The sequence below is a fragment of the Streptomyces sp. NPDC055103 genome (assembly GCF_053607625.1).
In genome coordinates this window covers 257,553-312,538 of sequence record NZ_JBSGTX010000001.1, presented here as the reverse complement: position 1 = coordinate 312,538, position 54,986 = coordinate 257,553, and the positions used below count along the sequence as shown (strand labels likewise).

Sequence of the window (54,986 nt, the reverse complement as noted above, 5' to 3'; positions counted from 1 at the left end):
GCCGTCGCGCGTACGAAAGGGCGGGCACACGGCGGTAGTTGAAGCCGACCATGGCGATCTGGCCGCGGCCGGCGGCGGCCTCGGCGGCCGCCACCATCGTCTCGGCCTCGGCTACCGAGTTGGCGAGCGGTTTCTCGCACAGGACGTGCTTTCCGGCCTCCAGGGCGGCGACGGCGATTTCCGCGTGACTGTCGCCCGGGGTGCAGACGTCGACGAGCTGGACGTCGTCGCGGGCGATCAGGGCGCGCCAGTCGGTCTCGGCGGCGGCCCAGCCGTGGCGGCGGGCCGCGGCCCTGACGGCGTCGGGGTCGCGTCCGGCGACGGCGGCGAGGACGGGCCGCAGCGGCAGGTCGAAGGCGCGGCCCGCGGTGCGCCAGCCCTGTGAGTGGGCGGCGCCCATGAACGCGTAGCCGACCATGCCGACGCCGAGCGTCGGCGGTGCGGCCCCGCTCTCCGTCGTGTCCATTCGGTTCCTCCGTTTCGTGGTGCGGCGGGTACTGCTCCCCTGGGTGGCCGAGCCACGGGGTCGGTCAGCTGAAGCCGGTGGGGAGGTACTCGTCGACGTTCTCCTTGGTGACGACGGCCGAGTAGAGGGTGATCTGGGCGGGGATCTCCAGCTCGGCCATGCCGCCGACGCCCTTGTTCTGGCCGAGGGCGCGGGCGAGGTCGATCGCGGAGGCGGCCATGGTCGGCGGGTAGAGGACGGTGGCCTTGAGGACGCCGTCGTCGGCCTTGATGGCGTCCATGGCGGACTTGGCTCCGGCGCCGCCGACCATGAGGAAGTCCTTGCGGCCGGCCTGGGCGATGGCGCGGAGCGCGCCGACGCCCTGGTCGTCGTCGTGGTTCCAGAGGGCGTCGAACTTCGTTTGAGCCTGGAGGAGTTGGGCCATCTTGGCCTGGCCGGACTCGACGGTGAAGTCGGCGGCCTGGCGGGCGACCTTGCGGATGTTGGGATAGTTCTTGAGGGCGTCGTCGAAGCCCTGGGTGCGCTGCTTGGTGAGTTCCAGGCTGTCCATGCCGGCGAGTTCGACGACGGTGGCGTTCGGCTTGTCCTTGAGTTGTTCGCCGATGAACCGGCCTGCGTTGAGACCCATGCCGTAGTTGTCGCCGCCGATCCAGCAGCGGTAGGCCTGCGGGGAGGCGAAGACGCGGTCGAGGTTGATGACGGGGATGCCCGCCTTCATGGCCTGGAGGCCGACCTGGGTGAGGGCCTTGCCGTCGGCGGGGAGGATGACGAGGACGTCGACCTTCTTGTTGATGAGGGTCTGGACCTGGCCGATCTGGGCGGCGGTCTCGTTGGATCCCTCGGTGATCTCCAGGGTGACGTCGGCGTACTTCTTGGCGCGCTGCTGGGCGTTGTCGTTGATGGCGTTGAGCCAGCCGTGGTCGGCCTGCGGGCCGGCGAAGCCGATGGTGACGGGGGTGCCGGGCTTGTCGTCGGCGCCGGCGGCCGGGGCGGAACTCGCGACGGGAGCCTGCTTCTTGGGCTCGTTGCTGGTGCAGGCGGTGAGCACGGCTCCGGCGGAGACGGCCGCGCCGCCGAGAAGGAGGTGTCTGCGGCTGGTTTCGGGCATGACGGTGGATCCCTTCTGGAGAAGGCTGGTGCCAGGGAGTGGCATGGAGGGGGTGAGGTGGAGAGGGTGTGGGGTGAGGTGGAGAGGGGGGCGGGGCGAGGTGGAGAGGGGGGCTGGGTGGGGTGGGGTGGGCGTCAGGTGTCGCCGTCGCGGGCCGAGCGGCGCTGGACGAGGACGGCGGCCACGATGATGGCGCCCTTGGCGATCTGCTGGACGTCGCTCTGCAGGTTGTTCAGGGCGAAGATGTTGGTGATCGTGGTGAAGACGAGGACGCCGAGGACGGAGCCGGCGATGGTGCCCCGGCCGCCACTGAGGAGGGTCCCGCCGATGATGGCGGCGGCGATGGCGTCGAGCTCGTACAGGTTGCCGTTGGTGTTCTGGCCGGACCCGGCGAGGACGATCAGCAGGAACGCCGCGATGCCGCAGCACAGGCCGGAGAGCACGTAGAGGAGGAGCCGCTGACGGCGGACGTCGATGCCGGCGAGGCGGGCGGCCTCGGGGTTGCCGCCGACGGCGACCGTGCGGCGGCCGAAGGTGGTGCGGTTGAGCAGGAGCCAGCCGGCGCCCGTGACGGCGGCGAAGACCAGGACCAGCGGCGGGATGCCGAGGACGTAGGCATCGGGGATGCCGAGGTCGAGCACGGAGTCGACGGTGACGATCTGGGTGCGGCCGTCGGTGATCTGAAGGGCGAGGCCGCGGGCCGAGGCGAGCATGGCCAGGGTGGCGATGAAGGGGACCATCCCGCCGTACGCGATGAGCACGCCGTTCACGAGTCCGCAGCCCACACCGACGACGACGGCCGTGAAGAGGATGCCGGCGAAGCCGAACTCCTGGGTGGCGAGGGTGGTGGCCCAGACGGAGGCCAGGGCGACGATCGCGCCGACGGACAGGTCGATGCCGCCGCTCGTGATGACGAAGGTCATGCCGACGGTGACGACACCGATGACGGAGGCCTGGGTCAGGACGAGTTGGAGGTTGGAGCCGGCGAGGAACTCGGCGGGCCGGGTGAGGCCGCCGACGGCGATCAGGGCGGCGAGGACGCCGAGCAGGGAGAGGTTGCGGACGTCGGCCCTGAGGCCCAGTGCCCTCCAACGGCCTTCCTCGGCCGGTGCCTTGGCCGGGGTGGTGAGCGTCATGCGGTCGGGCTCCCTTCCATGACGAGGTCGAGTACGCGGTGTTCGTCGAGGTCGCGGGCGGGCGCCGTGTGGACGACCCGGCCTTCGCGGACGACCAGGACACGGTCGGCGAGGCCGAGGACCTCGGGCACCTCGCTGGACACGAGGAGGACGGCGAGGCCGTCGTCGGCGAGGCGGCGGATCACGGCGTACAGCTCGGCGCGGGCGCCGACGTCGACGCCGCGGGTCGGTTCGTCGAGGAGGAGGACCCGGCAGCCGCGAAGCAGCCAGCGGGCGAGGACGGCCTTCTGCTGGTTGCCGCCGGAGAGGGTGCGGACCCGGGCCTCGGGCCGGTCGGGGCGCAGCGAGAGCGTTCGGGTGGCGGTGCGGGCGGCCTCGCGTTCGGCGGCGCGGTCGATCCAGCCGGCCCGGGAGAAGCGGGCGAGGGAGGAGACGGAGACGTTGCGGGTGACGGATTCGAGGAGGAGCAGGCCCTGCGCCTTGCGTTCCTCGGGGGCGAGGCCGAGTCCGGCGCGGACGGCGGCGGGGACGCTGCCCGGGCGCAGGGGGCGGCCGTCGACGAGGACGCGGCCCGCGGTGGGGCGCCGGGCTCCGTAGATGGTCTCCAGGATCTCGGAGCGGCCCGAGCCGACGAGTCCGGCGAGGCCGACGATCTCCCCGGGGCGGAGTTCGAGGTCGACGGGCGCGAACTCGCCTTTCCTGGTAAGACCTTGGACCTGGAGGACGGGTTCGGCGGTCGGCGGGCGGGTGGGCCGTTCGGGGAAGACGTACGGGACGTCCCGGCCGGTCATGAGGGCGACGACGTCCCGGGTGGGCGTGGTGGCGGGCAGTCCGCGGGCGACGGCGCGGCCGTCCTTGAGGACGGTGACGCGGTCGCCGATGCGGCGGATCTCCTCCAGGCGGTGGGAGATGTAGACGACGGCGACCCCGTCTGCGGTGAGGTCGGCGACGATCCGGAAGAGGTTGGCGACCTCGTCGGGGTCGAGGGCGGCGGAGGGTTCGTCCATGACGATGAGGCGGACGTCGTGCGAGAGGGCGCGGGCCATGGAGACGATCTGCCGCTGGGCGGCGGAGAGTTCGCGGAGGTGCCGGTCCGGGTTGATCTCGGGGTGGCCGAGCCGTGCGAGGAGGTCGGCGGTGGCGGTGCGGGCGGCGCGGCCCCGGACGAACCCGGCAGTGGTGGGTTCGTGGCCGAGGTGGACGTTCTCGGCGACGGAGAGCCCTTCGACGAGGTCGAGTTCCTGGTAGATGGTGGCGATGCCGAGACGGACGGCGGCGCTCGGGGAGCGGAGCCGGACGGGTTCGCCGCTCCAGGTGATGCGGCCCGCGTCGGGCTGGTGGGCGCCGGCGAGGACCTTGATGAGGGTGGACTTTCCGGCGCCGTTCTGGCCGAGGAGGCAGTGGACCTCGCCGGGGGCGACCTCCAGGTCGACGCCGTCGAGGGCGCGGACGCCGGGGAAGGACTTGGTGATGCCGGACATGGTGAGCAGGGGTGAGTGGTCTCGGGGCGGTTGTGCTTGGGGCATGACGGAGGTCCCCTCGGCGAGTGCGGGTGGCGCCGGAGCGGATGGGCGAGGTAGGGCCCGGCGGTGCGGGCCGGTGGGTGGTGTGTGCCCACCCTCCCCCAGGGCTTCGCCTGGGAGGTACCCCCGGCCCTGCGGAACGCATGCCCACACACCACCGGCGAGCCGACGGACCGACGGGCGACGGGCCGACGAGCGACGGGCTGAGCCGGCGGGTTACGCCGGGGAGAAGAGGTGGTCGCTGATGAGGCGGGCCGCGCCGGTGACTCCGGCGGCCTGGCCGAGCTCTCCGAGGACGATGGGGAGGTTGCCGGTGGCCAGGGGCAGGGACTGCCGGTAGACCTGGGTGCGGACACTGGCGAGGAGCTGGTGACCGAGGCCGGTGACACCGCCGCCGATCACCACCAGACCGGGGTTGAAGAAGCTGACGAGTCCGGCGATGACCTGCCCGACCCTGTTGCCGCCCTCGCGGATGAGGGCGAGTGAGGTGGCGTCGCCCGCGGCCGCGGCCGCGGCGACGTCGACGGCGGTGAGCCGGCCGGCCGCCGCGAGGCGGGCGGCGAGCTCCTCGGACCTTCCGCCACGCGCCGCGTCCTCGGCGTCGCGGGCCAGGGCCGCGCCGCTGAAGTGGGCTTCCAGACAGCCCGTGTTGCCGCAGGCGCAGGCGCGTCCCCGGGGGTCGACCTGGATGTGTCCGATGTCGCCGGCGCTGCCCGTCGTCCCGCGGTAGACCTCGCCGCCGACGACGATGCCGCAGCCGATACCGGTGCCGATCTTGACGCAGAGGAAGTCGCCGACGGAGCGGGCGACGCCGGCGTGCTGCTCCCCCATGGCCATGAGGTTCACGTCGTTGTCGACCATGACGGGGCAGCCGAGTTCCTGGCTGAGGGCCTCCCTGACGGGGAAGCCGTCCCAGCCGGGCATGATCGGCGGGGCGACCGGGACGCCCTCGGGGAAGCGGACGGGCCCCGGGACGCCGATCCCGGCGCCGTCGAAACCGCCTTCGGCGATGCCGGTGTCGCGGAGCTTCGCCGCCATCGACAGGGCCTGTTCGAAGACGGCGACGGGCCCTTCACGGACGTCCATGGGGTGGTTGAGGTGTCCGAGCACCTCCAACTCGGCGTTGGTGACGGCGACATCGATGGAGGTGGCGCCGATGTCGATGCCGAGGAAGCGGAGTTCGGGCGCGAGCCGGATGTTGTGGGAGCGGCGGCCGCCCCGGGAGGCGGCGAGCCCGTCGGCGACGACGAGTCCGGTCTCCAGGAGGCGGTCGACCTCGACGGCGAGCTTGGAGCGGGAGAGGTCGATCTGATCGCCCAGCTGCGCGCGGGAGTTGGGTCCTCCGTCGCGCAACAGGCGGAGGAGTCGCGCCTGATGCCGGTTGGCAGGTCGTGCCGTCATGCGTCTCACGGTCCCCTCCGTCTCGTCGCACGCTCTTCCCTCGGGCTTTCGGCAGGAACGTAGCAGCGGGGTTCCGGGGTGGGAAGAAGTCGCGCAGGAATCAGGGCCGACTTTTTCCCGGATGGGGACAAAGGAGGGGGGTCCCGGGGGAAAGCAAGGGGCGGGCGTCGGCGGAGGAAGCGGTCAGCGGATCTCCACGAGGCGGGCCGAGACCACCACGTTGCCCTCGTAGCCGGTCTCCTGGGTGAAGGTGCCGCCGCAGGTGATGAGCCGCAGCTCGGGGAGGCCGGAGTCGCCGTAGACCCGTTCGGCGGGGAAGTCCTCCTTCGGGACGACCTCGACGCCGTACACGGAGAAGACCGCGGTGCGGCCGTCGCGGCGGACGATCTCGACGCGGTGGCCCTTGCCGAGGGCGCCGAGGTCGTAGAAGACGGCCCGGCCGTACGGGGTGTCGACATGGCCGACGACGACGGCGGTGCCGCGTTCGCCGGGGGTGACCGCGCCGGTGAACCAGCCTGCGAGGTGGTCGTCCTCGGGCGGTGGTGCCTCGATCCAGCCGTCCGCGTCGAGGCCGACCTCCGTGACGGGCGCGTCGACCCGGACGGCCGGGACGCGCACCCGTACGGGCGGCGAGGCGGGCAGCGGATCCGGTACGGAGTCGGGGGGCGGCCCCGCGTCGGCCGCCCGGGTCCCGTCGGGGGCGGCCACGGCGAGGGGCTGTGGAGGGCCTTCGGCGTGGAGCTCCGTCGCGCCGCCGCGTATGAGGTGCACCCCGACCAGGAGGACGACGGCTATGACACCCCAGGCGCCGCGCGTCCCCGTCCTGTTCGACCCCGGTCCGTGCGTCCCCGTCCCGTTCGACCCCTGCACGGCGGCCCTCCTCCGTCTCCTCGCGCGTGGTGGGCGCACCGTGCGTGGTGGTGCCCCTCCGCCCCGGTCCTCGTCATACCCGGGCGGAGGGGCGGTCTCGGGCCCCCCTGGTTCCGGCCGCCGTCAGGCGCTGCCGTGAGCCGCTGCCGTCAGGCGCTGTCGTCGGCGCCGCGTCGGCGGGTCAGGACGACGGCGGCGCCGAGCGCTCCGGCGATCAGCAGGACTCCGGTGACGAGTTCGGTGGCGCCGAGCCCTTCGTCCGTGGCTCCGGCTTCGGAGCCGAACCCGGCCTTCACGCCCTTGTGGGCGCCGGGGGACGTGTCGCGGCCGGGGTCGTGGACCGGGCCGGCGGGCGGGCCGATGGTGAGGTTCGTGGTGCCGCGCTCGCCCTTGCAGTCGAAGGTGATCTCGTAGCGGGCGCCGGCCTTGGCGGCGACGTCGACGGTGGCGGTGCCCGAGCGGCCCTCGCTCAGGGTCACCGTGTCGAAGACGCCGGAGGTGACGGTCACGGACGGCACTGCGCAGCCGTCGGAGGTGAGGGTGACGGTGCCGCCGGGGGCGACCGTCGCGGGCGTGACGGAGAACCCGAACGACGTGATGTTCGGTTCGTTCCCCTCCGCCAGGGCCGTCGGTGCCGCGGCGAGCCCCAGGGCCGCGGCGGAGAGCAGGGCGGCGGAAGCGATACGTATCGCGCGCATGTCGGTCCTCCCGATCACGCGAGGGTGCGGAGGCGGAGCGATTCCGCGCCCGGTGCTGGACGACCCTCACCGCGATCGAAGCTAGGTGCGCCCCCGGCGCGCCGCCACCGGGCTCCGCCGAACGGGGCACACGCGGCCTGCGGCCCGCGGCGCCCGCCGGAAAGCCCCGCGGCGCCCGCCGGAAAGCCCCGGGGCGCTCGGGGCCCTCGGGGCGCTCGGGGCCCTCGGGGCGCTCGGGGCGCTCGGTGCGCTCGGTGCGCTCGGTGCGTTCCGCCGACGGAATTACGGAACCCGGATGACCTGCCCCGCGTACGACAGGTTGCCCCCGAAGCCGAAGAGCAGGACCGGGGCGCCGGAGGGCAGCTCGCCGCGCTCGACGAGCTTGGCCAGGGCCAGGGGGATCGAGGCGGCGGAGGTGTTGCCGGAGTCGACGACGTCGCGGGCGACGATCGCGTTGACGGCGCCGATCTTCGCCGCGAGCGGTTCGATGATCCGCAGGTTCGCCTGGTGCAGGACGACGCCCGCGAGCTCCTCGGGGGCGATGCCGGACCGCTCGCAGGTCTTGCGGGCGAGCGCGGGCAGCTGCTGGGTGGCCCAGCGGTAGACGGACTGGCCCTCCTGGGCGAAGCGCGGCGGGGTGCCCTCGATGCGGACGGCGTTGCCCATCTCCGGGACGGATCCCCACAGGACCGGGCCGATGCCGGGCGCGTCGCCCACCTCGTCGTCGTCCACGGCCTCGACGATCGCGGCGCCCGCGCCGTCGCCGACGAGGACGCACGTGGTGCGGTCCGTCCAGTCGCAGACCTCGGTCATCTTGTCGGCGCCGATCACGAGGACGCGGCGGGCTCCCCCGGCGCGTACGGCGTGGTCGGCGGTCGCCAGGGCGTGCGTGAAGCCCGCGCAGACGACGTTCAGGTCCATCGTCGCGGGCGAGGACATGCCGAGGCGGTTGGCGACGCGCGCGGCCGTGTTGGGCGAGCGGTCGATCGCCGTGGAGGTGGCGACGAGGACGAGGTCGATGTCGTCCGGGGTGAGCCCGGCGGCCGCCAGGGCCTTGCCCGCGGCGTGGGCGGCGAGCTCGTCGACGGGCTCGTCCGGTCCGGCGACGTGCCGGGTGCGGATGCCGACCCGGCTGGTGATCCACGCGTCGTCGGTGTCGACCAGTTCCGCGAGGTCGTGGTTGGTGAGCACCTTGGCAGGCTGGTAGTGCCCGAGCGCGGCAATGCGAGTGCCCGTCATACCGGGACCCCCTCGGTGGTTCGTTCGTCCGGCAGGGTCCCCAGTCTTGCCAGCGACTGATCGGTAACCGGTGACGTAAACCACCAACATTCACCCGTACCGCTTGGCCGACCATGACAAGGACCGGGGTGGGGTAAGGGCGCCAGGTGACGGAGAATAGCTCCGACAGGGCCCCTTCCGTCGCGATTTCGCAGCTGCGGGGCCTTCCGGGCGAGAGAATCGAGTGCGGTCACGATGGGACGGGTCACCGAGCGGCGGCGTGTCATGCGAATCCGCGACGGGGCGGTGAACACGCGGCCGGACACCCTGGTGGCGGAGGAGCCGCTGGAGATCCGGCTGAACGGCAGGCCGATCGCCATCACCATGCGCACGCCGGGGGACGACTTCGCGCTCGCGGCGGGTTTCCTCGTCAGCGAGGGGGTCCTCGCCGCGGCCTCGGACGTGCGGAACATCGTGTACTGCGCCGGGGCCACGGACGACGGCCGCAACACGTACAACGTGGTGGACGTGCAGCTGGCGCCGGACGTGGTCGTCCCGGACATCAGCCTGGAGCGGAACGTCTACACGACGTCGTCGTGCGGGCTGTGCGGGAAGGCCAGCCTGGACGCGGTGCGCACCACGGCACGCTTCCCGATCGCCGACGCTCCCCCCGTACGGCTCGCGCCGGCGCTGCTGTCCGTGCTGCCGGAGCGGCTGCGGGCGGCGCAGCGGGTCTTCGACTCGACCGGTGGGCTGCACGCGGCGGCGTTGTTCACGGAGGACGGTGAGCTGCTCGACGTACGGGAGGACGTGGGGCGGCACAACGCCGTGGACAAGCTGGTGGGGCGGGCGCTGCGGGAGGGGCTGCTGCCGCTGGAGCGGGCGGTGCTGCTGGTGTCGGGGCGTGCCTCGTTCGAGCTGGCGCAGAAGGCGGTGATGGCGGGGATCCCGGTGCTCGCGGCGGTGTCCGCGCCGTCCTCGCTCGCGGTGGACCTGGCGGCCGAGACGGGTCTGACGCTGGTGGGTTTCCTGCGCGGGGCGAACATGAACGTGTACGCGGGCGAGCACCGGATCGCCCTGTAGCCGGGCGGCACCGCCGCCGCCCGCTGAGGGCGGTGGTCAGTTCTTCGGCGGGTCGATCATCTGGAGGGCGAGGGTGGCCGGGGGCTTGGCGATGCCGGGGCCGCCGGCGGCTGTCCAGGCGAGGATGTCGTCGAGGCAGTCGTCGTCGAGGGTGAAGCCGATCCAGGCGGCGCGGCCGCCGCGCCGGCGGCCCTCGGTGGAGGGCTGGACGACGACGATGTTGGCCTGGGCGCAGGGGCCGAGGCAGTCGCTCGTACGGACGGCGAGGCGGCCGCCGGAGGCCGCGGCGGCCTCGCGGAGGCGGGTGAGCTGGGCGTCGTGGTCGGTGCCGGGGTTCTTGCGGGCGTCGCCGCAGCAGCAGCCCCGGCAGACGACGAGGGAGCAGGGGCGGGCTCCGTACCGTATCGGGACGGGGGTCACTCGGGTCCGTCCAGGGTGATCGCCGCTACGGGCGCGACGGTGCCGAGGCGGGGGAAGTCGAGCTCGACGGAGGCCCGGTGCTCGTCGGCGGTGAGGGCGGTCATGGCGTCCTCGGCGAAGACGAGGTCGTAGCCGAGGTCGCAGGCGGCGCGGGCGGTGGACTCGACGCCGAGGTTGGTGGCGATGCCGCCGATGACGAGGGTGGTGGCGCCGGACGCGGTGAGCAGGTCGTGGAGTCCGGTGTCGTGGAATCCGCCGATGGTGCGCTTGACGACGACAGGGTCACCGTCCTGGACGAGGTCGGGGACGAGCTCGCTGCCGGGCGGCTGGGTGGCGACGTTCGGGCGTTCGACCCGGAGATGGACGACGGGTGCTCCGGCGGCCCGGAAGGTGTCGGCGAGCCGGGCGGCGGCGGCGAGGACGTCGGTGCCGGGGCGCGGGGCGAGGGGCAGCGCGACGATGCGTTCCATCAGGTCGACGAGGACGAGCGCGGTGCGGCCGGGATCGAGTGAGGGCATGGGAGCACCGTAGCGGCCCGGATGATCATCGTGGGGCGGGTGGGGGTGTGATCCGGCCGACGGGTGCGGGGTGCGGGGCGGGGGCGGCCGAAACGGGCTCCTCGGGGTCGTGAACGGGCTCCTCGGGGTCGCGGGAGCGGCGCTTGGCGATGACCGCGCAGACCATCAGCTGCATCTGGTGGAAGAGCATCAGCGGGAGTACGGCGAGCGAGGCGTGCGCGCCGAAGAGGACGCTGGCCATGGGCAGTCCGGCCGCCAGGCTCTTCTTGGAGCCGGCGAACTGGATGGCGACGCGGTCGGCCCGGTCGAAGCCGAGGCGCTTCGCCCCGTACCAGGTGAGCGTGAGCATCACGGCGAGCAGGACGGCCTCGACGGCGAGGAGCAGTCCGAGGCGCGCGGGGGTCACCAGGTGCCAGACGCCGGCGACCATGCCCTGACTGAAGGCGGTGTAGACGACGAGGAGGATCGAGCCGCGGTCGACGCGGCCGAGGACCTTCTTGTGGCGGACGAGGAATCCGCCGACCCAGCGGCGCAGGAGCTGTCCGGCGAGGAAGGGCACGAGGAGCTGGAGCACGATCTTCAGGAGGGAGTCGGCGGACAGGCCGCCGGTGCTGCCGCCGAGGAGCAGGGCCGCGAGGAGCGGGGTGAGGAGGATGCCGGCGAGGGAGGAGAAGGAGCCGGCGCAGATCGCGGCGGGGACGTTGCCGCGGGCGATCGCCGTGAAGGCGATGGAGGACTGGATGGTGGAGGGCACGAGGCAGAGGAAGAGCAGTCCGCTGTAGAGCTGCGGGGTGAGGACGGTGGGGACGAGGCCCCGTGCTGCGAGCCCGAGGAGCGGGAAGAGCAGGAAGGTGCAGCCGAGGACGGTGAGGTGGAGCCGCCAGTGGCGGAGTCCGTCGAGTGCCTCGCGGGTGGAGAGGCGGGCGCCGTAGAGGAAGAAGAGCAGGGCCACGGCCCCGGTCGACGCGGCCCGCGCGACGGTGGCGGCGGCTCCGGAGGCGGGCAGGAGCGCGGCGAGTCCGACGGTCCCGAGCAGCCCGAGGACGAACGCGTCGAAGGGGAGCCAGGACGGCGGGCGGGGGATGCGGCGAGCGGTACGGGGGGGCATGGCTTCAGTTCTGTGGGATGCGGGGGCGCATGTTTTCTGGAAGGAACGGCGTGCTTCCCATCCTGGTCCAGTGGGTGGTGATCGGGAATCCCGTACAGCGCTCTGACTGTCATCGTGAATCGTGATGACTGGGGCTACGGTCGTGTCATGTACGAACCGACGCAGTTGCGGACCTTCCTCGCCGTGGCCCAGACGCTGAGTTTCACGCAGGCCGCGCGGCGTCTCGGGGTGCGGCAGTCGACGGTCAGCCAGCACGTCCGGCGGCTGGAGGAGGCGACGGGGCGGCCTCTCTTCTCGCGGGACACGCACAGCGTGGAGCTGACGGAGGACGGTGAGGCGATGCTGGGTTTCGCGCGCGCGATCCTTCAGGCGCACGAGCGGGCGGCGGCATGGTTCGGGGGGACGCGGTTGCGGGGGCGGCTGCGGTTCGGGGCGTCGGAGGACTTCGTGACGACGCGGCTGCCGGAGATCCTGGAGTCCTTCCGGCGCGAGCACCCCGAGGTCGACCTGGAGCTGACGGTCGATCTTTCGGGGACGCTCCAGGCCCGGCTGGCAGCCGGCCGGCTGGATCTGATCCTGGCGAAGCGGCGCGGCGAGGAGGGCGAGGGGAGCGAGGGGCGGCTCGTCTGGCAGGACTCCCTGATCTGGATCGGGGCGCCGGGGCTGCGGGTGGAGCCGGACCGTCCGGTGCCGCTCATCGTGTTTCCGCCGCCGGGCATCACGCGGGCCCGGGCACTGGAGGCGTTGCAGGCGCAGGGCCGGGCCTGGCGGATCGCGTGTACGAGTGCGAGCCTGAGCGCGAACGTCGCGGCGGCCCGGGCGGGCCTCGGGGTGATGGCGCACACGCGGGGACTGGTGCCGGAGGGGCTCGTGCCGGTGCCGGCCCGCGCGGGGCTTCCGGAGCTGGGCGAGGTCGGGTTCGTGCTGCTGCGGGGGCGGCGGGGCGGGGCCGGCGGGGAGGCGGCGGACGCGCTGGCGGAGGCGATCCTGGCGGGCGGCGACCGTCTGCACCGGTCCCGCTGAGCCGGGACGAGCCGCGCTGTCGGCCGGCCGAGCCGGGACGAGCCGCGCTGTCGGTCGGATGAGCCGCCCCGATCCGGGCTGTCGGCCGGCCGAGCCGCCCCGAGAGCCGGGCTGTCGGTGGGCCCGTGGAGGGGCCCGGCCATGCCGCCCTCGGACGGCTGTCGGTGGGCCCGCGGGGGTACCGGCCATGCCGTCCTCGGACCGGCCATGTCGTCCTCGTACCGCCCTCCCGTGCGCAGGGGGTACAGATTCCGTGGAGATTCGCGCCGGGCGGACGTACCGAGCGTTCGGCAACGTGCCCGCCGTGTCCCTGACTTGGCCCTCCTACCCGTCCTGACCTGGAGGAACGCGGAATGTCCCGGCTTGGTGAAGGCCCTCCCGCCGGGCAGGCGGGTGGGGTACCGTCACCCGCGCCGTACGGAGCGCGACAGCGGTCCCTTTCAGCCATCGAGCCGACGAGCCGACCCGGTCAGGCCCCAGGGAGGAGCAGGCCAGTGCGCGAGTTCACCGTGCCGCCCGTGGCGGCGGCGCCTCAGGTCGGCGGTCTGGCGGACGCCGTGTTCGATCACGCCCTCGCCGACCCGGACCGGGTCGCGCTCGGCCGCAAGGGCCGGGACGGGGTGTGGCGGGATGTGACGGCGGGGCGGTTCCGGGACGAGGTCCTCGGTCTCGCGAAGGGGCTGATAGCGCAGGGCGTGCGGTTCGGCGACCGGGTCGCGATCATGTCGCGTACGCGCTACGAGTGGACGCTCTTCGACTTCGCGCTGTGGACGCTGGGCGCGCAGCCCGTGCCGGTCTATCCGACGTCCTCCGCCGAGCAGGTCTTCTGGATGCTGCACGACGCCGAGGTCACGGCGTGCGTGGTGGAGCACGAGGACCACGCGATGACGATCGGGTCGGTCATCGACCGGCTCCCCCGGCTGCAGCGGCTGTGGCAGCTGGATTCGGGCGCGGGGGCCGTGGCCGAGCTGACGGCGGCGGGCGAGGAGATCGACGAGGACGTCGTGCAGCGGCACCGGCGGGCGGTGACGCCCGAGTCGGTGGCGACGGTCATCTACACCTCGGGGACGACGGGCCGGCCGAAGGGCTGTGTGATCACCCACGCCAACTTCATGTTCGAGTCGGACATGCTGACGGGCCGCTGGGAGCCGGTCTTCCGGTCCCGGCCCGGGGAGCAGGCGTCGACCCTGCTGTTCCTGCCGCTGGCGCACGTCTTCGGGCGGATGGTGGAGGTGGCGGCGATCCGGGCCGGGGTCAAGCTCGGTCACCAGCCCGTGATGGCGGCCGCGGAGCTGCTGCCGGATCTGGCGGCGTTCCGGCCGAGTTTCGTCCTGGCCGTTCCGTACGTGTTCGAGAAGGTCTTCCACGCGGCGCGGCGCAGGGCGGAGAGCGAGGGCCGGGCGGCGCCCTTCGACAAGGCCGTGGAGGTGGCGGTCGCGTACGCGGAGGCGCTGGAGCAGAAGGCGTTCGGTACGGGCCCGGGGCCGTCGGCGGCGCTGCGCGTGCAGCACCAGTTCTTCGAGAAGACGGTGTACGGGAAGGTCCGGGCCGCGCTGGGCGGGCGGATGCGGCACGCGATGTCGGGCGGTTCGGCGATGGACCGCCGGCAGGGCCTGTTCTTCGCGGGCGCCGGGATCACGGTCTTCGAGGGGTACGGTCTTACCGAGTCGTCCGCGGCAGCCACCGCGAATCCGCCGGAGCGGACCCGGTACGGCACGGTCGGGCAGCCGGTCCCGGGGACGACGGTGCACATCGCGGAGGACGGCGAGGTGTGGCTGCACGGCGGGCAGGTCTTCTCCGGCTATCTCAACGATCCGGCGTCGACCTCCGCCGTCCTCAACGACGGCTGGCTCGCCACCGGGGACCTGGGTTCGCTCGACGCGGACGGCTATCTGACGATCACCGGGCGGAAGAAGGAGATCCTGGTGACCTCGGGCGGCAAGAGCGTCGCGCCGTCGGGTCTGGAGGAGCGGGTGCGGGCGCATCCGCTGATCGCGCAGTGCATCGTCGTGGGCAACGACCGTCCGTACATCGCCGCGCTGGTGACGCTCGATCAGGAGGCGGTGGAGCACTGGCTGGCGATGCAGGGGCGGGCGCCGCTCTCGCCGGCGGAGCTGGTGCGCGATCCGTCGCTGGAGACGGAGATCCGGCGGGGGGTGGTGGCGGCCAACACGCGGGTCTCGCAGGCGGAGTCGATCCGTACGTTCCGGATCCTGGCGCATCCGTTCAGCGAGGAGCACGGGCTGCTGACTCCTTCACTGAAGCTGAAGCGGAAGGCGATCGAGCGGGCGTACGCGGCGGAGGTCGAGGCGCTGTACGGGTGAGCGGGGCGAAGGCCAAGGGTTCCTGACGCATCATCAATTGACGTTGCGTCAGTTATTGACGGTTCATCAGCCCCGGTCACAGAATGCGGTCACCCGACGGAGGGACGACCGACCGTGTTGCGACCGACCCGCACCCTGCGACCGATCCGCACCCTCGCCGCCGCCGCAGCGGCCCTGCTCCTCGCCACAGCCTGCAACTCGGCCTCTACCGGGGGGACTCCGGACAAGCCTGGCTCCCCCGGCGGCTCCGTACGCGGAGTCACCGCCGACGCGATCAAGGTCGGCGGCATCGTCTCCATGACCACGGCGAGCGGCTACTCCAAGAAGGACACCGATCTCGGCGCCAAGGCGCGCTACGACCGGGCCAACGCCGAGGGCGGTGTCAACGGCCGCAGGATCGACTACCTGGGCGCCGAGGACGACGGCCAGGACCCGGCCAGGAACCTGGCGGCGGCCCGCAAGCTCGTCCAGCAGGACAAGGTCTTCGCCGTCTCCCCCATGAGCTCGGTCACCTTCGCCGGAGCCGACTTCCTCAACGGCCAGAAGGTGCCCACCGTCGGCTGGGGCACGCTCCCCTCGTTCTGCGGTCCCGCGTACCTCTACGGCTTCAACGGCTGCCTCGTCCCGACCCCGGGCGGCACCCTCAACCAGACCTGGCCCGAGGGGCTCGCCACCGTCCTCGGCGGCGCGCGCGGCAAGTCGGTCGCGCTGATCGCGGGCGACAACGACGCGGGAAAGTTCGGCATCCGCACCTTCACGCAGGGCTTCAAGGCGGCCGGCTTCCAGGTCGCGTACGCCAAGGCCGCGGTGCCCGCGACCTCCATGCCCAGCGACTGGTCGGCCTACACGAAGGAGATCCTCCGCTCGGGCCCGGGCGGCGGCGCGCCCGACGCCGTCGTCTCCGTGATGCAGACCCCGTACAACATCGGCCTGTTCACCGCGCTCAAGCGGTCCGGCTACAAGGGCGTCATCTCCGACCCGACCGACTACGACCCAGGCCTGCTCGCGAAGGACGCGACGCGACAGGCGCTCGACGGGGTCCATGTGCTGCTGCAGTTCCAGCCGTTCGAGGCGGAGAGCCCCGCGATGGCGCGGTTCAAGGAGGACATCAGGAAGGCGGCGGGCGGTAAGGACGTGCCGCTCAACATGCACATGATGACCGGCTACATGTCTGCCGACCTCTTCCTGGCGATCGCCGCGAAGGCCGGCAAGGACCTGACCGTCGACTCCTTCCAGCGGGCGGCGGGCGGCTTCTCCGACACCGGGACGCTCGTCGGCGACCGCGCGGAGCCCAAGGGACAGAAGGAGAGCTTCGGCTGCGGTGCGCTCGTCCGGCTGAAGAACGGCCGCTACGAGGTGGCGGTGCCGTTCAAGTGCTACCCGCCGATCCCCTTCGGATGAGGACGCCTCACCGTGGGTGACCTGCTGGCCTTCGTGCTGAGCGGTCTGGTCTCTGGCGCGCTGTACGCGCTGCTCGCGACCGGGCTCGTCCTGTCGTACTCGGCTTCCGGACTCTTCAACTTCGCGCACGGCGCCACCGCCTATCTCTGTGCGCTCGCCTTCTACGAGCTCCACTCGGGCTTCGGCTGGCCCGCCGTGCCGACAGCGCTGCTTCTCGTGTGTGTCGTCGCGCCCGCGCTCGGCTGGGGCCTGGACCGGCTGATGTTCCGCAAGCTGGCCCGGGTCGGCGAGACGGCGCAGATCGTGGCCACGATCGGCCTGCTGGTCGCGCTGCCCGCGGCGGGGCTGTGGGTGGTCGAGCTCCTGGAGCGGGCCGGTGCCCCGGTCCAGCCCGCCGAGAACCAGTTCGGGCTCCCGGGTGTCGGCCCGAGCCCCGCCGTGTCCTGGCAGCCGCTCGACGGCGTCGGCATCGACTCCGACCAGCTGATCACCTGGGTCGCTACGGCCGTGGTGGCGGCCGGTCTGTGGGTCCTGCTGCGGCACACCCGGCTGGGGCTCCAGCTGCGGGCGGCCGTGGACAACCGCTCGCTGACGGAGCTGCGGGGCATCAGCGCGGACCGGCTGTCCTCGATCGCGTGGATGCTGTCCTCGGGCCTCGCGGGCCTCGCCGGGGTCCTCGCGACCCCGCTCCTGGGCCTCTCCGCCCACGACTACACGCTGTTCCTGTTCGTCTCCGCGACCGCGGCGGTCCTCGGGCGCTTCCTGTCGGTGCCGCTCGCGTTCGCCGGCGGGCTCGGACTCGGGGTGCTGCAGAACCTGGTGGCGGGGTACGCGTCGTTCGCCGAGGGCATCACCGGCTTCCGTACGGCCGTGCCGTTCCTGATCCTCTTCGGCGGCCTCGTCGTCCTGGCGCGGCGCCGGCGCGCGGCGGGCACGGCGGCCGCGGATCCGCCACCGGTCGACTATCTCGCCGGGAAGGGCCGGGGCCGCACATGGGGTGCGTGGGCCGTCGCGGGCGTGCTCCTCGCCACGGCCTTCTACACGGTCACCACGCCGTTCTGGTCCGGGATCCTCGCCCAGGGCCTCGCGGTCGGGCTCGTCTTCATGTCGTTCACGGTGGTCACGGGCCTCGGGGCGATGGTGTCGCTCGCCCAGGCGACGTTCGTCACCGGAGCGGCGCTCGTGGCGGGGCTCCTGATGAGCCGCGGCTGGCCCTTCGTGGCCGCGGCGGCGGTCGGCACGGCCACGGCGGCGCTGCTCGGCGCGGTCGTCGCCCTGCCCGCGCTCCGGCTCGGAGGCCGGTCGCTGGCGCTGGCCACGCTGGCCCTGGCGTTCCTGGCGGACCAGGTGCTGTTCCAGGTGGGGTGGTTGCGCAACGGGGACACGGGCTGGGAGATCCCGCGCCCCGTCCTCGGCCCGGTGGACCTCGGCGACGACCGGGCCCTCGGGGTCGCGCTGGTGGTGCTGTCCGGGGTGGTCGTGTGGCTGCTGACCTGGCTGCGCGGCTCCCGGTGGGGCCGGGCCGTGCTCGCGGTCCGCTCGGCTCCGGAGGCCGCCTCGGCGTCCGGCGTGTCGGTGGTACGGACGAAGCTCCTCGTCTTCGCGGTGTCGGCGGGCCTCGCCGGCTTCGGAGGCGTGCTGTACGCCTCGTACAACACCCGGATCACGGCGACGGACTTCACGGCGATGACGGGCCTGGTGTGGCTCGCGGTCGTGGTCGCCGCGGGGGTGCGGCGCCCGCAGTTCGCGGTGGTGGCCGGGCTGGTCTTCGCGGTGGTCCCGCATCTGATGGCGACCTATGTGACGGAGTCCGCGCATCTGCCCGTGATCCTGTTCGGGCTCGCGGGTCTGGCCCTCGCGAACGACCCGGACGGGTACTGCGCGGCGTGGCCCTCGCGGCGGGCGGCGCGGGCGGCCCGCGCGGCCCGGACGGTCGCTCCGGGGACGGTGGTACGGGCGGCGGGGCGGGGGGCGGCGGTACGGGAAGGGCCGCCGGTGCCGGAGCCCGTATCCGGATCCGAGCCCGAGCCCGTGCCCGTATCCGTACCTTTGCAAGGGCAGGCGCCCGCGCCCGCGCTCGCCCTGCGCGGCGTGCGTGCCGGGTACGGGGGCGCGCCGGTGGTGCACGGGGTCGACCTGGAGGTCCGCGCCGGGGAGGTGCTCGTGCTGCTCGGGCCCAACGGGGCCGGGAAGTCGACCCTGTGCCGGGTGGCCGCCGGCCTGCTCCGGCCGTCCTCCGGGACCGTACGGGTGGGGGGCCGGGACGCCACCGGGGACGGCACCGTCCTGCGGGCCCGGCGCGGCGTGCGGCTCGCACCCGAGGGGCGGGGGATATTCGCCGGGCTCTCCATCGAGGAGAACCTGGCCCTCCAACTGCCCGTGTCCGAGGACCGCGACGCCGTGTACACGCGCTTCCCGGCGCTCGCCGCCCGCCGCTCCGTCGCGGCCGGCTCCCTGTCCGGCGGCGAACAGCAGCTTCTCGCGCTCGCCCCGCTCCTCCAGCGCCCACCGGCCGTCCTGGTCGCCGACGAGCCCTCCCTCGGGCTCGCCCCGCGCGTCGTGGACGAGGTCTTCCGGCTCCTCACCGAGCTGCGGGCGAGCGGCACGGCGCTGCTCCTCGTCGAGGAGAAGGCGGCCGAGGTGCTCGGTGTCGCCGACACCGTCGCGTACCTCTCTCAGGGCGAGATCGCCTGGTCCGGGCCGCGGTCCGAGGTGGACACGGACCGGCTCGCCGAGGCCTATCTGGGGACGGGAGTCCGCCGATGACGCGTGCGATGCTCCACGCCGCCGGGGTCGACGTCCGCTTCGGCGGCGTCCACGCCCTGCGCGACGTGTCGATCTCCGTCCGTCCGGGAGAGGTGTGCGGTCTCATCGGGCCGAACGGCGCCGGAAAGACGACGCTGTTCGACGTCCTGTCCGGGATCCGGCGGCCCGACGGCGGGAGTGTCGTGTTCGCGGGCGAGGACGTCACCCGCCGCTCCCCCGTGTGGCGGGCCCGGCACGGCATCCGGCGGACGTTCCAGCGCCAGCAGCTCTTCGGGCAGCTGACGGTGGCCGACAACCTGATGGTGGCCCAGGACTGGCGGGGCGGGCTGCGGACCGGTGCGCGGCGCCACCGCGAGCGGGCCGCGACCGTGCTCCGCGCGTGCGGGGTCGACGCGCTCACGGACGCGTACGCCGGCGCGCTGCCGGTCGGGCAGGCCCGCATGGTCGAGCTCGCCCGGGCCCTCGCCGACCCGCCTCGCGTGCTCCTCCTCGACGAACCCGCCTCCGGGACGACCGCCGAGGAGCGCGGCCGGCTCGCCGCGGTCGTCCGCCACCTGGCCGAGGAGGAGAACTGCGCGGTGCTGCTCGTCGAGCACAACGTGCCCTTCGTGATGGAGCTGTGCTCGCGCGTCGTGGTCCTGGACCTCGGCCGGGTCCTGGCCGAGGGGACGGCCGCCGAGGTCCGGGCCGACCCTGCCGTACGGGAGGCGTACCTCGGCACGTCTCCGGGCGGCGCGGAACCCGAGAAGCCACGCGCCGAATTCCCGGCGGAATGCGAGGGGGACTGAGATCGTTGTCACGGGGAGTATCCCCAGACGACTGGGCGTACCCCCGACGATGTGAGGACCAAGCGCACGTGAGCACGGACAACAAGGTCCCTTCCCTCACCCTGAACAACGGCGTGCGGATGCCGCAGTTGGGCTTCGGCGTGTGGCAGGTGCCGGACGACGAGGCGGCGACGGCGGTGGCCACCGCCCTGGAGGCCGGCTACCGCTCGATCGACACGGCCGCGATCTACGGGAACGAGCGGGGCACCGGGCAGGCCGTGGCCGCCTCGGGGATCCCGCGCGAGGAACTGTTCGTCACCACCAAGCTGTGGAACAGCGAGCAGGGTTACGACGCGACGATGCGCGCCTTCGACGCCTCGCTCGACAAGCTGGGCCTCGACCATGTCGATCTGTACCTGATCCACTGGCCGCTGCCGTCGAAGGACATGTACGTCGACACGTACCGGGCGTTCGAGAAGATCCACGCGGAGGGACGGGCGCGGGCCATCGGCGTCTCCAACTTCCTGCCCGAGCACCTGGAGCGGCTGATCGGCGAGACGTCGGTCGTGCCCGCCGTCAACCAGATCGAACTCCACCCGCAGCTCCAGCAGTCGGCCTCGCGCGCGGCGCACGCCCGGTACGGCATCGCGACGGAGGCGTGGTCGCCGCTCGGCCAGGGCAAGGGGATCCTGGAGGTTCCGGCGATCGTGGCGATCGGGCGGAAGCACGGGCGGACGCCGGCCCAGGTGGTGCTGCGCTGGCACCTCCAGCTGGGGAACGTGGTGATCCCGAAGTCGGTGACCCCCTCGCGCGTCCGCGAGAACATCGACGTCTTCGACTTCACGCTCGACGCCGAGGACCTGGCGGCGATCGCCGCCCTCGACGAGAACCGCCGCATCGGGCCGGACCCGGCGGAATTCCACGTCGGCGCGTGAGTGAGGGGGAGGGGACGGTGAGTGGTGCCCCGGCGCCGGTCGAGGAGGGCCTCTACCGGGTACGGAACAGGGCGAGCGGGCTGCTGATGGAGATCTTCCAGGGGTCGGGCCGCAGCGGTGCCAAGGTGCAGCAGGGCGCCGAGAGCGGGACTCCCGGGCAGCACTGGCACATCGCGGCCGTGCCGAACGGCGGCGGGCTCTACCACCTGGTCAACGCGGCCAGCGGGAAGCGGCTCGACGTCATGAACGCGTCCACGGAGAACGGCGCGCTGATCCAGCAGTGGAAGCCGAACAACTTCGGCGCCCAGGAGTGGATCATCGAGCAGGATCTCCAGTCGCCGGGCACGGTGGCGCTGGTGAGCTTCGTCAGCGGTCTCTTCCTGGAGGTCGCCGACGGCTCGCGGGAGGCCGGCGCGTCCATACGGCAGTGGGAGGACACCGACTCCCCGTCCCAGTGGTGGCTGTTGGAGCCGGTGTCCTGACGCCTGCCGGCCGGGCCGTCAGCCCTTGCGGGCGGTGTGGACGGTCCGGGCCGTGAGGTGGAAGAGGTCCGTGCGGTGGTGCAGGGACCTCTCGTCGGCCGGGTCGAGGAGCCGGTCGAGCGTCTTGCGGTCGTCCGCGTCGATCCGGTCGCCGAAGCTGTCCCGCACGCGCTGGTAGTGCAGGACGGCCAACTCGCGGACGACCGGGGAGACGGGCGCGGGGACGTCCGTGAGGAAGGTGCGGGTGCCCGCGGGGGTGAGGCCGGCGGCGGTGAGGAGCGCCCGCCAGTCGTCCGGCTCGTCGACGGAGCCGGGTGTCTCGGCGCGCATCTCGGCGAACCGGTCGGCGTAGGCGGCGTCGAGGCGGGCTTCGAGGCCCGGCCGGCCGATGCCGATGTGCCAGGGCAGGTGACGGGTGGGCAGACCGCCCTCGACGAGGGCGATCAGGCCGCCGGGGCGCAGGATTCCGGCGAACTCCGCGAGCGCGGCCCGCTGGTCGCCGATGTGGTGCAGGGAGTTGCCCGCCCAGACGAGGTCGGCCTCGCCGAGGGTGCCGATGGCCTCGGGGAGTTCGGCGTGGAGGGTGGAGACGCGGGCGCCGAGGCCGCGGGCCGCGGCGCGGTCGCGGGCGCGTACGAGGAGTTCGTGGGTGGCGTCGACGGCGACGGTCTCGGCGGCCGGGAAGGCCTCCGCGAGCAGGCTGGTGACGACGCCGGGGCCGCTGCCGATGTCGAGGACGCGCCGGACGCCCTGGACCGGGACGAGGGTGCCGAGCCAGGCGGCGGCCTCGGCGTAGGCGGAGCTCGCGACCTCGGCTTGCCGCTCCAGGAGCGGACCGATCTGGTTCCAGTCCAGGTGGGTGCTGTCGTGGTGGTGGCCGGACCCGTGACCGTGGTCGTGCCGGTGATCGTGGTCGGATCCGTGGTCGGGTCCGTGGCCGTGGTGGGGTGCGCGCTGCTGTTGACTCATGGTTCCAGGGTGCGACGGGACCGCGGGATACGCGAGAAATGTTGCCGGTCCGGCAAAGACGAGGCGGTCTTGTTGCCGTCCGGGCGGCACGGCTCCCCACCCGTTCAGCTCGGGGCCGCTCGGCACCCGCTTGCTCAGTTCCGGGCGGCTCGGCGCCCGCCCCGCTCAGCTCCGGGCGCGGTGTTCCTGCGGGCTGAGGCCGCGCACTCTTTTGAAGGCGGCGCTCAGGGCGAACGCGCCGCTGTAGCCGACCTGCCGGGCGATCGCCTCGACGGTGGAGTCCGTCTCGCGCAGCAGGTCGGCGGCGAGCGCGAGCCGCCAGCCCGTGAGGTACGCCATCGGGGTCTCGCCGACGAGCTCGGCGAAGCGGCGGGCGAGCGCGGCCCGGGACACCCCCGACTTCGCGGCGAGCGAGGCGACGGTCCAGGGGTGGGCCGGGTCGTTCTGGAGCAGCCGGAGCGCCCGGCCGACCACCGGGTCGCCCATGGCCTTGTACCAGGCGGGCGCCTCGGCTCCCGGCCGGGAGAACCAGGCGCGGACGGCCGCGATGAGCAGCAGGTCGAGGACGCGGTCGAGGACGACGGTCTGGCCGGGTTCGTCGCGGGCGATCTCCTCGTCGAGGAAGGGCATCAGGGGGCAGCTCCACACGTCGGCGGGCAGGTGGAGCAGGGTCGGCAGGGCGTCGAGCAGCCGGCGGCCGACCTCGCCGTCCATGAGGTAGGTGCCGACGAGGATCGTGTTGCCGCCGTCCTGGGCGTTGCCCCAGGTCCTGACGCCCAGGTGCATGGTCTGGGCGAGCGTCTCCCCGCTGAGGGTGGTGCAGCGGCCGTCGGGGCCGATCCGGGCGCGGGGCGGCGCGTCGGGGGCGTCGGCGACGGTGTACGGCTCCGGGCCGCGGGCGATGGCGATGTCGCCGGGCCGCAGGAGGACGGGTTCGCCGGTGTCGGGCACCACCCAGGCCTCGCCCTCGGTGACGCACATGAGGCAGAGGGGCGCGCCGTCCTCGATGCGTACGGACCACGGCGGCGCCATGATCATGCGGAGCAGGAAGGCTCCCTTGGCTCGGGGCCCGTCGAGGAGTCCGGCGAGTGCGTCCATGGTCGGCAAGCGTACGGGCCCGGCGCGGCGGCGGTGAGACGGAGGCGTAGGTGGGTGAGACGGCGGAGCATGGGCGTGCGGGGTCGTGGGCGGGAGTCTTGACCCATGACGAAGAACACGAAGAACACGCAGAACACGCAGAACACGCAGAACGACCAGGCCCACAGCACCCGGACGGTCCTCGTGACGAGCGCCTCCGGCAAGACCGGGCGGCGCGTCGCCGAGCGGCTCGCGGCGCGCGGGGCGACGGTCCGTGCCGGGTCCCGCACCGGAACGACCCCCTTCGACTGGGAAGCCCCGGAGACCTGGGGTCCGGCGCTGCGGGGCGCGGACGCCGCGTACGTGGCCTACTACCCGGACCTCGCCGCCCCTGGCGCGGCCGAGGCGATGCGTACCTTCGGCCGGCTCGCGGCCGAGGGCGGGGTGCGGCGGCTGACGCTGCTGTCCGGGCGCGGGGAGCCGGAGGCGGTGGTGGCGGAGGAGGCGCTGCGGGAGTCGGCCGGCGGGGTCGGACTGACCGTGGTGCGGGCCTCGTTCTTCGCGCAGAACTTCTCGGAGGGGCTGCTCGCGGAGGGTGTCGCGGCGGGGTCTCTGGTCTTCCCCGCAGGTGACACGGCGGAGCCGTTCATCGACGTGGACGACCTGGCGGACGTGGTCGTCGAGACCCTGACGGCGGATGGACACGCGGGGCGGGTGCACGAGGTGACGGGGCCTCGGCCGGTGTCGTTCGCGGAGGTGGCGGCGGAGATCTCGCGCGCCTCGGGGCGCCCGGTGGTCTACGAGGCGGTGCCGGAGGCGGAGTACGCCGGGCTCCTCACGGGGTTCGGCCTCCCCGCGCCGGAGGCCGAGTGGCTCGCGGCCCTGTTCGCGACGCTCCTCGACGGACACAACGCCTCGACGACGGACGGGGTGAAGCGGATCCTGGGCCGCGATCCGCGCGCGTTCGCCGCGTTCGCGACGGAGGCGTGGGGCGGGTCGGGGGCCTGAGGGCACGGGGGATGGCTCACGCGTACCGCCGCGCGAGTGTCCGCACCGTCTCGGCGATGCGGGTGCGGAGGTCCTCGGGTGCCAGGACCTCCACCTCGGTGCCGAGCGCGAGGAAGGTGTCGTGGGCGTGTTCGGCCGATTCGACGGGAAGCGTGGCGCGGATCCAGTGGCCGTCGGGTTCCGGCGTGCCGGTCTCGGCGAGGGCCCGGGCGGCGGCGCCGGTCAGCCGGGCCGCGCCGGCGGCGGAGAGCCGGACGAGGGCCTCGCCCTCGTACAGCCGGGCGTGGAAGTCGGCCTGGCTCGCGCGCCAGTGGTCGGCGAGGTCGAAGCCCTCGGGGATGACGGCCTCGTCCTCGGTGACGGTGAGGTCGAGGATCTGGTCGACGCGGTAGGTGCGCGGCCCGGGTCCGGCGACCAGGTACCAGCGGCCGGCCTTGAGCACGAGTCCGTACGGATCGAGGCGGCGGTCGACGTCGGTCGGCGCCTTCCAGCGCCGGTAGCGGACCTCCAGGACCCGGCCGGTGCGGACCGCGTCGGCGACCCGCGACAGGAACGGGACCTCGTCGCCCTCGTCGTACCAGCCGGGGGCGTCGATGTGGAAGCGGGCGCGGAGTCGGTCGACGTGCTCGCGCAGCGGCTCCGGGAGTCCGGCGCGCAGTTTCAACTGGGCGTCCGCGAAGTGCGGTCCGAGCCCGAGCCCTTCGGCGGCGCCGGGCATGCCGGCGAGGACCAGGGCCTCGGCCTCGCGGGTGTACAGGTCGGTGAGGCGGGAGCGGTACCCGGTGAGGAGCCGGTAGCCGCCGCGGTGTCCGGCGTCCCCGTAGAGCGGCACCCCTGCGGCGTGCAGCGCGTCGACGTCGCGGTAGACGGTGCGGACGGAGACCTCCAGCTCCTCGGCGAGTTCGGAGGCCGTCATCCGGCCCCGGGTCTGGAGCAGCAGAAGGATCGAGAGGAGTCGGCTGGACTTCACTGACACAAGGTGTCAGTGAAGTGCTCCTACAGTCCAGCCATGGCTTTCGCGGAGAAGTTCCTCGTCTCGTTGCCGCCGGTGGAGATCGCCGGGCGGCACCTCAAGCGCTATCACGTCACCGCCGATCCTGCGGGCATCGAACCGGAGGTGGAGAAGGCGGCGTACGCGCTGCTGCCGGAGCTCCTGCCGCCGCTGGACGGCTCCCCGGCGGCGGGGTTCGTGGTGCTGCACCGGGGCGGTGACACCGGGGCGTACCTCAACGCGTACAGCTGGGTGTGGGACAACGTGCTCCACTTCGGCGGCGGAGCCGCCGGTCAGCACGCCCTCGACTGCCCCGACACGGATCCGACGCACTTCGTGCGGGTCGACCGCTCGTGGATCGGCTGTGTGTGGGAGCTGCTGCCGCTCGGGCACGAACGGAACGCCTGGGTGCGCCACATGCTGGTGCCGGACGTGCCGGATCTGGCCGGCTACCTCCGGGACGCGCTGCCCTCCGGGACGACGGGGGTGGCCGCGTGACCACCCAGGGGTTCGCGTTCCTCGACGGCCGGTGGAACGTCCGCAACCGGCGGCTCGCCGACTTCCTCGATCCGGAGAGCGGCTGGGAGGAGTTCGACGGGCACACGACGGGGCGGCTGTTCCGGGACGGCCTCGCGCACGCCGACGAGATCGTCTTCCCGTCGAAGGGGTTCAGCGGGCTGACGCTGCGGCTGTACGAGCCGGAGACCGGCGAGTGGACGCTGAACTGGTCCAGCAGCCGGACGGGGCGGCTCGACCCGCCGGTCAGGGGCCGGTTCGCGGAGGACGGGACGGGCACCTTCCACGGGACGGACACGTATGAGGGCCGCCCGGTCCGGGTGCGGTTCCGGTGGTCGGGGATCGGCCCGGACACGGCCCGCTGGGAGCAGGCGTTCGCGCCCGGCGACGCGGAAGGTGGCGGCTCGGGGGCCGGGGGCGCCGCGGCGTGGGTCACCAACTGGGTGATGGACTTCAGCCGCGCCTGACGAAGCGGGCCAGCCGGTAGCGGGGGTCGTCACGGGGGCGGTCCTGGTCCGGGAGGTCCGCGAGGGCGGCGGCGAGCGCGTCGACGGACGCCGTGTCGCCGTCGAACCAGGAGGCGAAGTAGCCGCTGCGCAGCTTCCGCACGGTGCCGCGCGGGGTGTTGCCCTGTCCGTGGCCGGTGAAGTGCGTGCCGGGGGCGGGGGCGAGACCGTGGGCGGCGGCGTGCCGGGTGATCCGGTCGGAGCGGTCGGAGGCGGAGTCCGCGGAGCGGTGGGGGCGGAGGATCGCGTCGATGTCGCTGCCGACGTCGTGGGCGGCGTCCTTGTCGACGGTGGCGATCAGGACGCCGCCGGGGCGCAGGACGCGGGCCGCCTCGGCGACGATCTCCGGTGCGAAGGGGACGAGGTGCAGCAGCCAGACGGCGGAGACCGCGTCCAGGGAGGCGTCGGGCAGCGGCAGTCGCCGGGCGTCGGCGCGGACGGTCCGGCCCGGCAGGCGCCCGGCGGCCGTCCGCAGCATCGCGCGGGCGGCGTCGGCCCCGTACACGCGCAGACCGGGGCGGGTGAGGCGCTCGGTGACGAGGCCGGTGCCGCAGGCGAGGTCGAGGAGTGTGCGGGCGCCGGGCGGCACGAGGCGCAGCACGGCCTCGGCGGCGGCCTCGGCGCGGGGCACGCCGCCGCGGGTCCTGTCGTAGTGCGCCGCCTCGGCCTCGTAGTCCAGCACGGTGTCTGCCATGCCGATGATCATACGGAGGGAAGGCCGGGGGCCGGCGGGTCAGTTGGCGCCGTGGCCGGGGGCGATCGCCTCCACGCGCTCCGCGAGCTCGAAGTCCTTCTCGGTGACGGTCCCGCCGGCGGAGTGGGTGTTCACGGACAGCGCCACGGTGTTGTAGCCGAGGGTCAGGTCGGAGTGGTGGTCCAGCTCCTGCTGGATCCGGGCCACGTGCACGACCAGGGCGGTCGCGGCGAAGTGGTCGCCGAGCCGGTACGCGCGGTGGAGGCGGTCACTGTCGACGGACCACCCGGGGAGCTCCCGCAGACGGTCCTCGATCTCCTTCTGCGACAACGGCTGTGTGGGCACGGTGGTGCTCCCTCCGGTCAGGTGGTGCGCGATGACGGACAGGGTCCCCGGGAAAGCTACCCGGGTCCCCCTCTGGGATACCGTCTGACCATGACAACTGTCGTGAGCGACACGGGGGTAGGGCCGCTGCTGCGCGGATGGCGTGAGCAGCGGCGGCTGAGTCAACTGGAGCTCGCGCTGCGGGCCGACTCCTCGGCGCGGCACATCTCCTTCGTGGAGACGGGCCGGTCCCGGCCGAGCGAGGAGATGGTCCTGCGGCTCGCCGAGCACCTGGACGTGCCGGTGCGGGACCGTAACGCGCTGCTGCTCGCCGCCGGTTACGCCCCCCGGTACACGGAGTCGCCGCTCGGCGCCCCGCACCTGGAGGTGCTGCGGGAGGGCATCGAGCGGCTGTTGCAGGGGTACGAGCCGTATCCGGCGTTCGTGGTGGACGGCTCGTACACGGTGGTGGCGGCCAACCGGGGCATCGGGCTGCTGCTCGACGGACTGCCGGAGCATCTGCTGGCCCCGCCGCTGAACGCGATGCGGCTCACCCTCCACCCGGAGGGCCTGGCGCCGCGGATCCGGAACCTGCGGGAGTGGCGGGGGCATCTGCTGGCGCAGATGGAGCGGCAGATCGCGCTGGCCCGGTCGGAGGCGCTCCGCGAGCTGTACGAGGAGGTGGCGGCGTATCCGCTGCCACCGGGCGCGGAGGCGGAGAGCGAGCCCGACCCGGAGCCGTATCCGTACATCGCGCTGCCGATGCGGATCGAGCACGACGGGCGGATCCTGTCGTTCGTGTCGTCGATCTCGACGTTCAACACGCCGATGGACGTGACCGTCGCCGAGCTGGCCATCGAGACGCTGCTCCCGGCCGACGCGGAGACGGTCGCGTACCTCCAGTCCCTGGCGGCGGCGCTCAGCGAGTAGCCGTGAGGGCGCGCAGGGCGGTCCACTGGAGCAGGGCGAAGCCGGCGACGGTGACCGCCTGCATCGGTGTCCACAGCAGTCCCGCGGTGGTCGGCTCCAGCCAGGCGAAGAGGGCGACGACGCTGAGGACGGCCCAGAGGACGTTGAGGTCGACGACGAGCTTGACGCCGAGGGCCGGGGGCTTCGGGCGGCTCGCGAGCCAGGCGACCCCGGCGGCGTACGCGGCGAGGAAGAGGCCGAGTTCGAGCAGGAGGGCCGCGTCGATGCCGAGGAGCTCGCCGAGGGGGCCGGAGGCCGTGAGGTAGGCGAGTCCGTTGGCGCCGGTGACGACGGCGTCGAGGGCGAGGAAGCGGCGCAGCGCGGTCATGGGCTGAGCGGTGCGGGAAATACCGGTGAGCAGGGCCTGGGACATGGCGGATCACCCTTCATGGGGGACGTTCGTACAGGTGGTGGGACCGGAGCCCGAGCGGAGTGCGCCGCCCGGGTTCCGGTGTTCATGAGCATGCCGGGCGGCCGGGGAGGGGTCGATTACCCGCGAGGTAATGCCGGACTCCGGACAGCCGTGTCACCGCGTCCCCGGCGTGAGTAGTCTTCGCGCCGGTGGCCGGAACCGGTCGCCGGGAGGGGGAGACGGCACATGGCATGGAACAGGGAACGGGCCCTCGTCGTGGCCACCGGTGACGATCATCGGGTGACGCCCGCGGAGCTCTTCTTCGACCTCGTGTTCGTGTACGCGATCACACAGGTCACCGCCCTGATGGCGGCACGTCCCTCGCCGGTGGCGGTGGTCGGCGGGATGGTCGTGCTCGCGCTGCTCTGGTGGTGCTGGTGCTGCTTCGCGTGGTTGGGGAACGTCGTACGCGCCGATTCCGGCGGGGTGTTCGCGGTCCTCGTCACCGTGATGGCCGTCGTCCTGATCGTCTCGCTCGCCGTACCGGAGGTCTTCGCGGACGAGCCCGGCGGGCTCTCGGCCCCGTTGGTGTTCGTCCTCTGCTACGGCGCGGTGCGCGTCCTGCACCTGGCCTCGTACTGGGTCTCCAGCCCGGGGGACGCGGCGCTGCGCGCCACGCTGCGCCGGACGGCGCTGGTGTCCGTGCTGCCGCCGCTCGTGCTGCTGCTGATCGGCAGCGCCTACAGCGGGAGGGTCCAACTCCTGCTGTGGATCAGCGCGGTGGCCGTCGACTACGGCGGCATCTGGGTCACCGGCTCGTCCGGCTGGCGGGTCACCTCCCCCGGGCACTTCGCCGAGCGCCACGGGCTGATCGTGATCATCGCGCTCGGCGAGTCCATCGTGGCGATGGGCGTCGGCGTCTCCGGCTTCCCGCTGACCTACGCCGTCCTCGGCGCCTCGGCCGCCGGGCTGCTGCTCGCGGCCGCGCTGTGGCGGCTGTACTTCCGGCAGCTCGGCGAGGCGGCCGAGCACCGGCTCGCCGGGCTCGACGGCGACGACCGCACCCGCTTCGCCCGGGATGTGTACACCTTCCTGCACCTGCCGCTGGTCGCGGGCGTGGTGCTCTGCGCGCTCGGCATGAAGAAGGTCCTCCAGCAGGTCGCCGACACCGGCCACTACGGCCTCGCCGAGCCGCTGCACGGGGTCGTGGCCTGGTCCCTGACCGGCGGTGTCGGCGTCTTCCTGCTCGGCGCCGCCGCGATCGTGCTGCGCACGACGGGCCGGCGGCCGCTGGCCCTGGCCGTCGGCGGGGTGGGCTGCCTCGCGGCGGGTCCGCTCGTCGGGCTGGTCCCGGCCCTGCCGGCGCTCGTGGTCCTCGCGACGACGACGGCGGTGCTCGTCGCGCTGCACGGCCGGCGGGGCCCGGCGGTGCTCACGGCCGCGGAGGCGTGACCGCTCCGGCTCACGGTGCTCACCTGACGCGGGCGTTCACCTGGCGCCGGCGTTCAGTAGGCCGCCTTGCGGTGGCGGATGAAGGCGCGCAGGCGGTTCGTGTCGGCGGCGGTCCAGTCGGGCGGCGGGAGGACCGCCGCCCAGCCGTCGGCGGCGCCGGCGCCGTACCGGTGGCCGTGCGGGGCGTCGACGCCGTAGGAGACGGTCATGTCGACGGAGGTCTGCCAGAAGGCGACGAGGGGGAACCAGCTGATCTCGGGGGTGACGTCGGGGCCGAGCGGTTCGTCGAGCCATTCGGGGCGGTCGAGGAGCAGTTCGGGCGACCACCAGACGACGGGGTCGGAGGCGTTCTGCAGGTAGACGGCGCGGGGGCGTTCCCAGGCGGTGGTGGGGCGTTCGAGGTCGGTACGGGGGAACTGCGCGAAGCGGATGTGGGCGCCGCCGCGGTACTCGGGGCGCCAGACGGGGCTTCGGGGGTCGCGGTCGCGGCGGATCTCCCGGGAGATCGGGGAGAAGTGCGGGGCGCCCATGAGGAGGGCGCCGTCGGTGCCGGCGAGGAGCGCGTCGGCGGTGCCGAAGGAGGCCTCGACCGCGTAGGCGCCGAGGCTCTCGCCGGTGACGACGAGCTTCGGCCGCCGGTCGGCGGGCACGGAGTCGAGGCGGGCGCGGACGGCGTCGAGGAGGGCCCGGGTGGCCTGCCCGGCCTTCTCCTTGTCGACGAGGAAGGAGACCCAGCTCGGGAGGTACGAGTACTGGACGGCGACGATCGCGGTGTCGCCGCCGTACATGTACTCCAGGGCCTCGGCGACGTTCGGGTCGATCCAGCCGGTGCCGGTGGTCCCGGCGACGGCGAGGACGGCGCGGTCGAAGGCGCCGGTCCGTTCGAGTTCGCGGACGGCGAGGCGGGCCTGGGCGGCGAAGGGGCGGTCGTCCGTGAAGGCGGCGGGCAGCGCGGAGGGTACGTAGACGCGGACGGGTTCGCGGGCGGGCCGGCCGGTCCAGGCGGTGAGGGCCGTGCGGGTGGGTGTGGAGCCGGTGAAGTTGCGGCCCTGGTAGCCGAGGTCCTGCCAGGGGATGAGGGAGCCGGGGCCGCCGGAGACATGACGGGACACGGGGCGCCGGATGCCGTCCTTGGTGCCGCGGTTGGTGGCCTCGGCGATGCGGTCGGCGAGGTCGACGACGCCCCGGTCGAAGACGACGTCGCGGACGCCGACGAGGACGACGAGAGCGGAGAGGGCCGCGCCGACGGCGTAGGCGACGGGGCGGGGCAGGAGCCTGCCGAGGAGCCGGATCAGGGTGACGGCCCCGAGCCGTACGGAGCGGGCGACGAGGAGCGCGGCGAGCAGGAGGCCGAGGGCGATCAGCGCGATCATCGGTGTGTGCCAGGTGAGGGTCGGCGGCAGCCCCTGGAGGACCCGGAGCTGACGCTGCATCCGGGCGCTCTCGGAGATGAGCCAGACGGCGAGGACCGGGCTGAGCAGCCAGTACGCCTGCCAGCAGCGGGTGCGGACGCGCTCGCCCGGCCGCGTGCGGATCAGAGCCCGGAAGAGCCAGGCGAGGGAGGAGCCGAGGGCGTAGCCGATGGCGGCGGTGATGCCGCCGACGATGCCCTGGAGGTACCAGGGGCGGGGCACGAGCGAGGGGGTGAGGCTGGACCAGAAGAAGACGGTGGCTAAGCAGAGCGCGGTGAGGTCGGGCCAGCGGCGGATGCGGTACGAGGCGTCGGGGCGGTCCCAGTAGGGGCGCCGTGCGAAGGCGAGGAGCCGGTCGGCGGCCCGGGCTGTGACGTTGGTGGTGCCCGGGGCTGGGGTGCTTGTGATGCTTGTGGCTCCGGTGGCGCCGGGGGACGCGGCCGTCTCGATGTCGGGGCCCGGGCCGGACGCGGGTCCGGCGGACCGATCGGGGCTGGTGTTCCGGTCGGTCGAGGTCATCCGATCAGCCTCGTACGTCCGCACACCGGTCCGCAAATCGTATTTCCGCCGGGGTCCGCGTCGGCCCGTGGAGCCGCGTGTCCGCGCGTTCAGGCGGCGCGTGTCCGTGGGTTCAGCGCGCGGGGTCCTCCCGGGGGGCGGGCGGCTCGGTCACCGGGGAGGGCGCCGGTTCGGCGGGCTCGGCGGAGCGGCGGTCGGCGCGCTGGGCGCGGGAGGCCTCGGCGCGCAGCAGGGCCTGGAGGACGGCGTACGGGTCGACGGGCATGGCGGAACTCCTCGTGGGGGGTGATGTCGGGGCGTGCTGCCGGGAGGTGCGGACCTCTCAGCAGCGCATCACCACGCGCCGGGGCGCGTCGCCGCGCGGGGCGGGTACGGGAGCGGGGGCGGCGGTACGGGAGCGGCGGCCGGCCGTACGGGGGCGCCGGGCGCCCGGGGCGGGCCGGACGCGCGTGCGGTGCCGCCGGGCCCGGCCGGGGAGCCCCGCCTCGGCGGCGGCCGGGTCGAAGGTCTCGGCGCCCGCGTCGGAGGCGGGGGCCGCGGCGGCGGCGCGGAGTTCGGCGCCGCCGGTCAGGGCGCCGGCCGCGCCCGTACCGAGGAGGGCGGTGAGCACGAGGAGAAGCACGGCCCACCGGCGCGCGCCCGGCGCGGGGCGCGTCCGGCGGCCCGCCGGGGTGGCGGGTTCCGCGGTCGGTCCGGGCACGGGGCTCACGGAGTTCCGTACTGCCCCGTGGGGGTCCGCCTGCGGCGCTCGGGGCCCGAGATCCGCCCGGGCGGCCTACGGCCGGGCCCCGGATTCACCGCACCGGCCGCGCGAGCGGCAGCGTGCCGGAGCCGCCGACCCGTCACGGCGGCGCCAGCCCGCCCGTCACGCCTGTCACGCCTGTCACGCCTGTCACGCCTGTCACGCCTGTCACGCCTGTCACGGCGCCGACGCCCCGTCCGTCACGGCTGTCACGGCTGTCACGGCTGTCACGGCTGTCACGGCTGTCACGGCGACGACGCTCCGCCCGTCACGGGCGCGGCAGCCCGCCCGTCACCCCCGGGCCGCGCCTTCCGCCGTCGCCGCCGCGCGCTGCTTGCGGGCCGACATCCACGCGTACACGAGCACGCCGGCGAAGAGGAAGAGGACGCCCTGGTAGACGGCCGCGTAGCCGGAGCCGGCGACGAGCCAGAGGGAGAAGCCGAAGGCGGCGAGGGCGAGGACGGCGTCGCGGACGAGCCGGGAGCGGTGGACGCGGTCGGCCTGTCCGGAGAGCAGGAAGTAGATCTGGGCGGCGGTGGAGAGGAGGTAGGGGACGGTCGCCGTGAAGGTCGTGACGAGGACGAGGATCTCGAAGACGCCCTGGGTGCCGGCCGTGTAGTTGTAGACGGTGAGCAGGGAGGCGAGGACGACGGTGACGCCGACGCCGACCGTCGGGACACCGCGCCGCTTGTGGGCGAAGACCTTCGGGAAGAGTCCGTCGCGGGCGGCCGCGTACGGGGTCTGGGCGCTGAGGAGCGTCCAGCCGTTGAGCGCGCCGACCATCGAGACGAGCGCCATGCAGGCGATGGCGCTGCCGCCCCAGGAGCCGCCGAACATGACGTTCACGGCGTCCGAGAAGGGGGCGGAGGAGTCGACGAGCCGGTCGTGGGGGACGGTGCCGAAGACGGAGAGCGTGCCGAGGAGGTAGATCGCCGCGGCGCCGAGCGTGCCGAGGATGGTGGCGCGGCCGACGTTGCGGCGGGGGTCGCGGACCTCTCCCGCGCTGACGGCGGCGGACTCGACGCCGAGGTAGCTGAAGAGCAGGATCGCGGCGGAGGCGGAGATCGCGCCCAGCGCGCCACCCTCGCTCGCCCGGAAGGGACCGAGGTTGGCGCTGTCGAAGAAGAAGAGTCCGCCGACGGCGACGAGCAGCAGGGGGACGAACTTGAGGACGGTGGCGACGAGCTGCACGGCGCCGACGTACCGGGTGCCGGCGAGGTTGGCGAGGGCCGGGAGCCACTGGAGGACGAGCGCGGCGGCGATGGTGGCGGCCTTCGACTCGTGGACGGGGATCAGGACGTCGAGGTAACCGACGGCGGCGACGGCGAGGGCGGCGTTGGAGACCCAGGTGGTGATCCAGTACGACCAGGCCGCCAGGAATCCGGCGAAGTCACCGAAGGCCTCGCGGGCGTAGACGTACGGTCCGCCGGTCATCGGGTGGCGCCGGGCGAGGCGGCCGAAGACGAGGGCGAGGGCGATCGCGCCGAGGGTGAGGACGCCGAAGGCGACGAGGCTGATCGTGCCGTAGGGGGCGACGGAGGCGGGCAGCAGGAAGATGCCGCCGCCGATGATGTTGCCCATGACGAGGGCGGTCGCGACGGGGAGTCCGAAGCGCCGGGAGTGCCGACTGCCGCTGGTGGTGCCGGTCGCCGCTTCGCGTCCGGCTGCCGCTTCGCGTCCGGTCTGTGGAGTTGTGGCCGTGCTCATGAGGTGGTGCGCCTTCCGTCGTACAAGCGCGGACATCGTCCGGTAACGACGAACAAGCGTCCAAATCAGCGGTTTTTGTCCTGTACGACCACATCATCAACCGGAAGATCTGATTCCGATCGGCTCGTCGGCGAGGAAATCTCCAGCGCCGGCCCCAGCGGCACCTGCGGCCCCGTGGACTCCCGCAGCCAGCGGCGCAGGACCCGGTGGACCCGCTCCGCGCCGACCAGCTCCTCCCCCGCGCCGACCGGTGCCGACAGCTCCGGCGGCGACAGCAGGAAGGGGTGCGACTGCTCGCCGCCGAGCCCGCCGTGCGAGCCGATCTGCTCCTCGAAGGCGTGCACGGTGCCGGTCGCCGGGTCGTACATCGAGTTGACCATGATGTCCGCGACGTGCGGGAAGCCGTCCGTACGGCGCACGGCGGCCGCCGCGCCCCGACCGAAGACGGCCAGCGGCCCCTCGTCGGCGAGCTCGGCGACCGGCACCTCCACGCCGTCGCGGCCGAGGACGAGCGAACCGTGCTCGGCGCTCGCCACGAGCACGAAGCCGACGCCCGGGTGGTGGGCGAGGGTGCGCAGGAGCGCCGGGTGGCGCCGGTCGATCTCCTCGCGGGTCATCCGGTGCGGCACGTCGGGGAAGGAGATCAGACCGAGGTTGCCCGAGGCGAGGACCAGCGGCTCGGAGGGCTTGGCGGGCAGCTCCTTCGCCGTCTCGCCGTTCTCGTCGAGGGGTCGGTGCAGGGCGCTGCGCAGCGCGTCCCTGGCCGCGTCGCGCGCCTCCGAGCCGCTGCGGGTGCGCCGGACGCGGCGCGGCACCGGCAGCCCGCACCCGGCCCGTACGAGCTCCTTGAGCGAGAGGCCGTACGCCGACTCGAAGGTCTCGCCCGGGCTCTGTCCGTGGTCGGAGAGGAGCACGATCCGGTACGGCCGCGGGGCGTGCTCGACGACGGTGGCGATCAGCGCGATCGCGCGATCGAGGCGGCGCAGGACCTGGTCGGTGTCCCGGCCGTGCGGGCCGGAGTGGTGGGCCACCTCGTCGTACGCGACGAGGTCGGCGTAGACGGCGGTCCGGCCGGCCAGCATGTCACCCATCACGGCGGAGACCACGACGTCCCGCTCGACGACCGTCGCGAAGGCGCGGACGAAGGGGTACGTGCCGCCGCGCGAGACCCTCGGGGTCTCGCGGCGCAGCCGCGCCCGGGTCGACTGGCACATCTCGCGGACGCACTCGGTGACGAGCGAGCCGGCGGTACGGACGGCGTTGGCGGGGTCGGAGAAGTACGCGAAGTAGCCGGCCCGGGAGCGGTTGCGCCGGCCGCGCCGGGCCGCCATCGACAGGACCAGGGCGAGCTGGTCGGCGCCCCCGCTGAAGAGGTTGCCGCGGGAGGCGCCGTCGAAGGTGAGCAGCCCGCCGTCCCCGGTGCGGCGCACGGCCCGCCGCTGGAGCTCCACGGCGCTGGCGGGGCGGTTCGACACCATGAGCCGGCCGGTGTCCTTCTCGTACCAGCGGAAGGCGGGCACGTCCTCGTTGGAGCCGTGCAGGATGCCGAGCTGGCTGGCGCCGGTCTGGCTGGACCAGTCCGTGCGCCAGGGGGTGAGCCGGTGGCCGGTGTCGAGCCAGCCGGCGACGGTCGGCATGAGGCCGTCGGCGACGGCGGCGCGCAGCACGTGGTGGCCGACGCCGTCGAGCTGGAGGAAGACGGTGCCGGGGGCGGCCTCCGGCGCGTCGTCGGGGTCGCGGGGCCGGGTGCGGCCGGTGAGCCGGTAGAGACGGCGGCGGTAGGCGTCGTCGTCGCGGACGGCGAGGGCCGTGGCGGTGGCGGAGGCGACGGCGGACATGACGGCGGCGACCACGACGGCGGTCTCGGGATCGGCCGCGCCGCGCCCGTCGGGGATCAGCCAGAGCGCGACGAGCAGCAGCGAGCCGTTGAGGAAGAACACCAGCAGGCCGAGGACGAGGGCCGGGACGAGGAGGAGGGCGCGGACGATGACCGGCCAGACGAGCGCGCCGAGCAGGCCGAAGGCCCCCGCGGCGGCGGCGGCGGTGACGGCCGTTCTCGTCATGCTGTCGCCGTCCGCGGACTGGAGCTCGAAGTCGGGCAGCAGACCGGCGAGGACGAGCATCGTGAGCGTGGACACCGCCCAGACCGCGATCATCCGCAGTACCGCACGCCCCGTGGTCCGCCAGCGGCCGGCGCCACCCCATCGCCCGTCTCCCACGCCAGATTCACCTTTCGCCCGTTTCCTGCCTCAAGCGTGGCACAACGCCCACGGCCGGGACGGCGAACGGGTGGCGGTGAACGGCCCGGGTGTGTCAGGTCGCGCCCTCGCGCGTCGCACGGTACGGAAGGGTCAGGAGCCGTCGTAACCGGCGGTGGGCATGGAGAGCCGCCGGTGCAGGCCGGCCTTGGCGGCCGCGTCGTAGGCCGGTTCGTCGCGGTCGACGGTCTCGATCCGCACCCCGCGGCGCTCGCACTCGGCGCGGAAGCCGGGCACCGAGGTCAACGCGCGGGCGAGGACCCGTTCGTTGGCGGCGACGAAGACGTCGACCTCCCCCGCCTCGACGTCCTGCCACAGGGCGGCGTGGTCGGGACGGATGCCGTAGAACAGGAGTTGGCGGGCGACCACGTACCCCTTGTCGACGGCCCAGCGGGCGCACAGCTCGTGCTGGCCGCGCGTGTCCACCAGGAAAGGGTCGCTGTCCAGCTCTTCGAGCGGGGTGAGGCTGGCGATCGCCGCCACCCGAACATCGTCCATGGACCGACCCTACTGGGGAACAGCACGGCCGAACATCCTCCGGAGCACGCTCCGGACATTTACCCTCGTTACGGAGTTACGGAACGGTCGCGGACATCGGGACGCGGCGGCCGAACCCGCCGAGGACGGACGACGGAAGGCGGCATGCCGGTGGAGGTCACCTGGTGGGGTCACGCGACCTGCACGGTCGAGGACTCCGGGGTCCGCTTCCTCACCGACCCGCTGTTCGCGCGGCGGCTCGCCCATCTGCGGCGGCGGCGCGGCGCCCTGCCGTCGCCCGAGGCCGGCCGCGCCGAGGCCGTGCTCGTCTCGCACCTGCACGCCGACCATCTGCACCTGCCCTCGCTGGCCACGCTCGCGCCGGGGACGCGGATCGTCGTGCCGCGGGGGGCGCCCGCCGCCGTACCGGGGCTGCGCAGGCTCGACGGGAACGGGCTGCGGCTGACCGAGGTCGAGCCCGGTGACACGGTGACGGTCGAGGGCGTGACGGTACGGGTCGTGCCGGCGCTCCACGACGGGCGGCGCCTGCCGGTGGGGCCGCACCGCTCCCCCGCCCTCGGGTACGTCGTCGAGGGCGAGGCGCGGACGTACTTCGCCGGGGACACCGGTCTCTTCGACGGAATGGCGGAGGCGGTGGGCCCGGTGGACGTGGCGCTGCTTCCGGTGGGCGGCTGGGGCCCGTACCTGGGCCACGGGCACCTCGACGCGGGCCGGGCGGCCGAGGCGCTCGCCGCGCTGTCGCCCGCGGCCGCGGTGCCCGTGCACTACGGCACGTACTGGCCGATCGGGCTCGACGGGGTCCGGCCGCACGAGTTCCACGCGCCGGGGGACGAGTTCGTCCGGCACGCGGCGCGTCTCGCGCCGAAGGTGGCGGTGCACCTGCTGGCCCACGGTGAGCGGGTGCGGCCCGAGGTCGCCCGGTGATCGACGGTCTCGTCCGGATCGCCGGGGCGGTGCGCGAGCTGCCGCCCGAGTCGACGCAGCAGGCGGTCGGCTACCCCTCCCTCTTCCTGCTCGTGGCACTGGGCTCGCTGGTGCCGGTCGTCCCGACGGGCGCCATCGTCAGTTCGGCGGCGGTGGTCGCCTTCCACCAGACCTCGCCGCTGTCGTTGCTCTTCGTGTTCCTGGTGGCGGCGTTCGCCGCGTTCCTGGGGGACGTGGCGCTGTACTGGCTCGGGCAGCGCGGGGTCCGTTCCCGCAACGGCTCGCGGTGGCTGGCGGCGCTGCGGGGCCGGGTGACGCCGGAGCGGCTGGCGCAGGCGCAGGCGCGGCTCGACACCCATCAGGTGTCGGTGCTGGTGCTGTCCCGGCTGATGCCGGCGGGGCGGATCCCGGTGATGCTGGCGTGTCTCCTCGCCCAGATGCCGCTGCGGCGCTTCGCGCGGGGGGACGTGGCGGCGTGCCTCGCGTGGGCGGCGACGTACCAGCTGATCGGGATCCTGGGCGGTTCGCTCTTCCCGGAGCCGTGGCAGGGAGTCGTGGCGGCGGTGGGTCTCACGGTGCTGGTCAGCGCCGTCCCGGCGCTGTGGCGGCGGGTGCGGGGGACACGGGGGGCTTCGGGCCGGAAGGCCGCGTCGGGTGGCGTCTCGGGGCCCTCAGGGAGCCAGCACCCGTGAGGCGCCGACCGGGAGGTCCCACAGGTCCTCGCGGGGCAGTCCCGCCTTCTCCCAGGCGGCCCTGACCCGGGTGAGGGGTTCCAGGACGGGTTCGGAGGAGAGGACGAAGGTCGCCCAGTGCATGGGGGCCATCCGGCGCGCCCCCAGGTCCTGGTGGGCGCGGACCGCTTCCTCGGGGTCCGTGTGGACGTCGCTGAGCCACCAGCGCGGGTCGTAGGCCCCGATCGGGAGCAGCGACAGGTCGATGCCGGGGAAGCGGCGGCCGATCTCGGTGAACCAGTGGCCGTACCCGGTGTCCCCCGCGAAGTGGACGCGGCGGCCCGACGGGTCGGTGAGCACCCAGCCGCCCCACAGGGAGCGGCAGGTGTCGAGGAGGGTGCGCTTGGACCAGTGGTGGGCGGGGACGAAGTCAAAGCGCACGCCGTCGAGTTCGGCCGCCTCCCACCAGTCGAGCTCGGTCACGCGGCCGAACCCGCGGCGGGTGAACCAGCGGCCGAGCCCGGCCGGGACGAACACCGGGGTGTGCCGGGGCAGTCGTCTGAGGGTGGGGGCGTCGAGGTGGTCGAAGTGGTTGTGGCTGATGACGACGGCGTCGACGGGCGGCAGGTCCTCCCAGCGGACCCCGACCGGGGTGAGGCGGGCCGGGGTGCCGAAGATGCGACGCGACCAGACGGGGTCGGTGAGGACGGTGAGTCCGCCGAGGCGGAGGATCCAACTGGCGTGCCCCGCCCAGGTGACGGCGAGGGTGTCCGGGCCCGCGGAGGGCAGCGGTCCCGGCTCGAAGGGGAGCAGGGGGATGTCGCGGAGGCCTTCGGGGCGGGGGCGGACGGCGCCCTCCCGGGCCAGCCGCGCCATGGCGCGGACGCCGGGGAGGGGGGCGGTGAGCCGGTCGGCGAAGGTCCGGGGCCAGTCCGCGCGCAGCCGGCCGATCGGCTGGAGTACGCGGGTGGGTGCCGGAGCGGGGGCGGGGGCCGCGACGGGATCGGCGGGGTACGGGGTCGCCTGTGCGGCCCGGGCGGGGTGTGCCGTCCGTTCGGTCATCTGCGGGCTCCGTCCTGCGCGGCTCGTACGGGGTGGGCGGGGTGGCCCGGGCGGCCTGGGCGGTTCATCGGAGTTCCTCCAGGGCTCCCCCGAAGTCCGTCAACGCGCGCTCCACGTGCGGGAGTTCCTCGGGGTTGCGGGACCCGAGGGTCTCGGCGCGCTCCTCCTCGGTACCGCCCAGGAACATGTCGGTGCCGAACCGGGCGCGCAGGGCGCCGAGTTCGTCGCCGAAGCGGTGGCCGCCGGGCGCGGGTGCGCCGAGTCGCGCGGTGAGGTGGCTCTCCAGCTCCAGGGAGTCGGTGACGCCGCGGGCCGCGAGCCCTGACCTCAACCGGCCGAGGTCCACGTACAGATGGCGTCCCGCCTGCGGAGGCCGGGAGAGCGCCCCGGCGGCGAGGGCGGTGCGGTGCGCGGCGGCGGCGAGCCGGCCGTGGACGGTGGCGGCGCGCCGGACGCGTACGGTCACGTCCTCGGGTTCGTCGAGGGCGTGCGCGGCGGCGGGGGCTACGGGGCCCGGGACGACGGCGCCGAGGGCGGTGAGGACGTCGAGGACGCGGGCCCTGCGGTCGGTCCAGCGGTCGGCGCGGGACGGGTCGGTGGGCGGGAAGCGGGCGACGGCGCAGGGCCAGGCGGCCGGGGTGAGGGGGGCGCCGCCGAGGTCGGTGAGGACGGTGACGTCGTCCGGGCACATCTCGGCGGGGCTGAGGAGCACGGTGTCGTGCGGGTGGTGGAGGGTGTCGCGCCAGGTCTCGTCGCTGATGACGTGGAGCCCCTCGGCGACGGCGGCTTCGCAGGCCTCACGGACGATCTCGGGCGGGGCGACGGTGGCGGTGGGGTCGTCGGCGACGGAGAGCAGCAGGACCCGGGGGTCGCCGCCCTCGGCGCGGACCCGCCGGACGGTCTCCAGGAGGGCATACGGGTCGGGAACGCCGCCGCACTCGGCGGGCGTGGGCACGTGGTAGGCGGGGCGGCCGAGGAGGCGGGCCTGCGGGGTCCACCAGGCGGGGCACGGGCGGGGCAGCAGCAGGTCGCCGCCGTGCGCGGCGATCAGGGCGAGGAGGAGGGCGGGGGCACCGGGGGCCGCGACCACGTCCTCGGCGTGCGTCCGCAGGCCGCGGCGCCACCAGTAGCCGGCCGCCGCCTCCCGTAGGACGGGGCCGCCGCCCGGCGGCTCGGGGGCGGTCCGTCCGGCCGCGGCGGCCAGGAGGGCCGCGAGCCCGGGGAGGACGGGCAGTCCCGTGTCGGGCGCGGGAGGGCCGTAGCGCACCGGGCCTCGGCCTTCCGGAGCCGTGTGGCGCATGTCCCGTACCTCCTGAGCGCACGGGGGCACCGGGAACGGCACCCCGAGCCCTTTATACGAAGATCCGGACGCTTTCGCCGCCCCAGGAGGCGCTTCGGGTGCCACCCGGCCACCGCTCCGGTCACTACTGGGGCCATTGCCCGGCCACTGCTCGGGCAACCGCTCAGGCAGTCGCTCGGGCGACCGCTCGGGACCGCTCAGGCAGTCGCTCGGGCGACCGCTCGGGACCGCTCAGGCAGTCGCTCGGGCGACCGCTCGGGACCGGTCAGGCAGTCGCTCGGGCGACCGCTCAGGCGACGGTGACCGGGTGGCGCACGACCGCGTCGAAGAGATAGCCCTGGGTGTTGTGGACGGCGCGCTCGGGCTGGGTGTTGCCGGCGGCGTCGGTCGCCCGGGACAGGAGAATGGCCGGACCGGTGCGACGGGGGTGTCAGGGAACGGTCCAGCGGACCCAGCCGTCCCGCCTCGGGGAGTCGAGGAGCCGGGCCCGCCGCCAGTGGGTCCCGCCGCCGGTGGAGACCTCCACGAAGTGGACGGGCGCGTGGGCGGACCAGGCGCGCCCGGTGAGGCGGTGGACGCGGTCGGCCTCCGGGGTGGCGCCGGAGGGAAGTTCGTAGCCGGACTTGATCGTCTGGACGCTGATCGGGGTGCTGCCGCCGGACGGGTGGGGCGGGCCGAAGAGCCGGTACCAGTCCGTGGACCAGGGCGAACCCAGCGGGCGGGTGGAGACCTTGATGTCGCCGAGCCACTTGATCGAGGCGATGCCGACTCAGGAGGGCACGACGAGCCGGACCGGGTGGCCGTGGTCGTGGTCGTACGGGAGGGGCTCGCCGTTCATCTCGTACGCGAGGAGGACGTCGTCGAAGGCCTTGGCGACCGGCAGCGGGCGGCGGACCCGGCCGAAGTCGACGCCGCCGGAGACGTACGGGTCGTCGAGGCCGCGCGGCAGGAGGTCGACGGCGTCGCGGGCGATCCCGGCGCGTCGCAGCACGTCGGAGAGGCGGACACCGCGCCAGCGGGCGGCACCGACGGCGCCGAGAGTCCAGGAAGTGCCCGTGCCGGGCTCGCCCTGCTGGCTCGCGTAGAGGCTGCGGCCGTTTCCCGCGCACTCGATCAGGGCCGTTCGGGTGACGGAGGGCAGGTCGCGGAGCTGCCCGTAGGTGAAGTGGACGGGGCTCCGGCCGTGGAGTCCGTCGCCCCAGAGCGTGAGGCGCCAGTCGGCGGCGTCGAGGACGGGGGTGGAGGTGTGGTCGCGGACGAAGAAGCGGTCGGTGGGGGTGAGGAGGCCCGTGTCCGCGAAGGCGTCGAACCGCGCCTCGGCATTGGTGCCCCGGACGGTGAACCACTCGGGCGGGAGGGCCTTGACGATCCCGGGAGCGAGGGCCCCTACCGCGGGCGTCGACGCGGCCGCCCCGGTCACCGGCGCGGACGCCGCGAGCGCGGGTCCGGCGGCGGCGAGCCCGGCCCCGGCGGACACCGCCGCGAGCAGCTTCAGCAGGGAGCGGCGGCCGGGCGCGGAGGAGTACGGCACGGGACTCCTCGGCAGGTGGGGCGGGCGGCCACCGGGCCGCGGCGGGCCGATCCTAGGGGCGGGGAGGCGGGTCGGACGGTCCGTTCATGGTGCTGTCACACACGGATCCGTCAGGTCGGGGCGGGCCACGGAAACGAGGGAGCGGTGCCGGGCCTCCCTGGCCGAGAATGCGGTATGTCGACATCGATACGTGCGGCCGGTCCCGAGGACGCGGCTGCCCTCGCCTCCGTCCATGTCCTGTCCTGGCGGGCCGCCTACCGCGACCTGCTCCCGGGGCCGTATCTGGCCGCCCTGGACCCGGCGGAGCGGGCCGCCGTGTGGCGCGCCCGCCTGGCGGCGCCGGACCGGCCCTCGGTGCTCCTGGCGACGGGAGCCGAGGGGCGGGTGGTGGCCTTCTCGTGCTTCCGCCCGTGGGCCGACGGGGAATCCGGGGCATCCGGCGAGCTCGATCCGGCGACCACCGCCGAACTGGCGGCGCTGTACTCCCTCCCGGAGGTGTGGGGCACGGGTGTCGGGCGGGAGTTGCTCGCCGCCTCCACCGAGGCCCTCGGTGCGGCCGGTTTCCGGACCGCGCTGCTGTGGGTGTTCGCGGGGAACGCGCGGGCCCGGCGGTTCTACGAGGCAGCGGGCTGGCGGCCCGACGGAGTGACCGTCCGTGACGTGACGGGCGGGCGCGAGCTGGAGGAACTCCGGTACGGGCGGGCACTGTTCAGCTGAGGCGTTGTCCACATTCCAAGATAGGGGTCTCATCATTCGGCGCGAGTGCGTACGGTGAGGGCACGCATCCACACCGAGGGAGTCGCTTCCATGACGCACGCCTCCACCCCGCCGGCGGCCCACGAGACCGCCGTCTACACCCACGGTCACCACGAGTCCGTGCTGCGCTCGCACAGCTGGCGGACCGCCGCCAACTCCGCGGCCTACCTGCTGCCCGAGCTGAGCGCGGGCCTGGACGTCCTGGATGTCGGCTGCGGCCCCGGCACGATCACCGCCGACCTGGCCGCACTGGTGGCGCCCGGCCGGGTGACCGCGGTCGACGCCGCCGAGGGCGTCCTGGGCAAGGCGCGCGCGGTCGCCGCCGAACGCGGCTTGGAGAACGTCGAGTTCGCGGTGGCGGACGTCCACGCCCTGGACTTCCCGGACGACTCCTTCGACGTCGTCCACGCCCACCAGGTGCTGCAGCACGTCGGCGACCCCGTCCAGGCGCTGCGCGAGATGCGGCGGGTGTGCCGCCCCGGCGGGATCGTCGCCGCCCGCGACAGCGACTACGGCGCCTTCGCCTGGTTCCCCGAACGCCCCGCGCTGGACGGGTGGCTGGACCTGTACCACCGGGTCGCGAAGGCGAACGGCGGCGAACCCGACGCCGGGCGGCGGCTGTTCTCCTGGGCGCGGCAGGCGGGCTTCACCGACGTGACGACGACCGCCGGCACCTGGTGCTTCGCCACGCCCGAGGAGCGGGCCTGGTGGAGCGGGCTGTGGGCGGACCGGACGACGGCCTCGGTCTACGCGGAGCTGGCGGTGAACGGCGGCCACGCGACCGCCGCCGAGCTGACGGCGATCGGGGAGGCCTGGCGGGAGTGGGGCAAGCAGGAGGACGCCTGGTTCCTGGTCCCGCACGGTGAGATCGTGTGCCGGGTGTCCTGACGGCCGCCGGATCTGACGGCCGCAAGTCCCCCTGAACGGCGGTCAGTACAGGAGAAAGCCTCCGTCAGTACAGGAGGAAGCCGTGGAACCCGTTGCAGTCCGGGTCGCGGAGGGGGCAGTCCGGATGCGGGGTGCGGTCGTGCTCGGGCCGCACCGGCTCGGGGCCGAGGAAGACCGGCTCCGGCGGGGGCAGCACGAACGTGTCGCAGAGGCAGGCGCCGCAGCGGCCCGAGAACCGGGGCTCCGCGTGACGGAAGCGCGGGTGTCCGCACCGGCACTCGGCCGTCGCCCAGGATGCCATCCCCGGACCCCCGTCCCTCCACGCACCCGCCACCGCTGCCCCTCCGCCGAGGATAACGGCGAACACCCGCCCGCGACCCTGCCGTCAGCCCGCCACCTCGGCCGTCTCGCGAACTCGCCCACGCCCTCGCGTCAGCCCGCCCGCGCCCTCACATCAGCCCGACCCCGCCCCTCTCGCCGCCCCGCCCGCGCCCCTCGCGTCAGCCCGCCCGTGACCCTCCCACCGCCCCGACCCGCACCCCTCGCGTCAGCTCGGGCGCATCCTGAACTCGTAGGCGTCCGGCAGCGGTTCGTCGGTGATCTCCGACCAGACCTCGCCGAGGATCTCGGCGCCCTCGCGCAGGTCCGCGACCTCGAAGCCCTCGTCGAAGACGGCGCGGGCTTCGGCGGTCCGGCCCTCGGCGAGGAGCAGCCGGGCCTCAAGCAGCCGGAAGGCGCCCCTCTCCCGGGCCTCCTCCGGCAGCCGCGCCCACACCTCCCGCGCCCGGCCGGTCCGTCCGGCGGCCAGCAGCGCGACGACCGCCTCGCGGCCGAGCGCGGCGGCCACCACCTCGTCCTCGGCCGCCCTGTCGGCGTGTTCGGTGAAGGCCTCGGCGAACCGCTCGGCGGCGCGCGCCGGGTGTCCGTCCTCCCGGTCGGCGACGGCGAGGCAGTGGAGCAGCGGCCAGCGCACGGCGGCCTCCCGCAGTCCGCGTTCCCAGCTCCGTACCGCCTGGGCGCGGTCTCCGGCGTGCCACTGGGCGATGCCGAGGTGGTATTCGGTGGAGGGGGCGGCCGGGGCCGTCTCCAGCATGTCCCGCCAGGGCGCCGAGACCAGCGGCGCGCCGGGCGCGGCACCCTTCTCGGGGACGGGCAGGACTCCGGTCCGCAGCAGTTCCCGCCAGGGCTCCTGCTCCGGCCCGAGCGTCGATTCGGGGAAGGGCGTGCCGGGCAGGTCGTGGTGCCCGCGCAGCACTTCGAGGGCTCCCCAGCCGGATCCGACGGCGAGGACGGTCTCCGGTGCGGTGTCGGCGGCCCGCTCGCGCCAGGCTGTGTACGCCGCGTCGACCTCGGCGCGCGGCAGCGCCCCGGCGAGGCCGTGCTCGACGGCCGTGCGGGCCGCGTCCCAGTCGTCGCCGAGCGCCGCGGCGGGGTCGGCGGTGAGCGGTCCGTACGCCTCCAGCCAGCTGAGCTCCCCGCCGCCCGGCAGCTCCAGGTGCTCCAGCTGGGTGCGCGCGAGTCCGGCCTGGATCTCGGCGTAGCCGGGGGTGCCGGGCTCGGTGAGCCACTCCTGCCAGCGCCGGCCGCCGCGTGCGCCGCCCCAGAGGAAGAGCTTGCGGCCGCGCAGCGGGTCGGTGGAGGTCTGGACAAGGCCGGTGCCGTCGGCGTCGAGGGCGGCGATCCAGCGGCGCTGCCCGTCGGGGAGGTCGTAGAACCAGTCGGCGGCGTGGTCGCCGCTCAGCGGGTACGAGCGGTCGGTGCCGCCCTCGGCGCCGGGGGTGGGGAAGGGGAAGGAGAGGCGGCGCAGCCCGCGCTCGTAGCCGTGGTGCCAGGCCGTGTCGGCGGGGGCGATGACGCGGCGGTCCTCCGGTACGGCGGTGTTGGACCACCAGTAGACGGGGGCGGGCCGCTCGTGGGGGTTGCGGACGCGGACGCCGACACGGAGGAAGTCGGAGTCCTCCGGGAGCCAGAGGTCGACCTGGAAGGGTAGGTCCCGCAGGCGCTCCCACTCCCACAGGCGGAGCATCGGGCCGCCGTCGGGCGCGCGGACGACCGCCGCGTGCAGGGGCGAGCAGGAGAGGGTGGTGTGGCCGGTGGCTCCGATGTTCCACTCGATGCCGCCGGAGAACCAGGCGCCGTTGAGGGCGAAGGCCGCCGGCTGGAACACCGGGTTGCGGTAGAGGAGTTCGCGTCCGCTGGGCTTGTGGTGCAGGGAGTGGACACGGCCGCCGAGACCGGGGAGCACGGTCGCCCGGAGCCGGCCGTTCTCGATCACGATGGCGTCGAGGTCGGTGGGGGTGCGGTCGCGCCCGTAGCCGTCCCGCACGGGGGCGGGCAGCAGACTGCGCAGCGGGGCGCGTCCGATGCCCCGGGCCATGTCGCGCGGCAGTTCCGCGAGGGTCTGTCCGTCGACCGCGTGCGTCCCGTCGTGGGTGCGCAGGGCGGGCAGGGGGTTGTCCGGGCCCAACGGGGCCGCGGGCAGCGTCAGTACGGCACGTCGCACGGTCGTCATCCATCCATGGAACACGCCGGGGCCCGCCGTGACCAGGGGCTCTCCGGCCTCGCTTCGGCGACGGGGAGCCACGGGGGCGCCCGGATATTCCGGGCGGCGCGGGTGGCGGTCGCCGTACTGTGGAGGGCCGGTCGCCGGCGCGGCGGCCGGGAACGGCGCGACAGGGAGTACGACGCATGGGCACCCACCACACCTACCGGGTCATCGTGCGCGGCACGTTCGACGGTCTGTCGGAGGAGAGCCGGGACCGGCTGCTCGCCGAGGTGGACGCGCACGGGCTGACCGCGATGCAGTTCACGGAGGAGGGTTCACTCACCTACGACCGGACGCTGAAGCACTTCTCGTACCGCCTGGTCGTCGTCTCCGACGCGGAGGACGGCGACGAGATGGCGGGCGCGCTGGCGGAGGACCGGGTGGAGACCGCGCTCAAGGAGCTCGGCCATGGGCACAAGGCGCTGCGCTCGACCGTGACCGACCTCGACACGATGAAGATCAACTACAAGCGCTGAGCACGGACCGGGGCCGAGGCCGGGCCCGGTCCGGGCAGCGGTGCCCGCCGCGACCAGCGGCGGGCGGTGTGGTCAGCGCCGGGCGGTGCGGACACGGGGCGGGCACGTCTCGCCCTTGCGTACGACTCCGATCGTGACCGCCGTCCGCCGGTCGAGCTCCGCGCCCGCCGCCGGGTACTGCGTGCACACCCGCCAGTTCGGCGGCCACAGCACCCTCCGGTCCCGTCCGCTCGCGTCGTGGACGTCGAGGCGGGTCCGGCGGTCGAGCCGTGTGAAGACCCGCCACAGCGGCACGCCCAGCAGGTCCGGCATGAACGGCGTCCCGGCGTCCTCGCCCGGCACCGCCGGCTGCTCCGCCGAGGAGACGGCGACGGCCGCGAGCGCGAGGACGGCGCCGGCGCCCACCACGGCGGCCCGCCTCACTTCCGCCTCCGGGCCGCGGCGTAGTAGCCGCAGGCGGCGCCGAGGACGGCGGTCGCGAGGAGCGCCAGATAGAGCGGCATGGACACCTCGGGGATCAGGATCCGGATCCGGACCTCACGGGTGTTCTCGAAGATGAAGACCAGGGTGAGGACCGCGACCACCGTCATCGCGATCCGGCCCGGGGTGAAGGCTCCGTCGAACCGGGACGCGCCGCCCGTGCGGGGCGCCCCTGACGTCTGCTTGGGACTCATTCCCGGCCCTCTCCTCCGTCGTGCCGTCGGTGGTACCCGTCGGTCGCACCCGGCCCGCGCCGCGGGACCAGCCGTGGGACCAGAATGGGGTGCGGGGAGCCCCACCGTGACGGTGGGAGGAGCCGTACGGGTGACTTGTCAGACAACGTGCGCCGACTACGGTGGTCCCGGACACCGGCGGGGACCAGACGAGGAGGCGGCCGTGGCGGTCAGCGGACAACGGCGGAGGCCGGTCGTGGCGCTGTACGAGCGGATCGCGGACGCCGTCCACGACGGCACCTATCCGCCGGGCTCGACGCTCCCCTCCGAGCCGAAGCTCGCCGCCGAGCTGGGCGTGAGCCGGCCCGCCCTGCGCGAGGCGCTGCTGCTGCTCCAGGAGGACGGGGTGCTGACCGTGCGCCGCGGGGTCGGCCGGACCGTCAACGACCGTCCGCCGCGCCGGGGTTTCGAGCACATCCAGCCGCTGGAGGAGCTCATCGGCGCGGGGGGTCCGCTCCGCGTGCGGGCACTGCTGCGGACGATGGAGGAGCCCACCGACTTCACGACGCAGCACCTGCTCGCCCCGGCCCGCTCGGAGCTGCGGTTCTGGGAGTCCGTACTGACCGGGGAGGGCACGGCCGCGGCGCTGAGCCACGAGTGGGCGGCGGCCGACGACGTGCTGTCCCGGGTGCATCCGGAGTTCGCCCGGGCCCTGCGGGCGGCGGACCCGGACGCCACCGCGGAGGCCGGAGGGGCGACCGTGCAGGCCAGCGGGCCAGGCCCCGACGTCTCCATGCTGGCGGTACTCGTCGCGGCCTCGCGCGAGACGGCCCTGAGCGCCCACAGCGGGATCACGGCGACGCTGCTCGGGCGGCGGCGCGGGGACCAGCTGGGCCGCCCGGCGGACACCCCGGCCGTCCTGGTCACGCAGGTCGTACGGGTCGGCGAGACCCCGATCCTGGCCGCCAAGCACATGCTGCCGACGGGCACCCCCGCCCTGCCGGTGCTCCAGTCGCACTGAGCCGTACGGAGACGGGGACACCGGCCCCGAACCGGACGCGCGCCGAGCGGGCCCGCGCGCCGCCCGGCCCTCCTGCCGTGAGGCCCTCCCGGGACTCCTCCCGAGCCCCTCCCCGCCTTCCTACCGGGCGCCTCCCTGGCGCTCCTCCCGGGGCCCTCCCAGCACTCCTCCCGGCCCCCTCCCCGGCACTCGCCCGGACGCCCTCCCGGCCCCTCGCGCGCCCCTTCGAACGCCCTCGGGCAGCCCGTCGAAGGCCGTTCTCCACGGCCGTCGCCGCACGCCGCTCGGCCGTGGCGTACACTTCCCCGCCATGCACTTGTCTGACAACCCTGCCACGCCTGCCGCCGCCACCGTCTCCGAGTGGATCCGCCGGGCCCCGAAGGCCGTCCTCCACGACCACCTCGACGGCGGGCTGCGCCCCGCGACGATCGTCGAGCTGGCGCGGAAGCACGGCTACACCGCGCTGCCGACCGAGGACCCGGCCAAGCTCGCGGTCTGGTTCCGGGACGCCGCCGACTCCGGTTCGCTGGAGCGGTACCTGGAGACGTTCGCCCACACCTGCGCGGTGATGCAGACCCGCGAGGCGCTGACCCGCATCGCGGCCGAGTGCGCCGAGGACCTGGCGGCGGACGGTGTCGTCTACGCCGAGATCCGCTACGCCCCCGAGCAGCACCTGGAGGGCGGGCTGACCCTCGACGAGGTCGTCGAGGCCGTCAACGACGGCTTCCGCGAGGGCGAGCTCCGCTCCGGCGGCCGGATCACGGTCCGTACGCTCCTCACCGGCATGCGGCACACCGACCGCTCCCTGGAGATCGCGCGGCTCACGGTCGCCCACCGGGAGAACGGCGTAGCCGGCTTCGACATCGCCGGCGGCGAGATCGGCAACCCGCCGGCCCGCCACCTCCCCGCCTTCCAGCACCTGAAGCGGGAGAACTGCCACTTCACGATCCACGCGGGCGAGGCCGTCGGCGCGGAGTCGATCCACGAGGCCGTGCAGGTCTGCGGCACGGAGCGGATCGGCCACGGCGTGCGGATCACGGACGACATCGCCGAGGACGGCACCCTGGGCCGGCTCGCCGCGTACGTCCGGGACAACCGCATCGCCCTGGAGGTCTGCCCGACCTCGAACCTCCAGACGGGCGCCGCCAAGGACTACGCCTCGCACCCGATCGACGAGCTGCGCCGCCTCGGCTTCCGGATCACGCTCAACACCGACAACCGCCTGGTCTCCGGCACCACCATGAGCGAGGAGTTCCAGCACATGGTGGACGCCTTCGGCTACGGCCCCGAGGTGTTCGAGGAGTTCACGGTCGCCGCCCTGGACGCCGCCTTCCTGCCGCTGCCGGAGCGGCAGCGGCTGATCGACGAGGTCGTCCGCCCCGGGTACGCGGCGCTCTGACCCGCTCGGCCAGGGCCTGTCCGACCCCGATCCGCCGGACAGGCCCTATCCCACCCGGCCGTTCACTACCGGCAGCTCCAGCGTCCCCGTGTCCTCGGGGGCGCTGGTGACGGTCACGGGCTTGATGCCCCGGTTGCCGAAGTAGGCCGAGTCGCTGGCCGCGATCACGAACTCCATCCGGTGCCCGGTCTCGTAGCGGTGCACGATGCCGGGCAGCTCCACCGTGAACGGGCGGGTCACGTCCGGCACGCGGACCGGTGCGACGAGCCGGTTGACCAGGGTCTTCGTCCCGTCGGGCGCGATGTCGTAGAGCTTCGCGAAGAGGACGAGCCGGTCTGCCGCGTCCCCGGAGTCCTGGACGCGTTCGGTCCTCGGCGACACGACCCTGAGGGTGGCCTTCGGCGCGCCGACGAGGTCGACGGGGGCGGCGAGCGCGGCGCTGCTCCAGCCGAGGTAGGTGCCGGGGGTGTCGTAGGGCCGCGGGTCGGGCAGGCCGATCAGTCCGGCGAGCGAGGACTCCGAATGGCTCGTGGGGATCAGCCAGTTGGTGTACCCGCGTGAGCCCCGGGCGACCTTCGTCCGGTTGTCGACGAGCTTGCCGTCACCGGAGAGGTACAGCTTCTGGCTGAGCGGGGGGACGGCGGCGGCGGTGCCGTAGCCGCTCTGCCAGTCGCGGTACCAGGCGAAGGCGGGACCGGTGTCGGCGGTCGGGTTCTTCCGCAGGTGGCGGTCGAACCAGGCGAGGACGCGCTGACCGACGTAGCTGCCCTCCAGGTTGCCCTGGCCGAGGTCGAGTTCCCCGGGCTTCTGGCCGCCGCTGTGCCCCCAGGACTGCCAGATCATCCGGGTGTCGACACCGCGCTTCCGCAGCCGGTCGTAGGTGGCCCGGGCCTCGTTGAGGTTGAAGAGACTGTCGGCCTGGCCCTGGACGATCAGGGTCGGGGCGTCGACGCGGTCCAGGTAGGAGACGGGGGAGACGCTCCGGGCGAACGCGAGCATCTCCTCGGTCTCGGCCTTCGGGTAGCTGCCGGAGTTGAGCAGCCGCACGGTGTCGCAGGCGGCGGTCGCGAAGTGCAGGCAGCCGAGCGAGTTGATCCGGCTGGGGTCGAGGGAGGGCGAGAGCAGCGGCTGCCCCTCCCCCATCAGATAGAAGCCGTTGGCCCACTGCCACTTGAAGACGCCGGGGGTCGCGCGGTCGGCGGCGTTGGGCGCGAGCGAGTACGCGAGGTCGTTCCAGGTGATGAGCGGGACGAGGGCGTCGAGTCGAGGGTCCACGGAGGCGGCGGCGAGCTGTACAGCGCCGCCGTAGGAGCCGCCGATCATGCCGACCCGGGGGTCGCCCGCCGCGTCCTCGGTGACGTAGTCGACGCGGGTGCCGTCGTCGGCGGCGCGGGTGCCCGCGAGGAAGTCGACGAGCCGGGCGGCGGCCTGGCCGTCGATGGCCGGGTCGTCGAGGGAGATCAGGCAGCCGGACTTGCCGAAGCCGAGCCCGGAGTAGACGAGTCCGACGTAGCCGCGGGCGGCGAAGGCCTTGCCGAGGACGTCGGTCTGGCCGTCCACCTTGCTGCCGCCGAAGCCGTTGGTGGCGAGGATCGCCGGGGCCGGATGGTCGGCGGAGACTCCCGCGGGCCGGTAGAGATCGGCCTCGACGGTGCAGGGGCGGCCGCCGGCCTCGACGGTGAAGGTGAGCGGGGTGACGGTGTACGCGCCGGGTTCGGCGGCGCTCACCGGACCGGCGAGGGCGAGCGGTGCCGCCATCGCCGTACCGGCCATCAGGGCGAGGATCTTGCGGGATCTGGGCAGAGCAGGGGACACGGGGGCCTCCACACCAAGGACGCAGGAGTGGCCCCGTCGATACCTACCTACCGGTAAGTAAGGGGGCCGCGCCCATGTTGTGACACGTGTAAGCACAGCGTCAAGACGGGCGACGAAGGTTCCTGACGGAGATTCAGTGAAGCCCGCCCTGACAGCTGGTCATGGCTTTACGAGGCGTGTCCGCCTTCAGGTCAGCGCCGGCACGTCCAGCGTCAGCGCGCACGTCTCCGCGTCCAGGACCCCGGGCACTCCCAGCGGGACCGTCAGCGCCGTGCCGCTGTGACCGAAGCCCAGCTCCTCCACCACGGGTATGCCGAGGCCGCCCAGCCGGTCGACGAACACCGCCCGCACCTCCTCGTACGGGCCGCACTCCTCCCATGAGCCCAGGGCGACGCCCGCGACGCCGTCCAGCCAGCCGGAACGCAGGAGTTGGGTGAGGACCCGGTCGATCCGGTACGGCTCCTCCCCCACGTCCTCCAGGAGGAGCAGCCCGCCGCGCGCCGAGGGCCTGGCGTGCGGGGTGCCGAGGTCGGCGGCGAGCAGGCTGACGCAGCCGCCGAGGGTCACCCCGCGGGCGCGGCCGGGGACGACCGTCCGCGCCGTCTCCCGACCGAGCGTCAGCACCGTCTCCGGTGCGAACAGCGTGGCCCGCAAGGACTCCTGGGTGTCCGGATCCGACAGGAAGGTGCCGGCGGCGACCATCGGTCCGTGGAGCGTGGCGAACCCCACGCGGGCGGCGAACGCCTCGTGCAGGGCGGTGACGTCGCTGTACCCGACGAACGCCTTGGGTCCGGCCGCCCGGATCGCCGGCCAGTCGACGAGGTCCACCATGCGCTGCACCCCGTAGCCGCCGCGCGCGCAGATCACGGCGGAGACGGAGGGGTCGCACCAGGCCTCCGTCAGGTCGCGGGCCCTGGCCAGGTCCGCACCGGCGAGGTAGCCGAGGGTGGGGTGGGCGTCGAGGACGTGCGGGGCGACCACCGGGTCCAGGCCCCAGCCGCGCAGGATGTCGAGCCCGGCCCGGAGCCGTTCCTCGGGGACGGGTCCGCTGGGGGCGACGACGGCGACCCGCGCCCCGGGCCGGAGGCGCGCGGCCCGGGTCAGGGGTGTGACGCCGGCGGGCGGGACCTTCGGGTTCATGAGCGGAACTCCAGGTCGGGGACGTCGGTACGGATGAGCCCGAAGGTCCGTACGTACAGGGCGAGTTCGGCCTCCAGGGCCCGGATCATCGTGTCGGCCCTGCGGAAACCGTGCCCCTCCCCCTCGAAGGCGAGGTAGGCGTGGGGGACGCCCCGGCCGGCCGTGCGGGCGAGGAAGCGCTCGGCCTGCGCGGGCGGGCAGATGACGTCGTCGAGTCCCTGGAGCAGCAGGAAGGGGGTCGTGATCCGGTCGACGTGCTCGATCGGCGAGCGGTCCTCGTAGCGGGCGGGGAACTCGTCGAGCGGTCCGACGAGGCTGTGGAGGTACTGGGACTCGAAGTCGTGGGTCTCGTCGGTGGCCCAGCCCCGCAGGTCGAGGATGGGGTAGATGATCGTGCCGCAGGCGTAGACGTCGGTGGTGACGAGGGACGCCGCGGCCGTCCAGCCGCCCGCACTGCCGCCGCGTACGGCGAGCCGGGCCGGGTCGGCGGTGCCCTCGGCGGCCAGGGCCGCGGCGACGGCCGCGCAGTCCTCGACGTCGACGACGCCCCACTGCTCGCGCAGCCGCTCCCGGTACTCCCTGCCGTAGCCGGTCGAGCCGCCGTAGTTGACCTCGGCGACGCCGATCCCTCGCGAGGTGAAGTAGGCGATCTCCAGGTCGAGGACGAGCGGGGCGTGCCCGGTGGGCCCGCCGTGGGCCCAGATCACGTACGGCGGGAGCTCTCCGGCGGGGCCCGTGAACGCGGGATGGTGCGGCGGGTACACCTGCGCGTGGATCTCGCGTCCGCCGGGGCCTGTGAAGGTGCGGATCCGGGGCTCGGGGTAGTACACCGGGTCGACGGCGTCGGTGTGCGCGGCGCCGACGACGCGGGTGCGGCCGGTGCGGGTGTCGAGCTCGACGAGCTCGTAGGCGCTGCGCGGCCCCGCGGCGACGCCGACGACGCGGCTGCCGTGCGCGGCGAGGCCAGGGGCCCAATCGGTCCAGGGGCCGGCGGCGTCGGCGAGGGTGCCGCTGTCGGGGTCGAGTATCCCGAGGGTGGTGGTTCCCTTGCCGTGGACGACGGCGATCAGTCCGTTCTCCAGGGGCGCGAACCAGCTCAGCCCGATCTTCCAGAGCGGTCCGGCGAACTCCTCGTCGCGAGGACAGAGGGCGACCGGGTCGCGGACGCCTCCGTCGGCGGCGATCTCCACCCGGTAGAGGTTCCACCAGCCGGTGCGGTCGCTCGCGAAGAGCAGCCTCCCGGACGTGTCCCAGGCGATCTGGGGGATCGACTCGGCGGGGCCGCCCGCGACGGTCCGGGCGCCGTGGAAGGTGCCGTCGGGGGCGATGTCGGCGAGCTGGACCTCGGTGCCGTCCCAGGGCATGCGGGGGTGGTCCCAGGCGATCCAGGCGGCCCGGCGGCCGTCCGGGGAGAGGCGGGGGCCCGTCAGGAACCGGTGCCGCCCGGCGGAGAGTCCGCGCACGGCGCCGCGGTCCTCGGCGGCCGATCCGTCCAGCGGCACGGCGGCGAGGACCCGGCGCACGTCGGTCGGCGCGGGCCCGGTGAACTCCTCCAGGACGCACC

At 74.0% G+C, this 54,986-nt stretch carries 52 protein-coding genes and 1 pseudogene (2 of these 53 cut by a window edge); 20 read left to right on the top strand and 33 right to left on the bottom strand.

Annotated elements, in window-relative coordinates; translation table 11 throughout:
- From ACWFR1_RS01505 to ACWFR1_RS01470, 8 genes are all read right to left on the bottom strand, one after another.
- Positions 1-466: the 5' portion of a Gfo/Idh/MocA family protein gene (locus ACWFR1_RS01505; RefSeq protein ID WP_453545255.1), read on the bottom strand. The gene continues 791 nt to the left of window position 1, outside the view; only the first 466 of its 1,257 coding nucleotides appear in the window; the start codon lies at positions 464-466; the stop codon falls past the left edge of the window.
- Positions 467-530: 64 nt separating this feature from the next.
- Positions 531-1,574, bottom strand: a complete 1,044-nt coding sequence (locus tag ACWFR1_RS01500; protein WP_453545253.1) for a substrate-binding domain-containing protein — start codon at positions 1,572-1,574, stop codon at positions 531-533.
- Positions 1,575-1,708: 134 nt separating this feature from the next.
- Positions 1,709-2,710: an ABC transporter permease gene (locus tag ACWFR1_RS01495; protein WP_453545251.1), complete on the bottom strand. Its 1,002-nt coding sequence runs from the start codon at positions 2,708-2,710 to the stop codon at positions 1,709-1,711.
- A complete protein-coding gene (locus tag ACWFR1_RS01490) occupies positions 2,707-4,236 on the bottom strand; it encodes a sugar ABC transporter ATP-binding protein (RefSeq protein WP_453545249.1) in 1,530 nt (509 codons plus the stop codon). The genes ACWFR1_RS01495 and ACWFR1_RS01490 overlap by 4 nt, the downstream gene beginning before the upstream one ends.
- 213 nt (positions 4,237-4,449) lie before the next feature.
- Positions 4,450-5,634, bottom strand: coding sequence for an ROK family protein (locus tag ACWFR1_RS01485; protein WP_453545247.1), 1,185 nt, complete (start codon positions 5,632-5,634; stop codon positions 4,450-4,452).
- A 183-nt stretch (positions 5,635-5,817) separates the two neighbouring features.
- Positions 5,818-6,504, bottom strand: coding sequence for a class F sortase (locus tag ACWFR1_RS01480; protein WP_453545245.1), 687 nt, complete (start codon positions 6,502-6,504; stop codon positions 5,818-5,820).
- A 149-nt stretch (positions 6,505-6,653) separates the two neighbouring features.
- Positions 6,654-7,202 carry a hypothetical protein gene (locus tag ACWFR1_RS01475; RefSeq protein WP_453545243.1) on the bottom strand — a complete coding sequence of 183 codons (549 nt, stop codon included), beginning with the start codon at positions 7,200-7,202 and terminating at the stop codon, positions 6,654-6,656.
- A gap of 282 nt (positions 7,203-7,484) precedes the next feature.
- Positions 7,485-8,441: a beta-ketoacyl-ACP synthase III gene (locus tag ACWFR1_RS01470; RefSeq protein ID WP_453545241.1), complete on the bottom strand. Its 957-nt coding sequence runs from the start codon at positions 8,439-8,441 to the stop codon at positions 7,485-7,487.
- Between the two features lie 234 nt (positions 8,442-8,675).
- Here ACWFR1_RS01470 and fdhD point away from each other — a divergent pair, with 234 nt between their 5' ends.
- The gene (gene fdhD / locus ACWFR1_RS01465; RefSeq protein WP_453545239.1) at positions 8,676-9,503 is read left to right on the top strand and encodes a formate dehydrogenase accessory sulfurtransferase FdhD; all 828 of its coding nucleotides are present in this window, start codon (positions 8,676-8,678) and stop codon (positions 9,501-9,503) included.
- Positions 9,504-9,539: 36 nt separating this feature from the next.
- On the opposite strand, the gene ACWFR1_RS01460 is transcribed toward fdhD, so the two are convergent.
- From ACWFR1_RS01460 to ACWFR1_RS01450, 3 genes are read right to left on the bottom strand one after another with little or no spacing between them, the layout of a single operon-like run.
- Positions 9,540-9,923, bottom strand: a complete 384-nt coding sequence (locus tag ACWFR1_RS01460; RefSeq protein ID WP_453545237.1) for a (2Fe-2S) ferredoxin domain-containing protein — start codon at positions 9,921-9,923, stop codon at positions 9,540-9,542.
- The gene (locus ACWFR1_RS01455; RefSeq protein WP_453545235.1) at positions 9,920-10,441 is read right to left on the bottom strand and encodes an isochorismatase family protein; all 522 of its coding nucleotides are present in this window, start codon (positions 10,439-10,441) and stop codon (positions 9,920-9,922) included. Before ACWFR1_RS01455 ends, ACWFR1_RS01460 begins: the two co-directional genes overlap by 4 nt.
- A 25-nt stretch (positions 10,442-10,466) precedes the next feature.
- A complete protein-coding gene (locus tag ACWFR1_RS01450; protein WP_453545233.1) occupies positions 10,467-11,549 on the bottom strand; it encodes a bile acid:sodium symporter family protein in 1,083 nt (360 codons plus the stop codon).
- 147 nt (positions 11,550-11,696) lie between these two features.
- Between ACWFR1_RS01450 and ACWFR1_RS01445 the strand changes: the two genes are divergently transcribed.
- The 7 genes from ACWFR1_RS01445 to ACWFR1_RS01415 all read left to right on the top strand — a co-directional run bounded on the left by ACWFR1_RS01445 (position 11,697) and on the right by ACWFR1_RS01415 (position 21,247).
- Positions 11,697-12,572 (top strand): LysR family transcriptional regulator, encoded by an 876-nt coding sequence (locus ACWFR1_RS01445; protein ID WP_453545231.1) that lies wholly within the window; start codon positions 11,697-11,699, stop codon positions 12,570-12,572.
- 494 nt (positions 12,573-13,066) lie between these two features.
- Positions 13,067-14,896, top strand: a complete 1,830-nt coding sequence (locus tag ACWFR1_RS01440; RefSeq protein WP_453545229.1) for an AMP-dependent synthetase/ligase — start codon at positions 13,067-13,069, stop codon at positions 14,894-14,896.
- Positions 14,897-15,010: 114 nt separating this feature from the next.
- Positions 15,011-16,297 (top strand): ABC transporter substrate-binding protein, encoded by a 1,287-nt coding sequence (locus ACWFR1_RS01435; RefSeq protein WP_453545227.1) that lies wholly within the window; start codon positions 15,011-15,013, stop codon positions 16,295-16,297.
- 12 nt (positions 16,298-16,309) lie between these two features.
- Complete coding sequence (locus ACWFR1_RS01430) at positions 16,310-19,063, top strand: ABC transporter permease subunit (protein WP_453545225.1); 2,754 nt, start codon at positions 16,310-16,312, stop codon at positions 19,061-19,063.
- Positions 19,060-19,851, top strand: coding sequence for an ABC transporter ATP-binding protein (locus ACWFR1_RS01425; protein WP_453545223.1), 792 nt, complete (start codon positions 19,060-19,062; stop codon positions 19,849-19,851). Before ACWFR1_RS01430 ends, ACWFR1_RS01425 begins: the two co-directional genes overlap by 4 nt.
- Before the next feature lie 119 nt (positions 19,852-19,970).
- Complete coding sequence (locus ACWFR1_RS01420) at positions 19,971-20,765, top strand: aldo/keto reductase (protein WP_453545405.1); 795 nt, start codon at positions 19,971-19,973, stop codon at positions 20,763-20,765.
- A gap of 17 nt (positions 20,766-20,782) precedes the next feature.
- Complete coding sequence (locus ACWFR1_RS01415; RefSeq protein WP_453545221.1) at positions 20,783-21,247, top strand: RICIN domain-containing protein; 465 nt, start codon at positions 20,783-20,785, stop codon at positions 21,245-21,247.
- A gap of 18 nt (positions 21,248-21,265) precedes the next feature.
- Here ACWFR1_RS01415 and ACWFR1_RS01410 read toward each other — a convergent pair whose 3' ends face one another.
- A complete protein-coding gene (locus ACWFR1_RS01410) occupies positions 21,266-22,216 on the bottom strand; it encodes a class I SAM-dependent methyltransferase (RefSeq protein WP_453545219.1) in 951 nt (316 codons plus the stop codon).
- 165 nt (positions 22,217-22,381) lie between these two features.
- On the bottom strand, positions 22,382-23,314 hold the full coding sequence (locus ACWFR1_RS01405; RefSeq protein ID WP_453545217.1) for a cupin domain-containing protein: 933 nt from the start codon (positions 23,312-23,314) through the stop codon (positions 22,382-22,384).
- A gap of 105 nt (positions 23,315-23,419) precedes the next feature.
- On the opposite strand from ACWFR1_RS01405, the gene ACWFR1_RS01400 reads away from it, so the two are divergent.
- Complete coding sequence (locus tag ACWFR1_RS01400) at positions 23,420-24,301, top strand: NmrA family transcriptional regulator (RefSeq protein WP_453545215.1); 882 nt, start codon at positions 23,420-23,422, stop codon at positions 24,299-24,301.
- Between the two features lie 16 nt (positions 24,302-24,317).
- Here ACWFR1_RS01400 and ACWFR1_RS01395 read toward each other — a convergent pair whose 3' ends face one another.
- On the bottom strand, positions 24,318-25,271 hold the full coding sequence (locus tag ACWFR1_RS01395; RefSeq protein WP_453545213.1) for a helix-turn-helix transcriptional regulator: 954 nt from the start codon (positions 25,269-25,271) through the stop codon (positions 24,318-24,320).
- 39 nt (positions 25,272-25,310) lie between these two features.
- Between ACWFR1_RS01395 and ACWFR1_RS01390 the strand changes: the two genes are divergently transcribed.
- A complete protein-coding gene (locus ACWFR1_RS01390) occupies positions 25,311-25,790 on the top strand; it encodes a hypothetical protein (RefSeq protein WP_453545211.1) in 480 nt (159 codons plus the stop codon).
- A complete protein-coding gene (locus tag ACWFR1_RS01385; RefSeq protein WP_453545209.1) occupies positions 25,787-26,275 on the top strand; it encodes a hypothetical protein in 489 nt (162 codons plus the stop codon). The genes ACWFR1_RS01390 and ACWFR1_RS01385 overlap by 4 nt, the downstream gene beginning before the upstream one ends.
- Here the strand turns inward: ACWFR1_RS01385 and ACWFR1_RS01380 are convergent.
- On the bottom strand, positions 26,262-27,008 hold the full coding sequence (locus tag ACWFR1_RS01380; protein ID WP_453545207.1) for a methyltransferase domain-containing protein: 747 nt from the start codon (positions 27,006-27,008) through the stop codon (positions 26,262-26,264). The genes ACWFR1_RS01385 and ACWFR1_RS01380 overlap by 14 nt on opposite strands.
- A 39-nt stretch (positions 27,009-27,047) precedes the next feature.
- Positions 27,048-27,353 (bottom strand): 4a-hydroxytetrahydrobiopterin dehydratase, encoded by a 306-nt coding sequence (locus ACWFR1_RS01375; RefSeq protein ID WP_453545205.1) that lies wholly within the window; start codon positions 27,351-27,353, stop codon positions 27,048-27,050.
- 90 nt (positions 27,354-27,443) lie between these two features.
- On the opposite strand from ACWFR1_RS01375, the gene ACWFR1_RS01370 reads away from it, so the two are divergent.
- On the top strand, positions 27,444-28,262 hold the full coding sequence (locus ACWFR1_RS01370) for a helix-turn-helix domain-containing protein (protein WP_453545203.1): 819 nt from the start codon (positions 27,444-27,446) through the stop codon (positions 28,260-28,262).
- On the opposite strand, the gene ACWFR1_RS01365 is transcribed toward ACWFR1_RS01370, so the two are convergent.
- Complete coding sequence (locus ACWFR1_RS01365) at positions 28,252-28,674, bottom strand: hypothetical protein (protein ID WP_453545201.1); 423 nt, start codon at positions 28,672-28,674, stop codon at positions 28,252-28,254. The genes ACWFR1_RS01370 and ACWFR1_RS01365 overlap by 11 nt on opposite strands.
- A gap of 225 nt (positions 28,675-28,899) precedes the next feature.
- Between ACWFR1_RS01365 and ACWFR1_RS01360 the strand changes: the two genes are divergently transcribed.
- A complete protein-coding gene (locus ACWFR1_RS01360; protein ID WP_453545199.1) occupies positions 28,900-30,105 on the top strand; it encodes a low temperature requirement protein A in 1,206 nt (401 codons plus the stop codon).
- Positions 30,106-30,158: 53 nt separating this feature from the next.
- Here the strand turns inward: ACWFR1_RS01360 and ACWFR1_RS01355 are convergent, their stop codons facing one another.
- The 6 genes from ACWFR1_RS01355 to ACWFR1_RS01330 form a co-directional block, all read right to left on the bottom strand.
- Entirely contained in the window at positions 30,159-32,036 is a 1,878-nt protein-coding gene (locus tag ACWFR1_RS01355; protein WP_453545197.1) for an alpha/beta hydrolase, read from the bottom strand.
- Between the two features lie 112 nt (positions 32,037-32,148).
- On the bottom strand, positions 32,149-32,301 hold the full coding sequence (locus tag ACWFR1_RS01350; RefSeq protein ID WP_453545195.1) for a hypothetical protein: 153 nt from the start codon (positions 32,299-32,301) through the stop codon (positions 32,149-32,151).
- Positions 32,302-32,358: 57 nt separating this feature from the next.
- Positions 32,359-32,736 carry a hypothetical protein gene (locus tag ACWFR1_RS01345; protein WP_453545193.1) on the bottom strand — a complete coding sequence of 126 codons (378 nt, stop codon included), beginning with the start codon at positions 32,734-32,736 and terminating at the stop codon, positions 32,359-32,361.
- Between the two features lie 333 nt (positions 32,737-33,069).
- A complete protein-coding gene (locus ACWFR1_RS01340; RefSeq protein WP_453545191.1) occupies positions 33,070-34,485 on the bottom strand; it encodes an amino acid permease in 1,416 nt (471 codons plus the stop codon).
- A gap of 65 nt (positions 34,486-34,550) precedes the next feature.
- Positions 34,551-36,641, bottom strand: coding sequence for a phage holin family protein (locus ACWFR1_RS01335; RefSeq protein WP_453545403.1), 2,091 nt, complete (start codon positions 36,639-36,641; stop codon positions 34,551-34,553).
- A gap of 195 nt (positions 36,642-36,836) precedes the next feature.
- Positions 36,837-37,241, bottom strand: coding sequence for a hypothetical protein (locus tag ACWFR1_RS01330; RefSeq protein WP_453545190.1), 405 nt, complete (start codon positions 37,239-37,241; stop codon positions 36,837-36,839).
- A gap of 144 nt (positions 37,242-37,385) precedes the next feature.
- Here ACWFR1_RS01330 and ACWFR1_RS01325 point away from each other — a divergent pair, with 144 nt between their 5' ends.
- Both ACWFR1_RS01325 and ACWFR1_RS01320 read left to right on the top strand, forming a co-directional pair.
- Positions 37,386-38,165, top strand: a complete 780-nt coding sequence (locus tag ACWFR1_RS01325) for an MBL fold metallo-hydrolase (protein ID WP_453545188.1) — start codon at positions 37,386-37,388, stop codon at positions 38,163-38,165.
- Positions 38,162-38,857 (top strand): DedA family protein, encoded by a 696-nt coding sequence (locus ACWFR1_RS01320; RefSeq protein WP_453545186.1) that lies wholly within the window; start codon positions 38,162-38,164, stop codon positions 38,855-38,857. Before ACWFR1_RS01325 ends, ACWFR1_RS01320 begins: the two co-directional genes overlap by 4 nt.
- Here ACWFR1_RS01320 and ACWFR1_RS01315 read toward each other — a convergent pair.
- The 3 genes and pseudogenes from ACWFR1_RS01315 to ACWFR1_RS01305 all read right to left on the bottom strand — a co-directional run bounded on the left by ACWFR1_RS01315 (position 38,837) and on the right by ACWFR1_RS01305 (position 42,744).
- Complete coding sequence (locus ACWFR1_RS01315; RefSeq protein ID WP_453545184.1) at positions 38,837-39,898, bottom strand: MBL fold metallo-hydrolase; 1,062 nt, start codon at positions 39,896-39,898, stop codon at positions 38,837-38,839. The genes ACWFR1_RS01320 and ACWFR1_RS01315 overlap by 21 nt on opposite strands.
- A 64-nt stretch (positions 39,899-39,962) precedes the next feature.
- Complete coding sequence (locus tag ACWFR1_RS01310; RefSeq protein WP_453545182.1) at positions 39,963-41,198, bottom strand: aminotransferase class I/II-fold pyridoxal phosphate-dependent enzyme; 1,236 nt, start codon at positions 41,196-41,198, stop codon at positions 39,963-39,965.
- 289 nt (positions 41,199-41,487) lie between these two features.
- A pseudogene (locus ACWFR1_RS01305) lies at positions 41,488-42,744 on the bottom strand (molybdopterin-dependent oxidoreductase).
- A gap of 159 nt (positions 42,745-42,903) precedes the next feature.
- Between ACWFR1_RS01305 and ACWFR1_RS01300 the strand changes: the two are divergent.
- Both ACWFR1_RS01300 and ACWFR1_RS01295 read left to right on the top strand, forming a co-directional pair.
- Positions 42,904-43,446 (top strand): N-acetyltransferase family protein, encoded by a 543-nt coding sequence (locus ACWFR1_RS01300; RefSeq protein ID WP_453545180.1) that lies wholly within the window; start codon positions 42,904-42,906, stop codon positions 43,444-43,446.
- 90 nt (positions 43,447-43,536) lie between these two features.
- Positions 43,537-44,373 (top strand): methyltransferase domain-containing protein, encoded by an 837-nt coding sequence (locus ACWFR1_RS01295; RefSeq protein ID WP_453545178.1) that lies wholly within the window; start codon positions 43,537-43,539, stop codon positions 44,371-44,373.
- A gap of 64 nt (positions 44,374-44,437) precedes the next feature.
- Here the strand turns inward: ACWFR1_RS01295 and ACWFR1_RS01290 are convergent, their stop codons facing one another.
- Together ACWFR1_RS01290 and ACWFR1_RS01285 are read right to left on the bottom strand one after the other, a co-directional pair.
- The gene (locus ACWFR1_RS01290) at positions 44,438-44,674 is read right to left on the bottom strand and encodes a hypothetical protein (RefSeq protein WP_453545176.1); all 237 of its coding nucleotides are present in this window, start codon (positions 44,672-44,674) and stop codon (positions 44,438-44,440) included.
- A 246-nt stretch (positions 44,675-44,920) separates the two neighbouring features.
- Positions 44,921-46,885 (bottom strand): DUF5107 domain-containing protein, encoded by a 1,965-nt coding sequence (locus ACWFR1_RS01285; RefSeq protein ID WP_453545174.1) that lies wholly within the window; start codon positions 46,883-46,885, stop codon positions 44,921-44,923.
- 176 nt (positions 46,886-47,061) lie between these two features.
- Between ACWFR1_RS01285 and ACWFR1_RS01280 the strand changes: the two genes are divergently transcribed.
- On the top strand, positions 47,062-47,394 hold the full coding sequence (locus tag ACWFR1_RS01280) for a DUF6204 family protein (protein WP_453545172.1): 333 nt from the start codon (positions 47,062-47,064) through the stop codon (positions 47,392-47,394).
- Positions 47,395-47,466: 72 nt separating this feature from the next.
- Here ACWFR1_RS01280 and ACWFR1_RS01275 read toward each other — a convergent pair whose 3' ends face one another.
- Together ACWFR1_RS01275 and ACWFR1_RS01270 are read right to left on the bottom strand one after the other, a co-directional pair.
- The gene (locus ACWFR1_RS01275) at positions 47,467-47,817 is read right to left on the bottom strand and encodes a hypothetical protein (protein ID WP_453545170.1); all 351 of its coding nucleotides are present in this window, start codon (positions 47,815-47,817) and stop codon (positions 47,467-47,469) included.
- Complete coding sequence (locus ACWFR1_RS01270; protein ID WP_453545168.1) at positions 47,814-48,068, bottom strand: DUF1049 domain-containing protein; 255 nt, start codon at positions 48,066-48,068, stop codon at positions 47,814-47,816. Before ACWFR1_RS01270 ends, ACWFR1_RS01275 begins: the two co-directional genes overlap by 4 nt.
- 202 nt (positions 48,069-48,270) lie before the next feature.
- On the opposite strand from ACWFR1_RS01270, the gene ACWFR1_RS01265 reads away from it, so the two are divergent.
- Together ACWFR1_RS01265 and ACWFR1_RS01260 are read left to right on the top strand one after the other, a co-directional pair.
- On the top strand, positions 48,271-49,068 hold the full coding sequence (locus tag ACWFR1_RS01265; RefSeq protein WP_453545166.1) for a GntR family transcriptional regulator: 798 nt from the start codon (positions 48,271-48,273) through the stop codon (positions 49,066-49,068).
- Between the two features lie 310 nt (positions 49,069-49,378).
- Positions 49,379-50,467, top strand: coding sequence for an adenosine deaminase (locus tag ACWFR1_RS01260; protein WP_453545164.1), 1,089 nt, complete (start codon positions 49,379-49,381; stop codon positions 50,465-50,467).
- A 45-nt stretch (positions 50,468-50,512) separates the two neighbouring features.
- On the opposite strand, the gene ACWFR1_RS01255 is transcribed toward ACWFR1_RS01260, so the two are convergent.
- From ACWFR1_RS01255 to ACWFR1_RS01245, 3 genes are all read right to left on the bottom strand, one after another.
- Positions 50,513-52,240: a CocE/NonD family hydrolase gene (locus ACWFR1_RS01255; protein WP_453545401.1), complete on the bottom strand. Its 1,728-nt coding sequence runs from the start codon at positions 52,238-52,240 to the stop codon at positions 50,513-50,515.
- A gap of 228 nt (positions 52,241-52,468) precedes the next feature.
- Positions 52,469-53,422 (bottom strand): S66 peptidase family protein, encoded by a 954-nt coding sequence (locus ACWFR1_RS01250; RefSeq protein WP_453545162.1) that lies wholly within the window; start codon positions 53,420-53,422, stop codon positions 52,469-52,471.
- A protein-coding gene (locus tag ACWFR1_RS01245) for a prolyl oligopeptidase family serine peptidase (RefSeq protein ID WP_453545160.1) crosses the window boundary here: on the bottom strand, positions 53,419-54,986 show its 3' portion. Its footprint extends 454 nt past the window's final position; the window shows 1,568 of its 2,022 coding nt (coding positions 455-2,022); its start codon lies off the right edge, out of view — the gene reads right to left on this strand; the stop codon is at positions 53,419-53,421. Before ACWFR1_RS01245 ends, ACWFR1_RS01250 begins: the two co-directional genes overlap by 4 nt.

Bases quoted from the DNA above. Each gene is read 5' to 3' on its own strand.
- fdhD (WP_453545239.1), top strand. From the start codon at position 8,676: ATGGGACGGGTCACCGAGCGGCGGCGTGTCATGCGAATCCGCGACGGG.
- ACWFR1_RS01360 (WP_453545199.1), top strand. From the start codon at position 28,900: ATGGCATGGAACAGGGAACGGGCCCTCGTCGTGGCCACCGGTGACGAT.
- ACWFR1_RS01445 (WP_453545231.1), top strand. From the start codon at position 11,697: ATGTACGAACCGACGCAGTTGCGGACCTTCCTCGCCGTGGCCCAGACG.
- ACWFR1_RS01500 (WP_453545253.1), bottom strand. From the start codon at position 1,574: ATGCCCGAAACCAGCCGCAGACACCTCCTTCTCGGCGGCGCGGCCGTC.
- ACWFR1_RS01490 (WP_453545249.1), bottom strand. From the start codon at position 4,236: ATGCCCCAAGCACAACCGCCCCGAGACCACTCACCCCTGCTCACCATG.
- ACWFR1_RS01450 (WP_453545233.1), bottom strand. From the start codon at position 11,549: ATGCCCCCCCGTACCGCTCGCCGCATCCCCCGCCCGCCGTCCTGGCTC.
- ACWFR1_RS01370 (WP_453545203.1), top strand. From the start codon at position 27,444: ATGACAACTGTCGTGAGCGACACGGGGGTAGGGCCGCTGCTGCGCGGA.
- ACWFR1_RS01410 (WP_453545219.1), bottom strand. From the start codon at position 22,216: ATGAGTCAACAGCAGCGCGCACCCCACCACGGCCACGGACCCGACCAC.
- ACWFR1_RS01470 (WP_453545241.1), bottom strand. From the start codon at position 8,441: ATGACGGGCACTCGCATTGCCGCGCTCGGGCACTACCAGCCTGCCAAG.
- ACWFR1_RS01295 (WP_453545178.1), top strand. From the start codon at position 43,537: ATGACGCACGCCTCCACCCCGCCGGCGGCCCACGAGACCGCCGTCTAC.
- ACWFR1_RS01455 (WP_453545235.1), bottom strand. From the start codon at position 10,441: ATGCCCTCACTCGATCCCGGCCGCACCGCGCTCGTCCTCGTCGACCTG.
- ACWFR1_RS01280 (WP_453545172.1), top strand. From the start codon at position 47,062: ATGGGCACCCACCACACCTACCGGGTCATCGTGCGCGGCACGTTCGAC.
- ACWFR1_RS01425 (WP_453545223.1), top strand. From the start codon at position 19,060: ATGACGCGTGCGATGCTCCACGCCGCCGGGGTCGACGTCCGCTTCGGC.
- ACWFR1_RS01390 (WP_453545211.1), top strand. From the start codon at position 25,311: ATGGCTTTCGCGGAGAAGTTCCTCGTCTCGTTGCCGCCGGTGGAGATC.
- ACWFR1_RS01330 (WP_453545190.1), bottom strand. From the start codon at position 37,241: ATGGACGATGTTCGGGTGGCGGCGATCGCCAGCCTCACCCCGCTCGAA.
- ACWFR1_RS01405 (WP_453545217.1), bottom strand. From the start codon at position 23,314: ATGGACGCACTCGCCGGACTCCTCGACGGGCCCCGAGCCAAGGGAGCC.
- ACWFR1_RS01290 (WP_453545176.1), bottom strand. From the start codon at position 44,674: ATGGCATCCTGGGCGACGGCCGAGTGCCGGTGCGGACACCCGCGCTTC.
- ACWFR1_RS01495 (WP_453545251.1), bottom strand. From the start codon at position 2,710: ATGACGCTCACCACCCCGGCCAAGGCACCGGCCGAGGAAGGCCGTTGG.
- ACWFR1_RS01355 (WP_453545197.1), bottom strand. From the start codon at position 32,036: ATGACCTCGACCGACCGGAACACCAGCCCCGATCGGTCCGCCGGACCC.
- ACWFR1_RS01315 (WP_453545184.1), bottom strand. From the start codon at position 39,898: ATGACCGAACGGACGGCACACCCCGCCCGGGCCGCACAGGCGACCCCG.
- ACWFR1_RS01340 (WP_453545191.1), bottom strand. From the start codon at position 34,485: ATGAGCACGGCCACAACTCCACAGACCGGACGCGAAGCGGCAGCCGGA.
- ACWFR1_RS01285 (WP_453545174.1), bottom strand. From the start codon at position 46,885: ATGACGACCGTGCGACGTGCCGTACTGACGCTGCCCGCGGCCCCGTTG.
- ACWFR1_RS01250 (WP_453545162.1), bottom strand. From the start codon at position 53,422: ATGAACCCGAAGGTCCCGCCCGCCGGCGTCACACCCCTGACCCGGGCC.
- ACWFR1_RS01325 (WP_453545188.1), top strand. From the start codon at position 37,386: ATGCCGGTGGAGGTCACCTGGTGGGGTCACGCGACCTGCACGGTCGAG.
- ACWFR1_RS01300 (WP_453545180.1), top strand. From the start codon at position 42,904: ATGTCGACATCGATACGTGCGGCCGGTCCCGAGGACGCGGCTGCCCTC.
- ACWFR1_RS01255 (WP_453545401.1), bottom strand. From the start codon at position 52,240: ATGGCCGGTACGGCGATGGCGGCACCGCTCGCCCTCGCCGGTCCGGTG.
- ACWFR1_RS01260 (WP_453545164.1), top strand. From the start codon at position 49,379: ATGCACTTGTCTGACAACCCTGCCACGCCTGCCGCCGCCACCGTCTCC.
- ACWFR1_RS01310 (WP_453545182.1), bottom strand. From the start codon at position 41,198: ATGCGCCACACGGCTCCGGAAGGCCGAGGCCCGGTGCGCTACGGCCCT.
- ACWFR1_RS01365 (WP_453545201.1), bottom strand. From the start codon at position 28,674: ATGTCCCAGGCCCTGCTCACCGGTATTTCCCGCACCGCTCAGCCCATG.
- ACWFR1_RS01270 (WP_453545168.1), bottom strand. From the start codon at position 48,068: ATGAGTCCCAAGCAGACGTCAGGGGCGCCCCGCACGGGCGGCGCGTCC.
- ACWFR1_RS01475 (WP_453545243.1), bottom strand. From the start codon at position 7,202: ATGCGCGCGATACGTATCGCTTCCGCCGCCCTGCTCTCCGCCGCGGCC.
- ACWFR1_RS01400 (WP_453545215.1), top strand. From the start codon at position 23,420: ATGACGAAGAACACGAAGAACACGCAGAACACGCAGAACACGCAGAAC.
- ACWFR1_RS01485 (WP_453545247.1), bottom strand. From the start codon at position 5,634: ATGACGGCACGACCTGCCAACCGGCATCAGGCGCGACTCCTCCGCCTG.
- ACWFR1_RS01350 (WP_453545195.1), bottom strand. From the start codon at position 32,301: ATGCCCGTCGACCCGTACGCCGTCCTCCAGGCCCTGCTGCGCGCCGAG.
- ACWFR1_RS01335 (WP_453545403.1), bottom strand. From the start codon at position 36,641: ATGATCGCGGTCTGGGCGGTGTCCACGCTCACGATGCTCGTCCTCGCC.
- ACWFR1_RS01380 (WP_453545207.1), bottom strand. From the start codon at position 27,008: ATGGCAGACACCGTGCTGGACTACGAGGCCGAGGCGGCGCACTACGAC.
- ACWFR1_RS01420 (WP_453545405.1), top strand. From the start codon at position 19,971: ATGCCGCAGTTGGGCTTCGGCGTGTGGCAGGTGCCGGACGACGAGGCG.